Consider the following 57,083-nt stretch of genomic DNA (forward strand, 5'->3'; position numbering starts at 1 on the left):
AGCTAATTCCTTCATATAAAGATCATTAAAGAACAAATATCAGGCAGCCTGAAACGTATTTTGCCTTTTCAGGCTGCCTGACGGAGTTTGCTACCCTTTGCGGGCGGCAGTTACTTCGGCGGCGACGTGTGCCGGCGCTTCAGCGTATTTGGCAAATTCCATAGAGTAGGTGGCGCGGCCTTGGGTGGCAGAGCGAAGGTCGGTGGAGTAACCGAACATTTCTGCCAGCGGCACTTCGGCACGGACTTTTTTGCCGCCGATACCGTCGTCATCCATACCCAAGACAATACCGCGACGACGGTTCAAGTCACCCATCACGTCGCCCATATAGTCTTCAGGCGTTTCCACTTCAACGGCCATAATCGGCTCAAGCAGAACGGGGTTGGCTTTTTTCATGCCTTCTTTGAAAGCCATGGAAGCAGCCAGCTCAAACGCGATCTGCGAAGAGTCCACGTCATGGTAGGAACCGAAAATCAGACGGATGCGTACGTCCACAACCGGATAGCCGGCCACGATGCCGTTAGGCAGGGTGTCGCGAATACCTTTGTCGCAAGACGGAATGAATTCGCGCGGAATCACGCCGCCTTTGATTTCGTCGATAAACTCGTAGCCTGCGCCACCGGGTTCCATCGGTTCCATTTTGATCACAACGTGACCGTATTGGCCTTTACCGCCGGACTGTTTGACGTGTTTGGCTTCGGATTCGACTTCTTTGCGAATGGTTTCGCGGTAGGCCACTTGCGGAGCGCCCACGTTGGCTTCCACGCCGAATTCGCGTTTCATACGGTCGACGATGATTTCCAAGTGCAATTCGCCCATACCGGAAATAATGGTTTGGCCGGATTCTTCGTCGGTACGCACGCGGAAAGACGGGTCTTCTTTGGCCAGACGGTTCAGGGCGATACCCATTTTCTCTTGGTCGGCCTTGGTTTTCGGCTCAACCGCAATGTGGATTACCGGCTCGGGGAATTCCATTCGTTCCAGAATGATAGGAGAGTTCTCGGCACACAGGGTTTCACCGGTGGTAACGTCTTTCAGGCCGATTGCAGCGGCGATGTCGCCGGCGCGCACTTCTTCAATCTCGGTACGGTCTGCGGCAGTCATCTGCACCAGACGGCCGATACGCTCGCGGGTACCTTTAACCGAGTTCAGCACGCTGTCGCCTGATTTGACGACGCCGGAGTAAACGCGGATGAAAGTGAGCTGGCCGACGTATTTGTCGTTCAACATTTTGAATGCCAAAGCGGCGAACGGAGCTTCGTCGGAAGCTTTGCGGTTGTCGACTTCGTCGTTGCTGGGGTTTACGCCCTGAACCGGCGGAATGTCGGTCGGGGCAGGCAGCAGTTCAACTACAGCGTCGAGCATGCGTTGCACACCTTTGTTTTTGAAGGCAGAGCCGCACAGCATCGGCTGGATTTCACCGGCAAGCGTGCGCTGACGCAGAGCAGAAACGATTTCTTCTTCGCTCAGCTCTTCGCCACCCAGGTATTTGTCCATCAGTTCTTCGCTAGCTTCGGCGGCAGCTTCGATCATGTTTTGGCGCCATTCTTCGGCAGTCGCAACCAAATCGGCAGGGATGTCGCCGTAAGTAAAGGTGGTACCTTTGTCAGCTTCATTCCAAATGATCGCTTTCATCTTCAGCAGATCAACCACGCCTTCGAAGTTGTCTTCGGCGCCGACGGGAATCACGATCGGCACAGGGTTGGCGCGCAGACGGGTTTTCATCTGCTCAACCACGCGGAAGAAGTTGGCACCCTGGCGGTCCATTTTGTTTACGAAGGCCAGGCGCGGCACTTTGTATTTGTTTGCCTGACGCCATACGGTTTCAGACTGCGGCTGTACGCCGCCAACCGCGCAGTAAACCATTACCGCACCGTCGAGCACACGCATAGAGCGCTCTACTTCGACAGTAAAGTCCACGTGTCCGGGGGTATCGATAATGTTGAAGCGGTGTTCTTTAAACTGCTTGGCCATACCGGACCAGTAGGAAGTTACGGCAGCAGAAGTAATGGTAATACCGCGCTCCTGCTCTTGTTCCATATAGTCGGTGGTAGCCGCACCGTCGTGCACCTCGCCCAGTTTGTGGGTCAGGCCGGTGTAGAACAGGATGCGTTCGGTAGTGGTGGTTTTACCCGCGTCGATATGCGCGGAAATACCGATGTTGCGGTACAGTTCAATCGGAGTTTTACGAGCCATTTTTTCAGCCTTTGCAAATTAGAAACGGAAATGGGAGAAGGCTTTATTGGCTTCGGCCATGCGGTGTACTTCTTCACGTTTTTTCATTGCGCCGCCGCGGCCTTCCGCAGCGTCGATCAACTCGCCGGCCAAACGCAGATCCATGGATTTTTCACCGCGTTTGCGGGCGGCGTCGCGCACCCAGCGCATTGCCAGAGCCAGACGGCGTGCCGGACGAACCTCAACAGGAACTTGGTAGTTGGCACCGCCGACGCGGCGGCTTTTCACTTCCACCACGGGTTTGGCATTGTTAATCGCTTCGTTGAACACTTCGATGGCTTCTTTGTCGGAAACTTTCTTGGCGATTTGTTCCAACGCGCCGTATACGATGCGTTCGGCAACGGCTTTTTTACCGTCAATCATCAGCACGTTCATGAATTTGCTCAATTCCACGCTGCCGAATTTCGGATCGGGCAGAATCTCGCGCTTGGGGACTTCTCTACGTCTTGGCATTTTAATTCCTTAAATATCTTCAGTTGGGGCAGACCCATGAATACCCAGCGGGGCATTCACTTACTCGGCTTAGCCTTTCAGGCTGCCGATGTGCCAGTTGGTTGAACAGATTATTTCGGGCGTTTGGCACCGTATTTGGAACGGGCTTGTTTCCGGTCTTTCACACCGGCGGTGTCCAGAGAGCCGCGAACGGTGTGGTAGCGCACACCCGGCAAGTCTTTAACACGACCGCCGCGGATTAGTACCACGCTGTGCTCTTGCAGGTTGTGGCCTTCGCCGCCGATATATGAAATCACCTCGAAACCGTTGGTCAGGCGCACTTTGCATACTTTACGCAAAGCGGAATTCGGTTTTTTCGGGGTGGTGGTGTACACGCGGGTGCACACGCCGCGCTTCTGCGGGCATGCTTCCAGTGCGGGCACTTTGTTTACGTACACGGGCTTTTTACGGCCTTTGCGTACCAATTGGTTGATAGTAGGCATATTTACTTTTTCCTGTTGAGTAAAAATTCTTGCCGACACCATGCCGACAAGAGCGGAATTATATTATTTTTGGAAGCATCCGGTCAATAACAGAATGATATGCGGCACAAATTTCAGGCTGCCGGCCGGCTGTGTTACATTGCCGCGTCCATCCATCCACAAAACGGCAGCCTGAAAACATGAAACCGTCTTTTTTCCGCTCTTTGTGCGCGCTCGGGGCAACGGGATTGCTGTTTGCCCTGAGCTACGGCCTGCCCAACCATCTGGCCGCACAACGCGGCGGCGTGCCGGAGATTATGTTTGGCTGGGAAGCGCGGATACCGTTTTGGGCGTGGAGCATTCTGCCCTACTCTTCACTCACGCCGCTGTATGCGCTGGCCTTTTTTCTCTGCCGCAGCAAGGCGGAGCAAAACCGCTATCTGGCGCGGCTGTGGACGGCGCAGCTAACTGCCCTGCCGTTTTTCCTGCTGCTGCCGCTGCAGTTTTCCGCCGCCAAACCTGCAGCGGATGGCTGGGCGGGAATGCTGTTTGCTGCGGTGGCCGAGTTTGACCGCCCGTACAACCAGGCACCGTCGCTGCATGTGGCGTTTGCGTGGATTGTCGGGCGCTTTTATTTTTTCAGGCTGCCCGAACGCTGGCGGCCGGCGGTGCAGACATGGTTTGCGCTGATTGCGCTGTCGGTACTGACGACCTGGCAGCATCATTTTATCGACCTTGCCGGCGGCGCCCTGCTCGGCGCATTGGTGCTGTGGCTGTGGCCGGATGGCACTTCGCCGCTGCGGGCGCGCTCAGCGGCTTACCGCCGTCCGGCACGGATTTACCTGGCCGCCGCCCTTTTGTGCGCGCTGCCTGCATTATCCGGCGGCGCATGGCTGTGGAGCCTGTGGGCGGCGGTTTCCTGCCTGCTGGCCGCCGCGGCCTACGGCGGCTTAGGCGCAGCGGCGTTTCAAAAACAGGCCGACGGCTCGACCGCCGCGGCGGCAAAACTATTATTTCTGCCGTACAGCTTGGCAGCCCTGTGGGGCGCGCGCTGCTGGCTGCGCGCCAAACGGATGCCCCTGTGCGTGCCGTTTGCCGCCGGCGGCCGCCTGTATTTGGGCAGCCTGAACGCGCTGCGCTCCGCGCCCGGGCGGCCGCGTTTTCAGGCTGCCGTCGATTGCTGCGCCGAACAGCCCGCACCGTGGCGTCCGCCGCACTATCTCTGCGTGCCGATGCTCGATACCGTGCCGCCGCCCGCCGCCGATTTGCGTGACGCCGCTGATGCACTGCAAAACTTTCTGCGGCAAACCGACAGCGCGGTGCTGCTGTGCTGCGCGCTGGGTTTGGGGCGCAGCGCGGCAGTGGCGATGGTCTGGCTGCTGCGCCACGGCAGCTGCCGCGATTGGCAGCAGGCTTGGAACTGCCTGCAGCAGTCGCGGCCGCAACTGCGGCTGGCAAACGGCGCGCGCGAACAAATCGAACGCGCCGCCGCGCTGCCGGCTGCCGATATGTCCGAATACGGCAACAACCGTCCGCCCGGCGCAAGCCAAGCAGCCTGAAAACCCCTTCCGCCGTTTGCACGGCAATAAACGATAAAGCAGCCTGAAACCGCGCAAACGGCTTTCAGGCTGCTTTTTGGTGCGCGGTACGCCCCCTGCAAACTGCGTAGGCCGGATACTTGTATCCGACATTGCTTTTGCCTACCCGCATGCCGCCCTTGCGGCCGGCTGTCGGATTCGAGAATCCGACCTACGGGAGCGGTTTTCAGGCTGCTTGGCTTTCAGGCTGCTGCCAAACACTTATAATCCGGCTTTCCCCAAACCATCAGGAGCAACACCGTGAACCACCGGCTTTACGCATCCGCCACCGCCCTTTTGCTTGCCGTCTGCATTCCACATGCCGCTGCTGAAACAAAGCAGCCTGAAAGTAGCAGGCAGCCTGAAACCCAAATTGCGTCTGCACCCAAGCAGAACAGCGCATACCCGGCAGACGAAGCCAAAATCGCCCGCAATATGGCCGCCTGGGACAAGCTGATGGCCACGCCCGAGCAGCAGTATCCCAGCTTTGAAGAGTTGGAAGAGCAAAAGCGTAAACATCCGCGCGACAATATTCAATCGCTTATCAGGCATAAAAGAAACAACGAAGAATTTGCCAAGCACGCGGTACCGCTCAAGCAGATTCTGCCGCTGACCGATAAGGGCATTACGTCAATTGAAGTTTTTTACGGCGGAATGGCACCACCCCCTACCGGTATAGTTGTCGAGCGTTTTTTTGATGTAAAAAACAGCTATTCGCCATTCGAAATCGGCTTGCCGCCCGGCACCAATCTGCTGGTGGATGAAGTTTCGGTAAATGACAATACGTATAGCGATATGGCACATTTTATTCTGCCACCCGAGCGCTTTAGCGAATTTGCCGGCAGGCTGAACCATATCCGTGCCTGGCGTTATCCCAATCCCCAATCGGAATTTGAGTCTATAGAACACCGGCTGTTTATTTTAATTACCTATCAAGACGGCAGGCAGTGGGCTTTGGGAGCAAATCTTCGCTTTCATCAAGACCAATATCTGGAAGCCATTATTGTGCCCGAGCTGCCGCTGGCGGAGAGCAAATACAATTTTGTGTATTTGAGCCTGCGCGATATTGTGCTGCTGATGCAATATTTGGATGACCGGATGCCGGTTTTTTTAGAGAGATTTGATGCTAAAGAGCTTGGTTTAGTTAACGAACGCAGACAATGGAAGGAGATTCTGCAAAACATGAATCGCACCAAAAAACCGGTGGCTGCCAAGCAATCCCCAGCCCGCGGCAAACGGCAGATCCGCCGCTAATCCCCAAACCAAGCAGCCTGAAACCCGTGCAAACGGTTTTCAGGCTGCTTTTATTGTTGTCCGCCGCAATCAGGCGGCGACGATGCTTTCATGCAGAAAGCGCAGGATGCAGGCCAGCTCGGCGGCGGTTTCTTCCTGCGTGCCGTTGCCGGTGTGGCCACCGCCGGCGGGGGCGTAGAGCCAGGCATTGGCGTTTTGGCTTTGGCGCAGGCGGGCGTAGAACTTCAGGGCGTGGGCGGGGTGGACACGATCGTCGCTCAGGCTGGTGGTAATCAGCGCGCTCGGGTAGCGGCGTTCGGCATCGAGATTGTGGTAGGGCGACAGCGTGGCCAGCAGCGGGCGCATAGTTTCGTCGTCGGGGTCGCCGTATTCTTCTATCCAGCTGGCGCCGGCGGACAGGCGGTGGTAGCGCAGCATATCGGTCAGCGGCACTTCGCACACCAGCGCGCCGATGCTTTCAGGCTGCCGTACAAAGGCAGATGCGGTGAGCAGGCCGCCGTTGCTGCCGCCTTGGATGGCGGTGCGTTTGGGAGACGACAGGCCGCGGCGGTGCAGATCGGCGATAACGGCGAGCAGATCGTCGGTGCTTTTGTGTTTGTTTTCGCGGCGGGCGGCGTGGTGCCAGTGGGCGAACTCGCCGCCGCCGCGCACATTAGCCAGCACAAAGCTGTGTCCCTGCGCGAGCCAGTGACGGCCGATATTGCCCAGATAGTGCGGCAGCTCGGGCACGCCGAAGCCGCCGTAGGCGTAAACCAGCGTCGGCGTATCGGCGCTGCGGCGGCTGCCGACCCAGTAATAGGGGATGTTTTCGCCGTCGGCCGATACCGCCCAAAACTGCTCGACGCCCAAGCCGGCGCTGTCAAACTGCTGCGGCTGGCGGCGCAACACGCTCAGTTCCATCACCTGCAAATCCAGCGAAAACAGGGTGAGCGGGGTGAGAAAATCGCTGGCGGCCACATACAGCACATCGCCGCCCCACGGCTGATCGGTCAGCTCCAAAGCGCCTTGGGGCAGCGCGGGCAGGGTTTGCTCGTGCCAGCCGTCGGCGTCCAGCTTCCAGGCTTTCAGGCTGCCTGAAACCTTGTCGAGCACCGACGCAACCACAAAGCGCTTGGTGGTTTCCACGCTTTCGAGCGACTGGCGATTGTTGGGCGCAAACAGCAGCTCCGCTTCGCCAAGCCGGCCTTTGGAAAGTTTGACCGCCACCAGACTGCCCGCCGGATAGCTGTGCTTGGCGCGACGCCATTCGCTTTGCAGGTGCAGCAGCAGCCGACCGCCGAGATAGCCGGTGATGTCGCAGTCTTCAGGCAGCTTGAGCGGCTGCGGCACCAAATCGGCACCGACCTGGTAATAGGTTTTGCTGAAAAAGCCGTGCGACGATTCGATCAGATCAATCGGCGCGCCCTGGCCGTCGAGATAGCGCCAGGCGTGCACCATCACGCCGGCGGCGTCCATTTCGTACACCGGCTCGGCTTCGGCAAAACTCTGGTCGCGCCGCAGCAGCCACACCTGCCGCGGATAGCCCGATTCGGTGAGCTGGCGCTCGTCCCACGCGGGGCAGACCCACACGCTGTTTTCGTCGCGCCAGGCGATGTGGCTTTTGCCGGCGGGAAAATGAAAGCCGTTTTCCACCACCGCGCCGGCGGCCAGATCGAATTCCAGCGTATAGGCGGTGTCGCCGCCGGCAATGCTCAGCGACAGCAGCACTTTTTCAGGCTGCTCGACATAGTGCGACACGCCGTCGAGATAAACATCGTCGCCCAAGATTTCGTCGAAGGCCGCCACGTCAAACAGCACCCGCCACTGCGGCAGCCCGCTGCGGTAAGACGCGGCGCTGCACACGCGGTACACGCCTTTCGGATGCTCGGCACTCTGGTGGAAATGGTACATCTGCGCGCGGTGTTCCTGACAAAACGGAATCTGGTTTTCGTCCTGCAGCACGGCGGTGATGTCGGCTTTCAGCGCTTCGTAGTCCGTCCCCCGCGCGAAATGCGACAGGGTTTCGGCATGGGCTTGGGCGGCGAAAGACTGGACGGCAGGGTCGTCCAGCCGTTCCAAATAGGCAAAGGGATCGTGTGGCGTCATGGTGGCAGGCAGCCTGAAAAATCGTTAAAGGGGCGGATTATAGCGAAAAGCGCCCTGCCCTTCGCGCCGCCCCTTGGACGACAACGACACGGCGCGACCGTCTCGCAAACGCCACACCCGCCGCCCGAACGCCCGTTCCCAGCACCGGCGCGGCTTTCAGGCTGCTTTGCCGCGACAACCCAACCCGTTTCGCCCCCGCCCAATCCCACGCAAACTTGCCCGCCGCCGCCATTGCCCCTAAGATGCCGCCCTTTTCCCACCCCATGCAAAGAAAGGACAGGCCATGAAACACGCAAACCGTCTCCCAATCATTCTTTGCAGCCCGGCCGCTTAGGCAGCATCTTCCTGCCCGCATCGGGCTGCTTTCCCCAATTTTTTCACACACGCTTGGTCAAAACCCGCCGCAACCGGCGCGTTTTTGCTGCCTGACGTTTTTTAAAACGGCTTTCAGGCTGCCCCTGCGTGGGAAAGTACCGATATGGGCAATCACATCCCAAACATCTCCCTAATTTCCACCCCCGATACCTGGCTGGAAGGCAATGCCGTGCGCCAGCTCGAAACCACCGCCCGTCTTCCCGCCATGCGCCGCGTGGCCGGCATGCCCGATCTGCACGCCGGCCGCGGCTACCCGATCGGCGCGGCCTTTTTCAGCGTCGGCCGTTTTTATCCCGCACTGATCGGCGGCGACATCGGCTGCGGCATGGCCTTCTGGCAAACCGCCGTCCCCGCCGCCAAAAGCAAACCCGCCAAGCTCGCCAAACAAATCGGCAATATCGACGCGCCTTTAGGCGGCGAATGGCAGGCGCGGATCAACGAAATCCTGCCCGACTCCCCCTTTCAGGCTGCCTTGGGCACCATCGGCGGCGGCAACCATTTTGCCGAGCTGCAAACCGTTGATACCGTTTACCGCACCGATTTGCTGCCTGAAAACTTCCGTGCCGACGCGCTGCAACTGCTCGTCCACAGCGGCTCGCGCGGGCTGGGCGGAGACATCCTGCGCCGCCACGTTGAAGCATTCGGCCATCAAGGTTTGAACGACAACAGCGCCGACGCCCAAGCCTATCTGGCCGAACACCAATCAGCGCTCGCCTTTGCCCGCGCCAACCGCCTGCTGATTGCCGAACGCATCCTGCACAAGCTTCACAGCAGCGGCGAATGCCTACTCGACGTGCACCACAACTTCCTTGAAGCCGCCGCGTTTGACGGCGAAGCGGGCTGGCTGCACCGCAAAGGCGCCACCCCCGCCGATCAGGGCTTGGTGCTGGTTCCCGGCTCGCGCGGCGACTACAGCTATCTCGTCGCCCCCGCCGCCGGTCGGGAAACCGCCCTGCGCTCGCTCGCCCACGGCGCCGGCCGCAAATGGCAGCGCGGCGAATGCAAAGGCCGTCTGTCGCACAAATACTCCGCCGACAGCCTGCGCCGCACCGCCTTCGGCAGTCTGGTCGTCTGCGCCGATAAAGCGCTGGTTTATGAAGAAGCCCCGCAGGCCTACAAAAACATCGACAGCATCATCGCCGCCATGCACGCGCACAGCCTGATTGAATTGGTGGCGCGCTTCAAACCGGTTTTAACCTACAAAACCGGCGGCGAATGCGCCGGCCAAGGCGACGACGACGCAAACGGTAGCCGTGCCAAGCAGCCTGAAAGGAGCAGACGATGACACCAAATATCCCGTTCAGGCAGCCTGAAAACGGCGCCGCCACCCTGCAAATCTCCACCGCCCAAGGCCCGGCCGAGTGCCGCATTTTCGCCCGTTTCGTGCTGGCGCAAATCCTGCGCGAAGCCGAACAGGCGGGTGCGGCGGCGCAAGTGCTTGAAGAAACCGCCGACAAGCACGGCATTCTCTCCGCCCTTGTCCGCCTTTCAGGCTGCCTGGCCGACGACACCGCGCAGCGCTGGCAGGGCACGCTGCAATGGGTGTGCGACAGCCCGCTGCGCCCGCGCCATCCGCGCAAAAACTGGTATATCGGCGTGTTCAGGCTGCCTGAAAACCGCGCGGAACACGATACAGGCAATCCTGCCGACATCGTTTTCCAAACCTGCCGCGCCGGCGGCAAAGGCGGCCAGCACGTCAATAAAACCGAATCCGCCGTACGCGCCACCCATACGCCCAGCGGCATCAGCGTGCGCGTGGAAAGCGAACGCAGCCAGCACGCCAACAAAAAACGCGCGCTGGAACTGCTCGCGCTGAAACTCGCCGCCCGCCGCCAGGCCGACGCCGCCGGACAGGCCGCCGACGCGCACAAGTCGCTGTACCGCGTAGAGCGCGGCAACCCCAAACGGGTGTTTCGCGGCACGGCGTTTGCCGAGCGCTGAAACGAGTTTCAGGCTGCCTTGCAACAAAACAGCAAAAAGCAGCCTGAAAAACCTTTCAGACTGCCTTTCAGACGGCGACCCAAAGCAAAGCAGCCTGAAACCGTCCATCCCGCGGCGCCCTTTGCTCCCTCCCCTGCGCCCAAGCGCGGGGGGGTTGGGGTGGGGGCGTTTCGACAGAAACGCTGGTTTGTGCAGCGCAAACGTTTGCCCCCACCCCAGCCCTCCCCCGTTTTGACGGGAGAGGGAGCACCGTTTGCAGGCAGTTTGGCGTATTCAGGCTGCCTTTTTCGGGTTTGGAATGGGATAAAGGCGATAAGGCGGCACCGTTTTCGGTGCGCGGGGCGTACCCGCTGCCGTTTGCACCGTTGCCGTCCGGCTGTAGGGTGCGCACCGCGCACCGTCTGGCGGTATTGCGGCTTGGGTCAAGACCCAACAATGCAGCGCAACCCCCTGCTGATGTTGGCTTTGCCACCCAAGCTATCCGCTAAAAACAAAAAAGACTGCCCAAAGGGCAGCCTGAAAAGCCGCACCGCCTTTGTGCGCAACGGCAAAAAGCAGCCTGAAACGGCATCCGAACCGTTTCAGGCTGCTTTTGTCTGCTTGCTTTTACTGCTTCTCGATCGACATCACGATTTTGTCGCCCTCTTCGCGGCCGCCGGTGAGTGTGACGATTTCTGCAACGGCTTTGGCGATTTCTTCGTCGCTGGGTTCTTGGCCTTTTTTCTCGAGTCTGGCGATTTCTCGGATCAGTTTTTTATCGATGCTGGCGCGGGCGCTGTAGCGTAGGGCTTCCCATGCTTTGCTCGGGAGGTTTTCCGCGGTGTAGTCGCCGGCGGGCAGGCTGGCTTGGGCCTCGGCGGTGGCGGTGCCGCCGTTGAAGGACAGCTGGTTGCCTTTAGATTCGGCGCTTACGCCGTTTTTGGCCAGCTCGACGATAAAGTCCTGCATCGCCCGCGTCTGCTCTTCATGCGGCACGCAGGTCTGGCTTTGGCGCTTGAGCAGCGCGTGCAGTTTTTCCAGCGCGGCGATGTTCAGACCCTTGATGTGGCTGTTTAAATGGATTTTGTCGATGGAATAGCGCCCTCTGCCGAACTGGTCGCTGCTGCCAAAAGAAAAGCGGCCGATGTCGCCGTTCCAATTGTAGGACAGGGTTTTGCCGTCGGCGGTTTGCGTGCCGCCCATTTTCAGGTTGCTCAAACTCATATCGCCGCTGCTGTTGGTGAAGCTGAAGGATTCGATATCGAGTTTGTCGCTGCCCGATACCGGACGGCTGCCGAAGGTGCCGATGCCGATATCGTTGTAGTAATTCAGGTTTTTCAGTTCAAACTCGGCGCTATCCCTGCCTGCCTGGCTGATTTTCACCAGGGGCATACTCAGCTCGAAGGAGCGGATTTCGGTTTCGCCATCTTGGCGCCCGCCTTTGAAACGGCCGCTGATTTGCTGCCATTCGATGCGGAAGTCGTCGCGGGTAACGGCCAAATCGCCTTCGCTGTTCATCGCCGGTTTGCCGTCGGCATGGCTGCCGGCGGGCACTTTCAGGCTGCCGTCGATATCGCCCGTCCAGCCGATAGCGGTATCGGTGTCAAACAGCAAAACTGCGCTGTTGTCTTTGGGGCGCACCAGATAGATTTTCGATTCGACGCGGTAGCCGGTAAGACTGCGGTGCAGGATGTCTTCGCCGCGGACGATGAATTTCAGGCTGGGATCGCACAAATCGGGGGTGATTTCGCCCGTCCACGCGGCTTTGCCGGACAGGGGGCCCATAGAGAAGTTATTGAGTTTGACGGCGAAACGTTTGTCGTTGAGATTAAAGCTGTTGCGGTAGCTGTCTTCGAGCCGGCTGCCCATATAGTAGCTGCCGCCGGCGAGACCGCCGCCGATTAGAACGATGCCGATCAGGCTGCCGGTAAGTGCTTTGTTCATGGTTTTTCCTTTGATCAGTTGTGAACGGGATTGCGGGTGCCGCTTGGCGGGCGTTTCAGGCTGCCTGCCGCTGCGGCGGTCTTGATAACGGACAAACGGTTTTCAGGCTGCCTGAAAGCTGCTTACAGATAAAGCGCAACCACCAAGGATTGCGCTTTATTTGCTTTTTCAGGCTGCCTTTACAGGCCGGATTCTTTAAGCATGTACTCGACTGCGGCTTTGACTTCGTCGTCGCTCAAATCCGGATTGCCGCCGCGGGCGGGCATGGCGTTGAAGCCGGAGATGGCGTGTTTGTACACGGTGTCTTTGCCCGCTTTCAGGCGCGGCGCCCATTCGTCTTTGTGGGTAATGCGCGGGATATTGGGAATGGCGGACGATGCGCCGTGGCAGGCGAAGCAGGTTTTGTCGAAAATGGCTTTGCCGGCGGCGGCATCGGCTTTGGGTGCGGCATCCGCTTTGCCTTCGGCTTTGGCTTCTGCTTTACCTTCGGCTTTGGGCGCTTCGCCGGCGGCACCAGCATCGGCGGTGGCGCCTGAAGCGGCGCTGTCGGATGCGGCAGCGGTGGCTGCGCCGCCGGCCTGCGGTTCGCTGAAGTTGGCGCCGGATTTGTTGGCCATGTAAACCAATGCGCGGGCGACTTCTTCGTCGGTCAGGTCGGACGCGCCGCCTTTGGCGGGCATATTGCCGCCTTCGGGGCCGCTAAAGCCGTTGATGGCGCTGTTGAGCAGGGCGTCAAAGCCTTTGGCGATGCGCGGCGCCCATTGGTCGTTGTGGGTGATTTTGGGCGAGAAGGCGGTGGATGCGTCGGCGGCGTGGCATTGGACGCAGACTTTGTCGAACACCTGCTGGCCGGTACGCTGGCCGGGCTCGGTACCGTCGCCCTCTACCAGGCGGCCGACGGGCATGATGCGGGTTTCGGTGGCATCTTCGGTGGTTTCGGCAACGTCGCCTTCGTATTTGGTGGTGGCAAGTTTGACCAGCAGGAACAGCACGGCTATCAGAATCAGGATGCCGCCCAGCAGGGTAATCAGCGCCGAACCTTGCGCTTGTTTTTTCGGGTTCTTCATTTAATCGGGCCTCACCGTTTTGGTAATTGTGGAGTGTTCTGCAAAGCCGGCCGGCAAAGCGGTTGCGGCTTCTTTGTATAAGTTAATTTACATTAACATGAATTTTCGCGATTATACTCAATCCGCCTTGCCTTTCCAATCGGAAATTTTGGCGTGCATCAAAAAAACAGGGCGGCGGCAGCCTGAAAATACGGGCGGCGAGCGCAGGCTTTTTTGCCAAACGGCGTTTTTTCGGGTATTCTTGCGCCCGTTTTGCGCGGTACCCGTAGCTCAGTTGGAAGAGCGTCAGTTTCCGAAGCTGAAGGTCGCTGGTTCGATCCCAGTCGGGTGCGCCAATGATTTCTTTGCCCAGCGGCAGCCTGAAAACGGCTGCCGCTTTTTTCAGGCTGCTTTTTCGCGCCGGCGCTGCACGCAAACGGCAAATCTGCTCCCGCCGCGCCTAATAAAGTCTAATAAATCAGCATTTCCTGCATCAGCCGCATGCCCCACTGCCAGCCGCCCATTTCGCCGTTCAAACGCCCCGTATGCGGCGATACCAGCAGGCGGGCGCGCCATTGTTCGGCCTGCTGCCGCGCCCAGGCTTCGGGGCTGCGCTCGTCGCCGCTGCCGATAACCAGCGCGGTTTTGCAGTTGAAACGGCAGCGCGCAAGAGTGTGGTACTCGTCGTCCTGCCAGGCTTCGCGCGACGGCGACACCAAAATCACGCCGGCAACACGGCGCTGGGCGGCGGTGTCGGTTTGGTAATACCACGCGGCGGCGGCCAGCGCACCGGCTCCGTAGGCCACCAGCATCACCGCGCCGTTGCCGCGGATGGCGGCAAAAGCAGCCTGAACGCCGCGCTGCCATTGCTCGATGCTTTGGGCAGCCGAGCAGGCGGTGCTCTGCACCATCGGATAGCTGTATTCCCAGCGCTCGCTCCACAGCGCGGGCTCGCCGGCGTCGCGCACAATCAGCAGGGTCAGGCTTTCGAGATCGGAAAAATGCATGGCTGGGTTGGGGCTTGGCGTGGACAAAGCGCCCGCGCGTTTCAGGCAGCCTGAAACGCGCGGGCGGGCTTTATAGGGAATAGTCGTAATCGACCACCAAAGGCGCGTGGTCGGAAAAACGCTCGTCTTTGTAAACCGACGCGCTGCGGACGGCGGCGGCCAGGTTCGGCGTGGCCATCTGGTAGTCGATGCGCCAGCCGACGTCTTTGGCATAGGCCTGGCCGCGGTTGCTCCACCAGGTGTAGCCGGGCGCTTCGGGATACAGCTCGCGCCAAGTGTCGTGCCAGCCCAATTCGTTGATGACTTTGCCCATCCATTCGCGCTCTTCGGGCAGGAAGCCGGAATTTTTCTGGTTGCCTTTCCAGTTTTTCAGGTCGATGTTTTGGTGGGCGATGTTCCAGTCGCCGCAGATGACGATGTCGCGCCCTTCGCCGTGCATGGCATCGAGCATCGGGTAGAAAACGTCCAGAAAACGGAACTTGGCTTCCTGCCGCTCGGGGGCGCTGCTGCCGGACGGCAGATAGAGCGACACCACGCTTAAGCGGCCGAAATCGGCGCGCACGAAGCGGCCTTCGCGGTCGAACTCGTCCACGCCGATGCCGGTTTGCACGCGGTCGGGTTGGCGGCGGCTGTAAAGGGCAACGCCGCTGTAGCCGCGTTTTTCGGCGCAATGCCAGGCGCCGTACATGCCGTGCGGGCGTTTCATGTCGTCGGCCAAATCGGCTTCCTGTGCTTTGAGTTCCTGCACGCAGACGAAATCAGCCTCTGCGGCGGCGAGATAATCGAGAAAGCCTTTTTTGTAGGCGGAACGGATGCCGTTGAGATTGGCGGAAATAATGCGCATAGGTATTCGGAAACGGGAAAGACAAACCAAGGCAGCCTGAAAACGCTTTTCAGGCTGCCTGCTTTTTTCAGGCTGCCCTGACGGTGGCCAGCGCGGCATCGGCCACGCGCTCGGCGCTGTCGGGCATCGCCAGCGTGCGGGCGTTTTGCGCCCAGCGCAGGCAGGCGGCGCGGTCGAGTCCGGCCAGCACCGCGGCCAGACGGGCGGCATCGAGCTGCGCCTGCGGCAGCAGCAGGCCGGCTTCGGCAGACACCATAAAGCGGGCATTGGCGGTCTGGTGGTCGTCCACCGCCTGCTGGAAGGGCACCAGCAGCGCACCGACGCCGGCGGCGGTCAGCTCGGCAACGGTCAGCGCGCCGGCGCGGCAGATGAGCAAATCGGCATCGCGGTACACCGCGGCCATGTCGTCGATAAACTCAACGCACTCGGCCGCTACGCCGGCCTGGCGGTAGGCTTCCTGTAACGCTTCGAGATTGCCGCGGCCGGACTGGTGGACAATCTGCGGCCGCCGCTCTTCGGGCAGCAGCGCCAGCGCGGCGGGGACGATGGTATTGAGCGCGCGCGCGCCCAGGCTGCCGCCGACCACAAAGATTTTCAGGCTGCCTTCGCGGCCGGCAAAGCGCTCTTCGGGCGCGGGCAGGCCGGCGATGTCGGCGCGCACCGGATTGCCGACCAGCCCGTCCGGCCGCTCGGGGAAGGCCTGCGGAAAGGCGTACAGCACCCGCGCCGCCGTTTTCGCCAGCTTGCGGTTGGCCAGACCGGCCACCGCGTTTTGCTCGTGGACAATCAGCGGCAGCCCGAGCGAGCGAGCGGCAATGCCGCCCGGATAGGTAACGAAGCCGCCGAAGCCGATCACGGCATCGACCTGATGGCGGCGCAGGGCGGCGCGGGCGGCGCGCACGGCCTTAAACAGCATCCACGGCAGCGCGGCCAACCGCAGCAGGCCGTTGCCGCGCACGCCTTTCATCGCCACCGTTTCCAGTGTGATGCCGTGCTGCGGCACCAGCCGCTCTTCCATGCTGCCGCTGCTGCCGAGCCATACTACGTTGCAGCCGCGTTCTTTGAGCGCCGCCGCTACCGCCAGCGCGGGAAAAATATGGCCGCCGGTGCCGCCGGCCATCAGCATAAAGGTGGGGGAAGTTTTGCTCACGTTTTCGCTCCTTGCGCCCTTGCTTCGGGCTGCGCCTGCTTTCTGTCGCGCGGGTCGAGCACGTCGTCGTAGCCGCGCATGCTGCGGCGGGTTTCGTAATCGACGCGCAGCAGCATGGTAAAGGCCGCCATCATCACCAGCAGCGACGAGCCGCCGTAGGAAACCAGCGGCAGGGTCAGCCCTTTGTTGGGCAGCAGGCCGATGTTGACGCCGATATTGATAAAGCTCTGCGCCGCCACCCACACGCCGATGCCGGTGGCGATAAAGGCGTTGAAATACATGTTTTGGTCGCGCGCCATTTTGCCGATGCTCAGCGCGCGCCACACAATCCACAGATAGGTGAAAATCAACAGCGCCACCGTTATCAGCCCCAATTCTTCGCCGATTACCGCCAAGATGAAGTCGGTATGCGCTTCGGGCAGGAAGCCGCGTTTGAAAATCGCCTTGCCCAAACCCTTGCCGAACAGGCCGCCGCTTTCCATCGACAGCAGCGAACCGAGTCCCTGAAAGCCGGTGCCGTTAGCATCAATCCACGGCGTCAGCGCCACTTCGAAGCGGCGCAGGCGAAAATCGGTGGTGGCGATCACCAGCACCGCCAGCGAAACGCCGGCGCCCAGAATCAACAAAAACCAGCGCCACGGCAGGTTGGCGATAAACAGCAACGCCACCACAATCGCAAACACTACCAGCGCCGATCCCAAGTCGCGGGTAGCGTAAATCAGGCCGATGCCGACACCGGTGGGCAGCGCCACCCAGCTGACGCGCTTGAAGTCGTCGAGCACGTTGAGCTTGCGCTTCAGAAAGCTCGCCATATACATAATCGTTACCAGCTTAAACAGCTCGCTGGGCTGGATTTTGATAAAACCCAGCGACAGCCAGCGGCGGGCGCCGTTTACCGTTTCACCCAAAAAGGGGACGAAGCACATCAGCAGCAGCAGCAGCACCAAAATGTATTTGGTCGAGCGCTGCCAAATCCACATCGGCACCTTCGCGATCAGCCAGACGCACAGCACCAGCCCGAACAGCACGAACTTGGCCTGCTTAAAAAGATACACGGTGCGCTGGTCGAAATTGTGGGGATCGAGCTGCGATGCGGACGCGGAGAACACCATCACCAGCCCCAGCCCCAGCAGGCCGAGCAGCACCCACAGCAGGGTTTGGTCGTAAACGTCGCCGTTTTTCTGCAGGTTGCGGTTGAACAGGTTGGACTCGTCGGAGCAGTAGTGGAAAAAGCGGGTAATCGGATTCATAAAGGGCCAATACGGGGCGGGCGAAACGCTTTCAGGCTGCCTCAAAGGGCGGCAACGGCGGCGGCAAATACTTCCGAGCGGTGGGCATAACCGCGGAACATATCCAGACTGGCGCAGGCCGGACTCAGCAAAACGGCATCGCCGCTGCGGGCTGCGGCATAGGCGCGACGCACCGCTTCGGGCAGATCGGCGCAAAATTCGCCGGTGATGCCGGCGGCGGCCAGATCGGCGGCGATTTTCGGCGCGTCGATGCCGATCAGAAACACCGCGCGCGCCTTGTCTTTAAGGACAGCCGCCAGCGGCGCAAAGTCCTGCCCCTTGCCCTGGCCGCCGGCGATCAGCACCAGCGGCCGGTTCAGGCCGGCCACCGCAGCGGCGGTGGCGCCGACATTGGTGCCTTTGCTGTCGTCGATAAAATCAATGCCGTTTTTCTCGGCGATTTTTTCCACGCGGTGCGGCAGGCCTTTGAAACTGGCAACATGGCGCAGCAGTTCGGCGCGTTCGATGCCGATGGCTTCGCACAGCGCCAGCGCTGCCAGCACGTTGGCCAGATTGTGCTGCCCCTGCAGCGGCACTTGCGACTGCGCCAGCAAGGTGTCGCCGCCGGCTTTCAGGCTGCCTGCAGACTCGTCAAACCAATAATTTTCAGGCTGCTTCAGCGAAAACCATGCGACGGTGCGGCCGCTGCGGCGCATGGCGCGGCAGAATACATCGTCGCCATTGAGCACCTGCACGCCGCTGCCGCGGAAGATGCGGTCTTTAGCGTGGGCGTAGTCGAGCAGATCGTCGTAGCGCTCGAGATGGTCTTCGGAAATATTCAGCACCGTGGCGGCGGCGGCATTCAGGCTGCTGGTGGTTTCGAGCTGGAAGCTGGAGAGTTCGAGTACCCACACATCGGCTTTTTTGCCGCCGCGCGCCATTTCGGCCTCCAGCACCGGCAGACCGATGTTGCCGGCCACCACGGTATCCAGCCCGCTTTCGCGGCACAGGTGGCCGACCAGGCTGGTTACCGTGGTTTTGCCGTTGCTGCCGGTGATGGCGATCACCGGATCGCCGCGCTTCGCAAGAATCTGCGCCAGAATTTCAACATCGCCGAGCACGCGGCCGCCGCGCGCTTCAAAAGCGGCGATTTCAGGCTGCCGGCGGCTGATGCCGGGGCTGAGCGCCAGCGTGTCGAAACCCTTGTCCAGCGCGTCTTTCAGGCTGCCTGAAAAGCAGTCCAGATTCGGAAAACGCTCTTGGAGCGCGCTGCGGCGCTCGGGCGGCAGGTTTTCGTCGTAGGCGGCAACGGCGGCGCCGGCTTCGCGCATATAGGCGATCATCGAAACGCCGCTGCCGCCGATGCCGGCGACCAGAATGTGTCGGTTTTGCCAGTTCATGCTGTTGGTTTTAATCCGTGTTGGTATTTGCTTTCAGGCTGCCTGAAAAAGCCGGGCTATTTGCGCCCTTCCTGCACTTCTACCGAAATCACGCCCGGCTCGTCGGGCAGGCGGGAAACGGCTTCGTCGTCGTCCAAATCGATGCGGGTGCCGGCGCGCTGCACGCGGCGGCCGCTGCTCTCGGCCGGCTCGGCCGGCGGCGGGGCTTTCGGCGCGGGCATGTCGATGCGCGGTTCGCTGTCGATTATGCGCTCCGGCCGCCGCGCTTCGCCATTGTCGGGACGTGGTGCGGGAATTTCGGCGGGCGTATCCCATTCGTTGGCGGTTTGGCTCAGGGAAACCGCGGCGCCGGTTTGCGGGTAGTCGATGTCCTGATAGCTGCCGTCGCCCACCGCGACAATCTGCGCCGTCATCCGCCTTGATGCGGCCTGGCGCACGGCGTCGCGGTACCATTTTTCATCATCCAGCGGCACGGCGATTACGGTTTCGGCGCCGGGCGCGAGCAGGCTGGACAGTTTCACCGGAATGCCGACGGCTTTGGCATCGGCCTTGCCGTCGAGATACAGCGTCAGGCTCACATACACCGACGATACGGCGAAACTGCCGCTGTTGCGCAGTGACAGCAGCACGCGCGGGCGGCCGTTGCGGTAGGAGAACTCGCCCGCTTCGATGGCGACGTCCTGCCCGCTGCTGACGCTCTCGGCCGAAGACCCGTAGTTGATGCCCGAAGCCGATGCGGGCGCGAAGCTGTCGCTCGAGCGCATCTGCGACGCCGCCGACGCGCCCTGCCCGGCCTGCAGGCCTTCGGCGCTTTTGCCGGCGGCGTCGATAAACTTCCAGCCCCAATAGCCGAAGGCGCCGAACAGCGCCATGCCAATCATCCAAATCGCGGTTTGAATCTTATTTTCCGAAGAAGAAGACATTTGTGCGTCCTTGTTTTCAGGCTGCATCTCAAGACTGCGCCGCAGCAATCAGCTTCAGGGCAATCAGCAGCGGCAGTAGCGCGCCGCCGATATACACCAGCAGCCATACCATCAGGCTGTCGACAAAATAGCGCAGCAGGCCGAAATACGCCCAGGCATAAAGAAAAACCAGCACCGCGCTGATCAGCAGGGCAAGCAGATTGGCATTGCCGCCGAACAGCTGGCCGCCGAGAACAAACAGCGTATAGGCCAGCGCCCACTGCCAGGCGCGCGACGTTTCTTCGTATACATGCTCCTGCAGTTTGCCGAACACCAGCAGCATCAAAGCATCCAACATAGCGTTTCTCCTTATGTTCAACCAAGCAGCCTGAAACGGGTTTTCAGGCTGCCTAACGGATTTTCAGCGTACTCAGACCGACCAGCACCAGCACGATGGTGATAATCCAAAAGCGCACCACCACCTGCGTTTCCTTCCAGCCCTTTTGCTCGAAGTGGTGGTGGATGGGCGCCATCAGGAAGATACGTTTTTTGGTTTTCTTGTACCAGCCCACCTGCAGCATCACCGACAAGGCTTCCGCCACAAACAGGCCGCCCATGATGACCAATACAAATTCTTGGCGCACGATTACCGCTACGGTACCCAGCGCCGCGCCCAGCGCCAGCGCGCCGACATCGCCCATAAACACCTGCGCCGGCGCGGCATTGAACCACAAAAAGCCAAGGCAGGCGCCGCACATTGCCGCGCAGAACACCACCACTTCGTTGGCGCCCGGCACGAAAGGCAGCTGCAGATATCCGGCAAACTTAACGTGGCCGGTAACGTAGGCAAACACCGCCAGCCCGCCGGCCACCAGCACCACCGGAAACGCCGCCAGCCCGTCCAGGCCGTCGGTCAGATTCACCGCATTGGACGTGCCGACAATGGTGAAATACGCCAGCACCACAAAGCCGACCACGCCCAAAGGCAGCGCCACCTGCTTGAAAAAAGGCACGATCAGGATATTGGTCGCCCCCGAGCGGGCAACATAAAACAGCAGCGCGCCGGCGGCCAGCGCCACCACCGTCTGCCACACCATTTTGAATTTCGCCGACACGCCGTTGGGGTCCTTATAAACCACCTTGCGCCAGTCGTCGTAAAAACCCAGCGCACCCGTGCCCAGCAGCACCCCGATCAGAATCCACAGATAAGGATTGGACGGATTGCCCCACAGCAGCGTGGCAAACGTAATCGACAGCAGAATCAGCACCCCGCCCATCGTCGGCGTGCCGGCTTTGACCAGATGCGTCTGCGGGCCGTCGCTGCGGATGGCCTGCCCAGCCTTCAGCGCCGTCAGCTTGCGGATCGTCCACGGCCCGAGCATCAGGCTGAACGCCAGCGCCGTCAGCGCCGCCATCACCGCGCGGAAGGTGGTGTAGTGGAAAACATTCAGCACCGAGAACCAGTTGCTGAACTTGGCCAGCCATAACAGCATAAAAAATCCTTGTATTTTGTGGTATTGCGGCAGCCTGAAAACCCGTATCGGCGCCGTCCGCCTGCGCCAAACGGCCGCCGATACAGGCGGCGGCACGGCCAGAAAACGGGCGGACAGCTTCAGGCTGCCTGCGGCTTGTGTGCGGGCACCCGCAGACCGAAACGGCACCAGCGGACGCAAAGGGCGGATTTTAGCAAAACCCGCCGCACAATACGCCATAGGCCGACAATTTTCTCGGTAAATTTACGCGGGCTTACGCAAAACAGCCTTTCAGGCAGCCTGAAACGCCATCCCGCCGCATACCTTGCTCCCTTCCCCTACGCCCCAATAGGTAGGTTGGGTTGCCAAACCCAACATTTTCCGATGCCAAAGATATGTTGGATCGCGACCCAAGCTACAACTGAAAACCAAAGGCAGCCTGAAAACCAAAAAACCGGTTTTCAGGCTGCCTTGTCGGGGTGGGTGTTTACTGCTGCTGCGGGGCGCTGGCACTGCTGCCGTTCTCGGCGGCGCGGGCGTCGCCGACTGCTTTGAGCTGGGCGCGCACCTGTTCGTCGTCCTGGGTGTAGCGCTTGAGACCGCCGCCGAGCACTTTGTAGAGATCGGCAAGGTTCTCGGCCATATTCAGGCGGGTGGACAGCAGGGTGCTGTCGGCCGAATAGCTGCCGCGCTGAGCGTCGAGCAGGTTGAGCGAGCTGGAAACGCCGTGTTTGTAACGCAGGCGGATCAGGCGCAGGCGTTCGGCTTGGGCTTTGGCCTGGGCGCTGTTGGCCTGGTACTGGCTGTTGAGCGCGGCGCGCGCCACTAGGGCGTCGGCAACGTCGCGGAAGGCGCTGCGCACGGCGGCTTCGTAGGCGACGACGGTTTTTTCTTGGGCGACTTTGGCGGCATCGAGATTGGCCTTGGTTTTGCCCCAGTTGAAAATCGGTACGCTGATTACGCCGCCGATCGACCAGTTGCGGCTGCCGGATTCAAACAGATTGCTCAGTTCGCTGCTGCTGAAGCCGGCGTTGCCGGTGAGACCGATGGTGGGGAAGAAAGCGGCGCGGGCGGCACCGATATTGGCGTTGGCCTGACGCAGGTTGTGCTCGGCGGCGCGGATGTCGGGGCGGTTGAGCAGCACTTCGGAGCTTAGGCCGGCGGGCAGGTTGCGGATATTGAACTGCTGTGCCAGCGGCAGGGCGCGGGGCAGATCGTCGGGCAGTTTCTGCGCGATCAGAAGCTCGAGGGCGTTGCGTGCCTGCTCGCGGGCGCGGACGGCGGCGGCGTAGGAGGCTTTGGCGTTTTCAATCACGGTTTCCTGCTCGCGCAGGTCGATGGCGGAAATCACGCCGGCTTTGTGGCGCAGCTTGGCCAGACGGTAGGTTTCCTGCTGGCTGTCGAGCACGTTTTGCGCCAGCTTCATGGCGTCTTCGGCGTAGATTTCGTTGAAGTGGGCTTTGGCGACGCTGGAAATCAGGCTCAGATGGGTGGCGTCGCGGGCGGCGGTGCTGGCGAAGTAGCTCTGCAGCGCGGCCTGGCTGGTATTGCGCACCCTGCCCCACAGATCAAGCTCGAAGGAGGCGATGCCCAAACCGGCGCTGAAAGCGTTGCCGGCGCCATTGGCGTTGCCGCTGCGGGTGGCGCTGCCGTTGCCGTTCAAGCCGGGGAAGCGGTCGGCGCGGGCGATGGCGTACTGGGTGCGCACCTGCTCGGCGTTCAGGCTGGCGGTGCGCAGGTCGGTATTGTTTTTCAGGGCGATTTCGATCAGGCGGTGCAGGCGCGGATCGGCGAAGTAGTCCTGCCAGCCGACGGCGGCGGCGCGGACGCCGTTGTCGCGGGCGTCGTAGCGGAACTGCTCGGCGGGCAGATCGACTTTGGGCTGCTGGTATTTGGGCGCCAGATTGCACGCCGACAAAACGGCGGCGGTGCTGACGGCCAGCAGGACGGGTTTGAATGTGGTTTTCATGGTTGTCCTTTCTCTTTCAGGCTGCCTGGTTTCAGGCAGCCTGAAAAGGTTTAAGGGTTGTGGCTGTCGGAATCTTGGTGGCTTTCGCTGTGCAGGTGGGCATTGGCGGCGGCCACTTCCAGCTCGTGCTTGGTCGGCTTAAACAGGCCGCGCACCACGGCGTAGAACACCGGCACCAGGAATACCGACAACAGGGTGCCGATGGTCATACCCCAGAATACGGTGGTACCGATGGCGCTCTGGCTGCCGGAGCTGGCGCCAGAAGCGAAGTATAGCGGCACCACGCCCAAAATAAAGGCAAACGAAGTCATCAGAATCGGACGGAAGCGCAGGTGCGCCGCTTCGAGTGCCGCGGCCAGCGCGCTTTTGCCTTCGGCCTGCAGGTCTTTGGCAAACTCGATAATCAGAATGGCGTTTTTGGCGCTCAGACCCATCACGGTAATCATGCCGACGGTGAAATAGATGTCGTTGGCAAAGGCCACCGGTATGCCGACGCTGTTGTTGAACAGGTTGCGGCTGGCAACGCCAAACACGACGCCGAACAGACCCAGCGGGGCAACCAGCAGCACGGCAAAGGGAATCGACCAGCTTTCATACAGCGCGGCCAGCACCAAGAATACCGACAGCGCGGCAAAGCCGTAGAGCATCAGCTTTTGCGACGAGCCTTTGGCTTCTTCGCGCGACTGGCCCTGCCATTCGACGCTGTAGCCGCCACCCAGGTCTTTGACCATTTTCTCGATTTCGGCCATCGCCTGGCCGGTGGAGCCGTTGCCGACCTGGGTGCTCATCTGCACGGCGGGATAGCCGTTAAAGCGCAGGCTCTGCTCGACGCCCGGCACCCATTTGGCTTTGACAAAGGACGACAGGGGAACGGCCTGGCCGCTGCCGTTGGGCACGGTAAGCTGGAGCACGTCTTCTTCCTGCATACGGGCGGATGCTTCGGCCTGAACCATCACTTTCTGCAGGCGGCCGTTGTTGGGGAAGTCGTTGACATAGCTGCCGCCCAGGGCTGCGGCAAGGGTGGCGCGCACACTGGTCATGCTGATGCCCTGCGCCGCCATCGCTTTGCGGTCGATTTCCAGCTCGAGCTGCGGCGAGTCGGGCAGGCCGTTGTTGCGCGGGCCGGAGAACATTGGGTTCTGGCTCATTTTCGCCAGCAGTTCGTTACTCTTGGCCATCAGTTCGGCGTGACCGCTGTTGTTGCGATCCTGCAGGTAGAACTCGATGCCGCCGTTACCCAGCTCGCGGATGGCGGGCGGGTTGACTGCCAGCGCGAAGCCGTCTTTGACGGCGCCGCTGGTCATCAGTTCGCCCATCAGCATTTGGGCAACGATGCTGGCCGAATGGATCAGGCCGGGGCGCTCGTCCCAGTCTTTGAGCGATACAAAGCCGATGGCCATGTTCTGGCCGCTGCCTGAAAAGCTGAAACCGGATACCGTGATGATGCTCTCTACTTCTTCTTTGGCCATCACCACTTTTTCCACCGCTTCGATGGTTTTGTCGGTACGCGCTTTGGAGGCGCCGGCCGGCAGCTGCACGCTGACCATAAAGTTGCCGGAGTCTTCAACCGGCAGGAAAGATTCGGGCAGGCGGGCATACATCCACACCGCACCGGCACCGACGGCCAGCCAGATCACCATCGAGGCGGCAGAATTGCGCAGGGTTTTGGCGACAACGCCTTCATAGCGTTTGTTGCCGGCGTCAAACATGCGGTTGAACCAGCCGAAGAAGCCGCGTTTTTCCAAATGATGCCCTTTTTCCACCGGCTTGAGCATGGTGGCGCACAGGGCGGGGGTCAGCGTCAGCGCCAAAAAGGCGGAGAAGGCGATTGCCAGAATCATGGTAACGGCAAACTGGCGGTAAATATTGCCCACCGCGCCTTCAAACTGGGTCAGCGGGATAAACACCGAAATCAGCACGGCAGTAATACCGATAACCGCACCGGTAATCTGGCTCATCGCCTTTTTGGTGGCCGGCAGCGGCGCCAGTCCTTCTTCCGACATAATCCTTTCGACGTTTTCCACCACCACGATGGCATCGTCCACCACAATACCGATCACCAGCACCATCGCGAACATGGTCAGCACGTTGATCGACATGCCGAAATAGTAGATGCCGGCAAACGCGCCCAACAGCGAAATCGGCACCACAATCGCCGGAATCAGGGTATAGCGGATGTTTTGCAGGAAGACAAACATCACGATAAACACCAGCACCATCGCTTCAACCAGCGTATGCACCACTTTCTCAATCGAAATATCGACGGCAATCGAAGTGTCGTAAGGCGCTTTCCACTGCATGTCGCCGGGGAAGAATTCCTTCAGCTTTTCCATCCGCGCTTTAACGGCGGCAGCGGTGGCGGTGGCGTTACCGCTGTTGGAGAGCATCACCGCAATGCCCACCGCCGGTTTGCCGTTCAGACGCATGGTAGTAGCGTAGCTTTCCGAGCCCAACTCGATGCGGGCGACGTCTTTCAGATAGACGTTGCCGCCCTCGCTGTTGCTGCGCAGCATGATGTTGCCGAACTCTTCGGGCGTGCTGAGCTGGCCTTCAGCGGTAATGGTGGCGGTAAAGCCCTGCCCTTCCACTGCCGGCAGAGCGCCGAGCGAGCCGGCGGAAATCTGCGCGTTTTGCGCGTTGATCGCGGCGGAAACGTCGGTAAAGGACAGGTTGTAGCCTTTGAGTTTCTGCGGATCAACCCATATGCGCATCGCCCGTTGGGCGGCAAACATGCGCACCGCACCCACGCCTTCGACGCGCTGCAGCTCGGGGATGATGTTGCGCTGGGCGTAGTCGGCCATATCGGCGACTTCCTGGGTTTGCGAGTCCAGCGACAGCACCATCAGGAAGTTGGAGCGCGATTTGGAAACCTTGACACCATACTGCTGCACGGTGGCCGGCAGCGTGCTCAGCACTTCGGAGAGCTTGTTCTGCACTTCCTGCTGGGCAACGTCTTCGTCGGTTTTCGGCGTAAAGGTCAGCGATACCGAACCGCTGCCGCTGGAGTCGGCGGACGTGGAAATGTAGTCCAAGCCCTCGATGCCGTACATGCTGCGCTCGATCACCGCCAGCACGCTGTCTTCCATGACCTGCGCCGAAGCGCCCGGATAGGTCGCGTTCAGGCTGATGGTGGGTGCGGCCACCGAAGGATATTGCGATACTGGCAGGCTGCGGATGCCCAAAATACCCGCCAAGATGATAAAGATGGAAATCACCCAGGCGAAAATCGGGCGGTCAATAAAGAATCTTGCCATGTTCCACTCCGTTTATTGGGCTGACGATGCGGCCGGTGCGGATGCCGGCACCGAAGCTGCGGGCGCGGACGCCGCAGCAGCCGGAGCGGAAGCAGCCTGAACCGCAGTGGCGGGCGCGGATGCGGCTTCTTTCTTTTCAGGCTGCCATTCTTTGGTTTTCACGCTCTTGGAATGGAGCATGCCCGCGATCATGGTGCCGTCCACCGCCACTTTATCGCCGTCTTTCAGGCCTTCGCTGATGACCCAGCTGTCGCCCTTTTGCGCCACGATTTTCACCGTGCGCGGCTCGAAGCCGCCTTGGGCATTGACAATGGTTACGGTGTCGGTTTTGCCGCGGGTAACCGCACGCTGCGGCACCACATAGGCATTGAGCACGCCGGATACCGGCAGTTTCACCCGCACATACAGCCCGCTCATCAGAATCAGGTTCGGATTGGGAATCGCTGCGCGCAGATTAACCTGGCCGGTACTCTCGTCCACCGTAGTGTTGGTAAACAGCAGGCGGCCTTTGTGCGGGTATTCGCTGCCGTCTTCAAATTCAACGCCGACTTCGATCGCTTCGTTGAGCACGCGCTCGCCGCTGGAAAGCTGCTGGCGCAGTTTCAGCATATCGTTGGCCGACTGCTGGATATTGAGATACATCGGGTCGTTCTGCTGGATCAGCGCCATCTGGGTACTGTTGGCGGTAACCAGCGCGCCTTCGCTGACTTTCGATTCGCCGATGATGCCGGCAATCGGCGCGGTGATATAGGCATGGTTCACATTGACCTGCGCCGCATTGATGGCCGCCTGCGCCGATTTCACCTGCGCTTCGGCCGAACGCTTGGCAGTAAGCGCCGCATCCCACTCCTGGCGGCTGATGGCATCGGCCTGCACCAGCGGCTGGTAGCGCGACACATCGGCATTGGCTTTCGCCAGCGCAGCCTGGGCAGACAGCAGCGACGCACGGGCGCTTTCCAGATTGGCGCGGTAGGCGGCATCGTCAAGCTGGTAAAGCGGCTGGCCGGCTTTAACGAACGAGCCTTCTTCAAACAGGCGGCGTTTCACGATGCCGCTGACCTGCGGCACGATGTAGGCGGTGCGCACCGCTTCCAACCGGCCGCCGAGCACGGTTTCCAGCAGCACGTCTTCGGCTTTTACCGTCAGCACCGAAACTTCAGGCTGCAGCTGCGCCGTTTTTTCGGCGATTTGCTTTTGCCGCTCTTCGTTTTTATTCGGGCAGGCCGCCAATGCCAGCGGCAGCAACAACGCCAGCACTGTCAGGCGCCGGCCGCGTGATGAGTGGGTCATTTTATTTTTCCTGATTTTCAATAGATTGTTTAACAAGGTTTTTAAATGTTTCAGGCTGCCTGAAAAAAGCTCTCGGGCAGCGCATCGGGGTTTTACATTCTGTCAAAAACGCGGCATTATACATACAAGCCTGTATGGCAGATTCAGTCTTTACCATTTCTTAACCAAGCACCACAAACCACCATGCGCAAAACCAAAATCGAAGCCCAAAAAACCCGCCAGCACCTGCTGGACGCGGCGCTGGAAGTATTCTGGCGCAACGGCGTAACCCGCTCCTCGCTGCAGGAAATTGCCCAAGAAGCCGGCGTAACCCGCGGCGCGCTCTACTGGCATTTCAAAAACAAAGAAGACCTGTTCGACGCCCTGTTCCATTGCTACTTCACCCCGCTGGTCGAGCCTTTCGACTCCGACGAAGCCAAAGCCTCCGACAATCTGTGAGCGCATCTGCGCCAAAGCATACTCGGCATTTTCCGGCGCATGGCGCAGGACGAAAAACACCAAAAATTCTGCAACGTGCTGTATATGAAATGCGAAGCCAGCCCCGCCAACCAGGCGATTACCGAGCTGGTGGAAAAATATTACGAAATCGGCCACGGCCAAATCCGCAGCGTGATGCAGCTGTGCCACCAGCGCGGCCTGCTGCCGGCCGACACCGATCTCGAGCTGTCCACCCTGTATCTGCAAAGCTGCGTGGCCGGCCTGATCGGCATTTGGAACTGCAATCCCGGGCAGTTCGACATCCTGCCCGCCGCCGAGCGCATTCTCGACACCTGCTTCAGCGCCCTGCAAAACGGCGCCCTGCCCCAAGCCAAACGCAGCGCCTAAACAGCGGCACCATTCCAAACGCCTTCAACAAAACTTTCAGGCTGCTTTTCCAACCCGGAAAAGCAGCCTGAAAACCATCAAACCCTTTGCCATGCCGTTTTGCCGCTCGATAAAACCGCCGCCGGGGTTTCAGGCTGCCTTTCGGCGCGTGCCGTTCAATCCAAACCCTGCGTTTCCAGCACGAAATGCGCGTCTGTATCCTGCGCCAGCAGCCGCGTCAGCGCAGGCAGGTTTTCGCGCAGCTGCGCCGCCAGCACATAAGGCGGGTTGATAACGAACATGCCGCTGCCGTGCATGCCGAAGCCGTCGGCCTGCGGGCGGCGGACGTGGAGTTCGGCGCGCAGCGATTTGGGCGAGAGCGCCGCCAGTTTTTCCGGCAACGTCCGGCTTTCGGCACGGCTCAAACAGGGATACCACACCAGATAGCAGCCGGTGGCAAAGCGCTTAAGCGCGGCTTTCAGCGTATCGACCACCCGCCGGTAGTCCTGCTTTTCCTCATAGGGCGGATCGACCAGCACCACGGCGCGGCGCGGCGGCGGCGGCAGCAGCGACAGCAGTCCGCCGTAGCCGTCTTCGCAGCGGACTTGGGCGCGGCGGCCGGCGGAAGCAAGCGTCTGTTCCAGCAGCGGAAAGTCGGCCGGGTGCATTTCAAAACAGCGGATGCGGTCGTCCGGCCGCAGCAGCCCGGCGGCCAGCCACGGCGAGCCGCAATAGCGGTTTTCAGGCTGCCTTTCGCCCACGAAATCGGCAAAACGCGCCAGATCGGCCGGCAGTTTTTCCGCCTGCCGCACACGCAGCCAGCCGTCGCGGTATTCGCCCAATTTTTGCGCGAAACCGGAATCGAGCGCGTACAGTCCGGCGCCGGCATGGGTGTCGATATACCAATAGGGTTTGTCTTTGCGGCCGAAATATTCCAGCGTCAGAAACAGGGTGAAATGTTTGAGCATGTCGGCATGGTTGCCGGCATGGAAGGAGTGGCGGTAACTGAGCATCTCGCGGTGCTGCCCGTGCATGAAAAAACGGGTATTTTATGTGTTTTCAGGCTGCCTGAAAAACTTTTATTGTGCTAAACTCGCGCGTTTTTGAAACCACCGAACGCTAAATTGAGAAAGGCCGCCATGAGCGAAACAACCGAACAAGTGAACCCTCTGGAACGCAAAACCACCGTTACCGTGGCATGGGAAGCGGTAAACGCCGAAACCGACCGCCGCCTGAAGCAGACTGCCCGCCGCGTGCGCATCGACGGCTTCCGCCCCGGCAAAGCGCCGCTGAAAATGGTCGCCTCTATGTACGGCGCCGGCATCCAGAACGACGTATTGAACGACGCCGTGCGCGAAGCCTTTGAAGAAGCCGTCAAAGGCGAAGACCTGCGCGTGGCCGCGCTTACCGGCATCGAGCCGGTTGAAAACCAGGAAAACGCCGATTCCTTCCAAGCCGTGTGCGTGTACGAAGTCTATCCCGAAATCAAAGTCGGCGACCTCTCCGCGCTGGAAATCGAAAAAACCACCGCCGAAGTGGGCGATGCCGAAGTGGACAAAACCATCGACATCCTGCGCAAACAGCGCACCCGCTACAACCGCGTCGAGCGCGCCGCGCAAAACGACGACCGCGTCATCATCGACTTTGCCGGCACCATCGACGGCATCCCCTTTGAAGGCGGCAGCGCCAAAAACTACCCCTTCGTACTCGGCCAAGGCCAGATGCTGCCTGAATTCGAAGCCGGCGTCAGCGGCCTGAAAGAAGGCGAAAGCAAAGACGTTGAAGTCAAATTCCCCGACGACTACCACGGTAAAGACGTTGCCGGCAAAACCGCCGTTTTCGCCATCACCCTGCACAATGTCGCCGAACCCGTGCTGCCCGAAGTGGACGAACAGTTCGCCCGCGCGCTGGGCATTGAAGACGGCGACACCGTGAAAATGCGCGAAGAAGTCCGCAAAAACGTCGCCCGCGAAGTGAAACGCCGCGTGGACGGCAAAAACCGCGATGCAGTAATGGCCGCGCTGCGCCAAAGCCACGAATTCCCGCTGCCGCAGGTGCTGGTGAACGAAGAAGCCGCCCGCCTGGCCGAAGAAATGAAGAAAAACCTGGCTTCGCAAGGCATGGATCCCGCCCAGCTCAACCTGCCCGCCGAGATGTTTGCCGAGCGCGCCGCCGAGCGCGTGGCACTCGGTCTGCTGCTGCCGGTTATCGTTGAAGAAAACAAACTGCACGCCAGCGACGAACAAATCCGCAAGCTGGTGCTGGAATTCGCCGAAAGCTACGAAGACCCCGAAGAAGTGGCCGAATGGTACTTTGCCGACCGCAACCGCTTGAGCGGCGTGGCCAATCTGGCGTTGGAAAACAACGTCGTCGAATTCGTGCTGGGCAAAGCCAAAACCACCGAAAAAAGCCTGTCTTTTGACGAAATCATGGCCGCCGCCTAAAGCAGCCTGAAAAGGCAGCCTGAAAGCCGAAGCACCGCCGCCCGAAACCTGCAGCAGACCCTGCAGCCATTTGGCCGCGGTGCTTTTTCCGTTTTAGCGGCAGCCTGAAAAGCCGCTTTCCCCTTCCCCGACCAACCCGCAGCAAGGAAACGATATGATTCCCGACATCCGCAACAACACCCTGATTCCCACCGTTATCGAGCAAAGCGGCCGCGGCGAACGCGCCTTCGACATCTACTCGCGCCTGCTCAAAGAACGGATTATCTTTCTGGTCGGCGAAGTCAACGACCACACCGCCAATCTGGTGGTGGCGCAGCTTTTGTTTCTCGAAAGCGAAAACCCCGACAAAGACATCTATTTCTACATCAACAGCCCCGGCGGCAGCGTAACCGCCGGCATGTCGATATACGACACCATGAACTTCATCAAGCCCGACGTGCAGACCCTGTGTCTGGGCCAGGCCGCCAGCATGGGCGCGATGCTGCTGGCCGCCGGCGCCAAAGGCAAACGCTTCGCCCTGCCCCACAGCCGTGTGATGATCCACCAGCCGCTGATCGGCGGCGGTTTGGGCGGACAGGCGTCCGATATCGAAATCCACGCCCGCGAGCTTTTGAAAATGAAAGACACGCTCAACCGCCTGCTCGCCCAGCACACCGGCCAGCCGCTGGAGCGGGTTGAGCGCGATACCGACCGCGACAACTTCATGTCTGCCCAGGCCGCCGCCGAATACGGCCTGATCGACAAGGTTATTGCTTCGCGCAACGACGTCGCTTAATTCCAAACCGCACCCAAAGGCAGCCTGAAAACTTTCAGGCTGCTTTTAGCCGCTAAAAAACGGCTTTCAGGCAGCCTGAAAGCCGTTTCAATTCGATTTACCGGATGTACCGCGGACTTACAGCAGATGCGCCACGCCCGCTTTTTCGTCTTCCAGCTCTTTGAGCGTGATGTTGATGCGCTCGCGGCTGAAGTCGTCGATTTCCAAATCGCGCACCAACTTGTATTCGCCGTTTTCGCAGGTAACGGGGAAGCCGAAAATGGTGCCTTCGGGGATGCCGTAGGAGCCGTCGGACGGGATGCCCATGGTTACCCATTTGCCGTTGGTGCCCAGCACCCAGTCGCGGATGTGGTCGATGGCGGCGTTGGCGGCAGATGCGGCGGAAGACAGGCCGCGCGCTTCGATAATGGCGGCGCCGCGTTTGCCGACGGTGGGCAAAAAGACGTTGGCATTCCAGTCCTGGTCGTTAATCATGTCTTTCACGCTCTGGCCGCCGATGGTGGCGAAGCGGTAGTCGGCGTACATGGTGGGCGAGTGGTTGCCCCAAACGCACAGTTTTTCGATGTCGGCAACGGCCTTGCCGGTTTTCTCGGCAATCTGGCTGGCGGCACGGTTGTGATCGAGACGCAGCATGGCGGTGAAGTTTTTCGCCGGCAGATCGGGGGCGGACTTCATGGCGATGTAGGCGTTGGTGTTGGCGGGATTGCCGACTACCAGCACTTTAACGTTGCGGTCGGCCACTTTGTTGAGCGCGGCACCCTGCACGGTGAAAATCTGCGCGTTGGCCTGCAGTAAATCGGCGCGCTCCATACCTTTGCTGCGCGGACGGGCGCCGACGAGAATGGCGATTTGCGCGTCTTTAAACGCTACTTCGGGATCATCGGTGGCGATCATGCCGGCCAGCAGCGGAAAAGCGCAGTCCTGCAATTCCATCATCACGCCCTTAACGGCGTTTTGCGCCTGCGGCAGATCCAAAAGCTGCAGAATCACGGGCTGGTCTTTGCCGAGCATTTCGCCCGAAGCGATGCGAAACAGCAGGGCATAACCGATTTGGCCGGCGGCGCCGGTTACGGCAACACGGATTGGGGTTTTCATAGCGGGTTCTCCATAGATGAAAGATGCGGAAAAATCCGTTTCAGGCAGCCTGAAAACGGAATGCGCGGACTGCGGTGTTTTTCTTGAAGCGCCGGCTCGGGCAGCGCGCAAAGGGCGCGGCGGCCTTGTGCCGAAGCTGCGGGGCATCATACCAAAAACACGGCGCTTTGCAAGGGAAAAGCCGCTGCCGCGGGGCTTTGCGGCAGCCTGAAAAAGCAAAAAGGCAGATTTTGCAATCTGCCTTTGCCCGGTGTTTCCGGTGTGCAAATTTCAGGGGTGCTTAGGCAGCCTGAATGTTTGCAGCCTGTTTGCCTTTGGGGCCGGTGGTGACATCAAAGGAAACTTTCTGACCCTCTTTCAGGGTTTTGAAACCTTCCATATTGATGGCGGAGAAATGGGCGAACAAATCTTCGCCGCCTTCGTCGGGAGTGATGAAACCGAAGCCTTTGGCGTCGTTAAACCATTTAACAATACCTGTTGCCATGTGATGCTACTTTCTACAAAAATTAAACAAAAAAAAGCAAATCCGCGGCTGCCAAAAAATTCAGTTTCATTCGGTTTAACGCTCAAAACAGGCTTTTCTGTACGGCGCGCTTTTGCTGTCGGGCTTTTTACCTGTGTTGGGCGCCTGCGTCAAGTTTTGTTTGGGCAAAAGCGGTTTTTTCATTAAAATGAAACAAAATACAACAATCGCCGACACAAAATGAGCCTCTCCCCCGAATTACTGCAAACCACCCGCGAAAAAACCGCCCCGCCCAAACGCTTCGGCGTTTTCCTGCTCAACGACGACTACACGCCGATGGATTTCGTGGTGGCGGTGCTGGTTGAAATTTTCCTGCTGCCCGAAGATACCGCCGAGCGCGTGATGTGGCAGGTGCACACCGAAGGGCGGGGGCTGTGCGGCACCTACACGCGCGACATCGCGCAAACCAAACAGCAGCAGGTACTGTCGCTGGCCGAAGCGGCCGGCCACCCGCTGATGTGCATTGTTGAGGAGATCTGATGATCAGCAAAGAGTTGGAAGAAGTAATCGAGCGTCTCTACCACGACACCAAAGAAAAACGCTACGAACTGGTCGGACTGGAGCAGCTGCTGCTCGGCCTGCTGCAGCATTCGTCCAAAGTGGCGGAAACCCTTGACGCCTGCGGCGTGGACACCGCCCTGCTGGCGGTACAGCTGCAGGAGAGCATCAGCGAAAACACCCCGCTGCTGCCGGCCGGCAGCAGCCGCGAGCCGCAGCCGACCGCCGGTTTCGAGCGGGTGATGCAGCGCGCCATCATCCACAAGCAGCAGTCTTCGCAGGAGCCTTTGGAAGCGGCCGATCTTTTGGTGGCGGTGCTCGACGAAAAAGACAGCCCCGCTTCCTATTTTCTGCAGCTGCAGTCGCTCACCCGCTACAAGCTGCTGCGCTATCTCTCCCACGGCCTGACCGACGAAGAAGACACCGCTTACGACGGCGATGGCGAAGACGACGAAGACCTGCCGCCCGCCGCCAAGCCGCTGGATGCCTACACCGTCAATCTCAACCAGGAAGTGCGCGCCGGCCGCATTGACCCCTTAATCGGCCGCAAAGCCGAAATGGAGCGGCTGGTGCAGGTTTTGTGCCGCCGCCGCAAAAACAATCCGCTGCTGGTGGGCGAAGCCGGCGTCGGCAAAACCGCGCTGGCCGAAGGGCTGGCCTACCGCATCGAAAACCAGCAGGTGCCCGAAGTGCTGGCCGGCCACACCGTTTTTTCGCTCGACATGGGCGCCCTGCTGGCCGGCACCAAATACCGCGGCGACTTTGAAGCCCGCATCAAAGCCGTGCTCAAAGAGCTGGCGCAGCAGCCCAAATCGCTGTTGTTCGTCGATGAAATCCACACCCTGATCGGCGCGGGCGAAACCGCCGGCGGCCACATGGACGCTTCCAACCTGCTCAAACCGGCGCTGGCCAAAGGCCGGCTGCGCTGCATCGGTGCCACCACCTACAACGAATACCGCACCATATTCAGCAAAGACCACGCCTTAAGCCGCCGTTTTCAGAAAATCGACATCGGCGAGCCCAGCGTGGCCGAAACCGTCGATATCCTGCGCGGCCTGCAGCCCGCCTTCGAGAGCCACCACGGCGTGCGCTACAGCGAAGACGCCCTTCAGGCTGCCGCTGAGCTTTCCGCCCGCCACATTTCCGACCGCTTTTTGCCCGACAAAGCCATCGATGTTATCGACGAAGCCGGCGCCGCCCAGCGCATCATGCAGCCTGAAAGCCGCAGCGGCGAAATCGGCCGCGGCGAAATCGAGCAAACCGTCGCCAAAATCGCCCGCATTCCCGAAAAAACCGTGTCCCATGACGACAAACAAATCCTGCGCCATCTCGCACGCAACCTGAAAAACATGGTCTTCGGCCAAGATGCCGCCGTCGATGCGCTGGCCGCCGCCGTCAAAATGTCGCGCTCCGGTCTCGGCCTGCCCGACAAACCCATCGGCTGCTTCCTGTTTTCCGGCCCCACCGGCGTGGGCAAAACCGAGGTCGCCAAACAACTCGCCTTCTCGCTGGGCGTGCCGCTGGAGCGCTTCGATATGTCCGAATACATGGAGCCGCACGCCGTCTCCCGCCTGATCGGCGCGCCGCCGGGCTACGTCGGCTTCGACCAGGGCGGACTGCTGACCGAAACCGTCAGCAAACACCCGCACTGCGTGCTCCTGCTCGACGAAATCGAAAAAGCCCACCGCGACATCTACAACGTTCTGCTGCAGGTGATGGACGCCGGCCGGCTCACCGACAACACCGGCAAAAGCGCCGATTTTCGCAACGTCATCCTGATTATGACCACCAATGCCGGCGCCGAAGCGCTCAGCGGCAACGGTTTCGGCTTCACCGCCAAACGCGAAGCCGGCGACGAAATGGCCGCCATCAAAAAAACCTTCACCCCCGAGTTCCGCAACCGGCTCGACGCCGTGATTCCCTTCGCCCCGCTCACCCCCGCCGTTATCGGCCGCGTGGTGGACAAATTCCTGCTCCAGCTCGAACAGCAGCTGCTGGAAAAACAGGTCGAAGCCACGTTCACCGACGAGCTGCGCCGCCATCTGGCCGACAAAGGCTTCGACCCGCAGATGGGCGCGCGGCCGATGCGCCGCCTGATTCAGGAAGAAATCCGCCAGGCACTCGCCGACGAACTGCTGTTCGGCCGCCTGGCGCAGGGCGGCCGCGTGCTGATCGACTATCAGGACAAAACCGTGCTCAGCTTCCCCGAAAAAGACTCGCCCAAAGAGCCGATGCCCGCGCTGTAACACCGTCCGCCGTTTTCAGGCTGCCTTTCACGCAGGCAGCCTGAAAACGGTTTGACCTGAAAGCCCGCTGAAAACCCCGTCCCAAGCAGCCTGAAAACGCTCCCGGCGCTATGGAGACTTGGCCGCATTCGCTATATAATCCGCCGCTTTTTTGCCCGCCCGTTTCGCCTGTACCGCTTTTCAGGCAGCCTGAAAAGCGCAGCGCCGCCGGCACCCGCCCAACCGCCTACCCGAAAGATTCGCCATGAGCCAGCTCAACCCCGCCCTCAACATCGCCTACAAAGCCGCCCGCAAAGCCGGCGACCTGATGCTGCGCGCCGCCAACAACCTCGACAGCCTGCGCGTGGATCACAAAGCCGCCAACGATTTCGTCTCCGACGTCGACCGCCAGGCCGAAGCGCTGATTGTCGACCTGATCAGCGAAGCCTACCCCCACCACCGCATCAGCGCCGAAGAAAGCGGCAGCCGCGGCAGCGGACGCGCCGAATACGAATGGATTATCGACCCGCTGGACGGCACCACCAACTACCTGCACGGCCACCCGCAATACGCCGTTTCCATCGCCCTGCTGCACAAAGGCGTACTGCAGGAAGCGCTGGTTTACGCCCCCGAGCGCAACGACATCTACACCGCCTCGCGCGGCAAAGGCGCCCGCCTGAACGAGCGCCGCATCCGCGTGGCCGCGCGCACCGAAATCAACCGCTGCATCATCGGCACCGGCTTTCCGGTAACCGACCACAGCGGTCTCGACAACTACCTTGCCGCCCTCAAAGCCTTTATCCAAAAAGCCGCCGGCATCCGCCACGAAGGCGCCGCCTCGCTGGATTTGTGCACGCTGGCCACCGGCCGCTTCGACGGCTTTTTCGAGTTCGGCCTAAAACCCTGGGACATCGCCGCCGGCGCCCTGATCGTGCAGGAAGCGGGCGGCATCGTAACCGACCCCGCCGGCGAAAGCGGCTGGCTGGAAAGCGGCGACATCGTTGCCGCCAACCCGAAAATCCTCGCCCAAATGCTGCAGATTATCGGCAAGGCCTGAGCGCTCCGCTTTTCAGGCTGCCTTGGCCAAATCAAGGCAGCCTGAAAACACCAATCCCAAACCCAAAGCAGCCTGAAAACGGAAAAAACGTTTTCAGGCTGCTTTTTTGCGCTTTGTCCGCGCCATCCGGTTTTCAGGCTGCTTGGGGCAAACGCCCGTTTACAGCGTCAGCCCCGCGCCCAGCAGGGTCAGCACGCCCAGCACGCAGAAAACGGCGCAGGCGGTGATGCGTACCGCGCGGGCGGGGATTTTCGCCACCAGCTCGCCGCAGTAAGCCACCGGCACATTGGCCGCCATCAGGCCGATTACGCTACCGGCCACCACCGCCGGCCAGGCGTCGTAGCGGGCGGCCAGCAGCACCGTGGCGATTTGGGTTTTGTCGCCGATTTCGGCCAGGAAAAACAGCACCAGCGTGGCGAAAAAGGCGCCGTATTTCAGCCAGCGGCAGCGGTCGCCGTCGTCGTCCTTGTCCGGTACCAGCAGCCACAGGCCGACGGCGATAAAGCTCATTCCCACCGTCCATTTCACGATTTCCGGCGCAATGCGCGACGCGATCATCACGCCGAGCACGGCCGAGAGCAGGTGATTGAGCAGGGTGGCGGCGAAGATGCCGGCGATCACCGCTTTTTTGTCGGCAAAACGGGCGGCGAGAAACAAAGTCAGCAGCTGGGTTTTGTCGCCGATTTCGGCGATAAACACCCCGACAGTTGAAGAGAAAAAGGCTTCCATCAGAAACGCTCCGAACCGTGCGGGCAAACAAAAAAGGCACACCGCCCGCCCCCGAACGGAGCCGACGGTATGCCTTAAGTCTTGCCTGTCTTTACGGCTTGATAAAGATGCCTGCGCCACGCCCAAAGGCAATGATGTTGACACAGGCTCCGGCGGCGCTGCCGCGCGGATGGCTACTCCCCCAAGGGCGGGCGCGATTATAGCCGCTTGCCCTACTCTTGGGCAAAAGAAAGGCAGCCTGAAAAGGGATCTACCCCTTTCAGGCTGCCTTTGCGCCGGTGCTTGGTTCCGCTGCCGGCTTAGCCGCGCCAGTAGTTGTTGGCGGCGGCGATGGTTTGGAAGTTGATGGCGATAACCTGCGAAGCGGCGGTCAAGCTGTCGGCGTCGTTGGCGTAAACGGAGCGCAGTTTTTTCAGCACTTCAACGTCGGGCTGGGTGGTTTTGACGCCGCGGCGGCTCAGGGTAACCGCCAGCTCGAAGCCGGCCTGCGGGGTTTCGGTAATCAGGGTGGGGAGCCATTGTTCGCTCATGTCGTGTTCCTTTGATTGTTGTTGTAAAAAAACGCCCCTAGCGGGGCGGCGCGGATATTAGGAGCGCGGCGGCGGGCTGTCAAGACGAGCGTAGGCGGGCGTAAAAAAGCAGCCTGAAAGACGCTTTCAGGCTGCTTTGGGCAGATGGTTTTAAATCGCTTGGGTGCGCTCAATCAGCCAGGTTTTGGCTTCGCCTTCGGTGAGCGGTTCGAGCTTGGCGCGCACGGTGGCGTGATATTGGTTGAGCCAGGCGGTTTCGGCGTCGTTCAGCAGGGATTTCTCAACCAGGCGGGTGTCGATCGGGCACATGGTTACGGTTTCGAAATACAGGAAACGACCGAACTCGGTTTCTGCCGGCTGCGCCACGGGGCGGCTGACCACCAGGCTTTCGATGCGGATGCCCCATTTGCCCGGGCGGTAAAGGCCGGGTTCGTTGGACGTGATCATGCCGGCTTTCATCGCGTGGTGCGGCGAGAGCACCGATGCCTGGTAGGCAATCAGCTGCGGGCCTTCGTGAACGTTCAGGAAGTAGCCGACGCCGTGGCCGGTGCCGTGGCCGTAGTCGCATTGCGCCTGCCACAGCGGGGCGCGGCAGATGGCGTCCAGCATCGGCGCTTTGGTGTCTTCGGGGAACACGGCGCAGGCCAGGGCGATGTGGGCTTTGAGCACCAGCGTGAAATCGCGTTTTTGTTCGGCAGTCGGCTCGCCCACGGACACCACGCGGGTGATGTCGGTGGTGCCGGTTTTGTACTGGGCGCCGGAGTCGATCAGCAGCAGGCCGCTGCCATCGAGCGGGCTGAAGGCTTCGGGCGTGGCGCTGTAGTGCGGCAGGGCGCCGTTTTCGCGGTAGCCGGCGATGGTGCCGAAGCTGGGAGAAACATAGGCTTCGCGGCGGCTGCGGTGCTCGATGAGCATATCGCTGACATCCAGTTCGGTGAGTTTGTCGCCGGCGGCGATGCGGCGCTCGAACTCGGCGAAGAAGCCGCACAGCGCGGCACCGTCCTGAATCATAGCTTGGCGGATGTATTCGACTTCTTTGTCGGATTTCACCGATTTGAACAGGGTGCTGGGGTTGATGTGGTCGATCAGGCGCACGCTCTCGGGCAGGCGGCCGACTACCGATACCGCCACTTTGCCCGAATCGTACATCAGGCAGCCTGAAAGGGCGGACACGGCATCAGCGGCATCGGCATAAGGCGCGGTGGCGATGCCGGCTTCCTGCAGCCAGGCCTGTTCGGCGGCGCCGAGCTTGGCGCTGTCGATAAACAATACGGCGCGCTCGGCATCAATCAGCAGGTGCGACAGGAACACCGGGTTGTAATCGACGTCGCCGCCGCGCAGATTGGTGATCCAGGCGATGTCGTCGAGCGAAGACACCAGATGGTGGTCGGCGCCTTTGTCGCGCATAAATTGGCGCACGCGCGCCAGTTTTTCGGCGGCGCTCTCTTCGGTATAGACGGCTTCGTGGATGAAAACGGGCGCATCGGGCAGCGCGGGACGCTCGTTCCAAAAGCCGTTAACGATGTCGTCTTCCAGCCGCAGGGTGATGTTTTTGGCGTAAAAGGCAGCCTGAAGCTGCTTCAGGCCGGCGGCAGAGAGCATGTCGGGCGCGATGCCGGCGGCGGCGTTTGCCGGCAGCACTTCGGCCAGCCAGTCGATATGGGTGCGGCCGAAGCCGAGTTTTTCCAAACGGATGCCGCTGCCGGCCAGTTGTTTTTCAGCCTGCTCCCAATAACGGCTGTCCGCCCACAGGGTGGCTTCGTTTTCGGTTACCGCCAGCGTGCCGACCGAGCCGGTAAAACCGGAAACCCAGCTGCGGGTCTGCCAGTGCTCGGGCAGGTATTCGGAGAGATGGGGGTCGGCGGAGGGGATAATCCAAGCGTCGAGTTGGTGCTTTTTCATCGCTGCGCGCAGGGCGGTGAGACGTTGGGCGGGAGTGGTCATTGGGTGTGGTCCTTTCGTTTAATCGAGTTGGTTCATCATCCGGTTCAGGAAGGGCGAGCACAGCAGCATCACGGCGCCGGCGGCCAGCCCGATGGTGCCGAGCATCATATAGAAGCGCTCCTGTCCCAGCGCTTCGTAATAAGTGTGGAACAGCTTGCCGCCGAGCGTGAAGCCCAGCGAAAACGCCAGGTAATTTAAGGCGACCATCTGCGTTTTAAAGTGCGCGGGGGCGATTTTTGTAATCAGCGACATCGAAATCGGCGAAATCAGCAATTCCGACACGGTAATCGCCAGAATCACCAGCGAAAACAGCATCAGCGGCAGCGGCACGCCGGAATGGACGTAGGGCACGAAGCACAGATAAGACGCGCCCACGCCCAAGAGCGCCAGCGAAAACTTGACCGGCGCTTTGGGCTGGAAGCGCCCCATTTTGCTCCACAGCGCCGCCATCACGCCCGAGAGCGCAATCACCCACATCGCCTGCAGCGACGCGAGCCAGCCCACCGGAATTTCGAAGCGGCCGCTGGCTGGATCGACGCCCAGAGCCGTCAGCGGCGCCCAGCCGCGCAGCCACTCGGGCGCCACCACCTGCCGCAGCACGGTTTTGTCGAAATACACCGTTACCGAAGTGTAAACCTGATACCACAGCGCCCAAAACACGCACAGCGCGGCAAACAGCGGAATATAGGCGGCGATATGGCGTTTTTCGCCGGCGCTAACTTTGCGGTTGGCCAGCAGAAACGCGAAATACAGCAGCGAAATCGTCAGCACCAGTATGCTGAGTACCGATGAGAAATTCTGCACGTTCAGCACGTCGGCACGCACCAGCAGCACCACTGCAACGACGGCTGCCAGCACCAGCCCCAGTACCAGATTGCGCCGGCCGGCCGGCAGCGGGTTGGGCACTTCGCTTTTGGGCAGCCTGCCGCGCCCGCGGCCGTACTGCCACAGGCCGAAGGCCATGCCCACCGCCGCCGCGCCGAAGCCGTGGTGGAAACTGTAGTTTACCTGCAGCCAGCCGGTGAGCAGCGGCCCCAGCAGCGCGCCGATATTGATGGCGATATAGAAAATCGAAAAACCCGCGTCGCGCAGCGGCCGGGTGTCTTCACTCTCATACAGCGAGCCGACCATGGTGCCGGCCGACGCCTTCACCCCGCCGCTGCCCGCGCCAATCAGAATCAGGCCGCCCACCAGCCCCGCCACACCGGGCAGCAGCGCCAGCACGATGTGGCCGGCCATCACCACCACGCCCGACCAAAACAGTGTGCGCTCGCTGCCCAGCACGCGGTCGGCCAGCCAGCCGCCGCCGACGGTGGCCAGATACACGCTGCCACTGTAGGCGCCGACCACGGCGCCGGCCAGCGATTCGTCGATGCCCAGCCCGCCTTTGTCCGCCGCGTAATACAGGTAGATCATCAGGATCGCCTGCATCCCGTAAAACGAAAAACGCTCCCACAATTCGATATGGAAGAGATTGGAAAGCTGCGGCGGATGGCCGAAAAACTTTTTCTGCGTCATAGATGGTGGCTCCGGCGGCTTTCAGGCAGCCTGAAAGCATGAAAACGACAAACCGCCGCAACGGGCGGAACGGACGGCGCTGCCGCCGCCAACCCACCCGGCAGCCTGAAAACGCTTCGGCCGGCGGCGGGGGAATCTTCAGCGGCAGCACGGCTTTGCCCCAAGCGGCCGTGCGGTACGGCTGCTGGGAAAACCGTAACGCACTTTAACCCAAACTAACACATCCCGCAAGGCAGCCTGAAAACACGGATAGCGCCGTTTGCCGCAGCCGCCGCTGCCGTTAGCGCCAAATTCAGATCCGGCAAAAGCAAACTTTTCAGGCTGCCTGCCCGTCCCAACCCTTTCAGGCTGCTTTGCCCGGTTCAATCCATCCGCAAAGCAGCCTGAAAACCCGGCAACGCATCCAAACAGCTGCCGCGCAGTTTGGCAGAAAGCCGCCCTGCCGGCGATTAAAATGCCCAACTGCCGCCATAGACATGCCGCAAATACGCCGTTTGCCGCGTCCGGCGGTTTCGCCGGCCAGTGCTTTTGCCTTAAAATTGCCCCATTGCAAACCACTTTTTCCGGCGGGCATTTTCCTTATGACACATTACGCAATCGGCGATATCCAAGGCTGCTACCGCGAGCTGCAGGCGCTGCTCGCGCTGATCGGCTTTGAGCACGGCCGCGACACGCTCTGGCTCACCGGCGACATCGTCAACCGCGGTCCGCAGTCGCTCGAAAGCCTGCTGTTTGCCATGCACCATGCCGACAGCGTGCGCATCGTGCTCGGCAACCACGATTTGCACCTGCTGGCGCTGTGCTACGGCTTCGGCAACCCCAAACGCCACGACACCCTCGCCCCCATTCTCCAGCACCCCAACCTGCGCCGTATGCGCGACTGGCTGCGCGCGCAGCCGCTGCTGGTTGAAGACAAGGGCTATCTGATGGTGCACGCCGGCATTCTGCCGCAATGGAGCGCCGAAGAAGCCAAAACGCTGGCGGCGGAAGTCGAACACGCCCTGCGCGGCCATCACCCGCGCCGTTTTTTCAACCATATGTACGGCAACTCGCCCGATGCCTGGTCGCCCGATTTGACCGGCTATCCGCGGCTGCGGCTGATTACCAACGTCTTTACCCGCATGCGCGCACTGCATGCCGACGGCTCACTCGATTTCCGCTTCAAAGCCACCTACGGCGACATGCCGCCCGAGCTGCACGCCTGGTTCGACGCCCCCGATCGCCGCCATCTGAGCCATACCGTCGTGTTCGGCCACTGGTCGGCGCTGGGCTACTGCAACGACCCGCAAAAACGTATCGCCGCCCTCGATACCGGCGCCCTGTGGGGCGGCTGCCTGACCGCGCTCGATCTGGACAGCATGCAGGCTTTCCACCAACCCAGCTTCCAAACCCCGCACCGCCACGCACCGGCAGCCTGAAAACCGGACGGCACCTTTCAGGCTGCCTGCCCGCCGGTTTACATTATGCAAAGCAATGTCAAACTCTCTAAAAAAGCAGCAAAAAACCGCCGCCCGGTTTGACAAGCCCCCGCCGATTGGTTTTAATCCGCCGCTTTCCGATGCAGGAGATTTCCGATGAAACACACCACCCGCCATATCCTTGCCGCCATGCTGACGGCCGCCGCCCTGCCCGCCCTGGCGGCAGAAAAAGCCCTAACCCCGATTGCCGACAACAACGAGCTGAGCATCGACAAAAAAGTCGAAGTCGCCTACAGCTGCACAATAGACAAAAAAACCGTGCCGATGACCGTAATGTACGGCATCAAAGGCAACGACATCATCGTTGCCCAAGTGAAAGTTGACGGCAATATTTCTCCCGGCCTGTTCCGCGTACCCGATGCCAACAACCTGCTCAACATCTACCAAAGCGCCACCGCCGACGGCACCATGTGGACCACCCTGCCCGCCACCCCCGCCACGCTGAAGCAGACCGACGGCGGCAAACTTTCCTACCGCAACGGCGAAAGCAACACCATTATTCTCGACAAATGCCGCTTGGACAAAGCAGCCACCGCCAAACTGAAAAACTAATCTCCGGCCACCCGCGCCCGCCGGCATTCCGGCATCTTTACCGCCACACCGCGGCCGCCGCCGCATTCCCGCTCCAATGCCGACACGCCATCAGGCAGCCTGAAAAACGGCGCAGCGGCCGCAACCGCCCCGTTTACCCGCCTATTTTGCTTTCAGGCTGCCTTTCTTTCCGCCAGCTGCCGATGAATCCCCGCCTGTTTCTGCTGCTGTTCGCCGCCGCTATCCTGCTGCTGCCGCGCCTGCTCAAACCGCACCGGCGACGCGCCATCCACCGCCGCGCCGTCCAGCTGGCATTGTTGTTACTGGTTTGCGCCACACTCTCGGCATTGTGGACGCTCTACAGCCGCTACGGCTGATCATCGCGTCGGCGCCAAAGCCGCCATTCAAACCACGCCGTTTGGCAGGCAGCCTGAAAGCGCCGCGCCGCCTGATTCGGAGACCGCACATGAAAAAAACCGCCCTTCTTGCCTTATTGTCCGCCCTACCCTTTGCCGCCCATGCCTTAAACTGCGACAGCACCAAGCCTGCCGCCAACTGCAGGCAGCCTGAAAACCTGGTGCACGCCGTATCCGCAGCTACAGCAGCACCTGAAGACGATATCGACGCGCTGTGGCGCCAAAGCGAAGCGTGGTCAGAACGCAGCCGCCGTAGCGACTGGTTCGGCAGCGACGTCGATATGGATGAGCGTGCCGCCGCTTCGGCACCCGCCGCCAAAACCGCCGGTTCCGCGGAAAAACCCGCAGCAGCCACAGCCGCCAAAACCCAGGTCAAACTGCGCCAGACTGCCCTTATCAATAAACCGGCGCGGGTGGTGAAAGTGGCACAAGTTACCCCCGCCAAACCGGTGCTGTCGCGCCGGCAGGCGCTGGAGCAGGAAATCCGCCGCGAAAAAACTGCGCTTAAAAGCGCCGAAGCCGCCCTAAGCGCCGCGCGCAGCAAAGGCGACAGCAGCGCCGCCCAACGCTTCGCCCTGCAAATCAACGACCGCCGGCTGAACATCGCCGCCATGGAAAGCGAACTGCGCCGCTGACCTTGCCGCCAAAACTCCCTTGCACCAAAGCAGCCTGAAAACCGCCCATCCGATTTTCAGGCTGCTTAGTTTCGGCATAATGCAAGGGCGGCGGCAACAAAGCCTGCCCGCCCAAGCAGGCGACAAGAGCGGTGGTTTGGCACCGGCGGCAATCTTGGCGCCGTGCCGAAGCCGAACTGCCAAAGTTCCCGCGCCCTAAACTGTTCCCGATAAAAAGGCAGCCTGAAAACCGTTTTCCGGGTTTTCAGGCTGCCTGCAGCTTTATCTGCGGGAGCAGACGGGGCTATTTTTTCGCCTTCTTATCGGCTGCCGGCTGCGGGCTGTCGGGAATCGGCGGCAGCGACTTGATGCCCATTTCGTGCAGGATAAAGGCGAATTTTTCCTTCATCTCGCGCTTGGTTTCCGCACGGGTGTTGTCACCGTGGCCGTGGCGCTCGGCGGCATTCAGGAACACCGGCCGCATGCACGACTGCTTCTCCTGCAGGATGGCGGCGAATTTATAGGAATGCGACGGCACCACGCGGTCGTCGCGCTTGGACGTCATCACCATGGTGGAGGGGTAGCAGACGCCGTCGCGCACGTTGTGATACGGCGAGTAGGACAGCAGTTTCTGGTACATCGCTTTGCTGTCTTCGGCCATGCCGTACTCGTTGATCCAGTAGTCGGTGCGGTACATTTTGTCGTGGCGCAGCATATCGAGCACGCCGACTTCGGGAATGGCGACACGGAATAGGTCGGGACGCTGAACCATGGTCGCGCCGACCAGCAGGCCACCGTTGGAACCGCCGGAAATCGACAGGTAGTCTTTGGAGGTATAGCCTTCCTTAATCAGGAATTCACCGGCGGCGATAAAGTCGTCAAAAACGTTTTGCTTGTTGAGCTGCTTGCCCGCGTCGTGCCATTTGGAACCGTACTCCTTGCCGCCGCGCAGGCCGGCGGTGGCGTAAACGCCGCCGTTCTGCATCCAGGCTGCGGCTGCGGTGGTGAAGTTGCCCTGGTAGGCATCAACGTTGAAACCGCCGTAACCGTAGAGAATGGTCGGGTTTTTGCCGTCGAGTTTCAGCCCTTTTTTGTGGCTGATGATAATCGGCACCATGGTACCGTCTTTAGACGGATAGGATACGGTGCGCATTTCGTATTTGTCGGCATCGAAAGGAATGGTATCGCGGCGTTTGACGCCGAAGAATTTGTCTTCTTCAACGTTGTAGCGGTAGGTGGTGGTCGGCGTTACCTTGTTTTGGTAGTAGAACCACACATAGCGCTTGTAGTCTTTTTCGTTGGCCGCAAGCGTGCCTTTGGGGCGGTTGTTTTCGGCGTCTTTGTCGCCGGAGTCGTAGGCGGTCAGGCTGCTGATGCTGCCGCCGGCAACCGGGGTGATGTCGCGGACGAATTTGCCGTTTTCGTCAAACAGTGCCAGCGAATCGTAACCGGCAGAGTAATACTGCATCAGATAATGGCCGCTTTGGTACACGCCGGCAGTCAGGCGGTGGTTTTCGCGCGCGGGAATCACCACTTCGCGTTTTCTCTGCGGACTGCGGATGTCGATTTTCAGAAGTTCGCCAAATTCGGAATTATCTTCGGAAATCACATAGATATAATTGCCATCCAGGCGGACGAACTTGGCGGCGGTATAGTTGGTAAACGCATCCGCTTTGTTGATTTTGTCGTACATCTTGCGGTTGTGGATCTGAATCCAGCGGCCGGTTTTCAAATCCTTCAGCAGCAGGGTGTTGCTGATGCTGCCCAAAGAGCCCTGCACCATCAGATAGCGGTCGTCTTCAATCCAGAAGCTGTCGGGCGTCATGTCGTAGTCCGACGCCTTCATAATAATAGGGTCGTTGAACTCGTTTTTGTCCATCCGGTGCAGCATCAGATCCGTCCAGCCGCCGTGTGAGCGGACGTAATACAGATTGTTGTTGTCTTTCCACTCCAGCGGATAGCCGTACGTGCCGCCGGCATCCACCACATGGATATTGGTGGTGATGTGGCGGGTTTTCAGGGTTTCGGTATCGAGCACATACAGCTCTTTGTGGTCGGTATCCGAAGCGCCGTCGCGGGTGGCGTAGGCGAAATATTTGCCGTTGCTATTGAGTGCGTAGTTGACAATCTGGGTATAGCCGTCTTTGGAGAGTTCTTTTTCGTCGAGAATGACTTGGGATTTGCCGTCGGCGCCTTTTTTGCTCAGGCGGAAATAGCCGTCGGGGTAGCGGGCGTAATGGAACTTGCCGTATTCGCGGTCGAAGTCGAAATACAGGTATTCGTAGTCCATCAGCTTGTCGATGCGTTTGCCGATTTCCTGGATATAGGGGATTTTGTTCAGATAGTTGTGGGTGGCTTCGTTTTGCGCGTTCACCCATTTATCCACTTCGCCCTGCTCGTTGTGCACGGTTTCCATCGCATTGCGCAGTTTTTCGCGCTCGGGGTTTTCCCACAGCGTGCCGAAATAGTTGCGCTTGCGGTCTTCGCTAGTTTCGTAGCGGTATTCAGGTTCGATGCGCTCGACATCTTCCAGCCAGCGGTATTTGTCCACCAATACATCGCCGTAGTAGCGGTCGATGCCGTCGTCTTTGCGTTTGAGCTTGCGGATATCGTGATCGACCGTGTTATTGCGGCCGTCCGAGCGCAGGCCGGGATCGCCGTATTCGCCGGTTTCAAAGCGGTCGATTTCGTCTTGGCTGGTGCGGGTTTCGGGATAGCCGTAATGGGCGGCATAGGGATTGGCCGTTTTGGCGGCAGGATTGGTACCGGTAGCCGTATCAGCGCTGGCGTACTGGCTCAGGCACAGGCCGGAAAACGCCGCAGCCAGCACCAGGGATAATTGTTTTCTTTTCATGAATTTCTCCGCAACAAGTCAGATACCGGGAAACAGCACGCCTTTACGCTTTCAGGCAGCCTGAAAGCTGCCTGAAACGGCTGTTTCCGGTTTTGATGCAAATGGGTTTTGCAGATGCGCGGGGCGCTTTAGAAGGTTACCGAAATACCGGCGGTCAGCTCGCGGCGCTGGCGTTTGGAGAACAGCTCGCCGTCCACGTAGTTTTTGGTGTTTTCAAAATCTACTTTGCCGTATACGGTAACGTTGTCGCGCAGATCGTAGTCCGCTTTCAGATAGTAGCGGTTACGTTTGATTTTCGGGAAGATGTACTCTTCGTTGGCGGCGATAAAGTCAGGATCCTGCCAGCCGGCATTCAAGTTGAACGCACCAACCGATCCGGCTGTTTTTTTAGTGTTTTGCACACCATAGCCTGCGGCCATTTTGAAGCGCGGAGTGAAAGCATACTCGGCTTTTACGCCGTAGAAATTGCTCTTGGCTTCGCCCAGCGTGGCGATGTCGATTTTTTCCTTCTCTTGGCCGATATCGCCGGCCACAGTCAGATCGCGGTATTTGTACTCAACCGAACCGGCCACGGCGTGTTTCTTTTTAGATGTCCAAGTGGTAGTGGTATTCGGATTGCGTTTGCTTTGGGTGTAGCCGGCGGCAAAACGCACGCTGTGATCGGGAGCGATACGCAGGCGGTAAGACGCGGAAATACCGTTACCGCGGATTTCGTTGGTGTTGTCAGTTTTGCGTACGTCGTCTTGGGAAGGGAAGAGATGATAGGCGCTCACCTGCAACTCAGGCACACCGGTGTAATCGACGCGGATAGAGGAATTGCCGAAGTATTCGAGCGGGTAGTAAGTATCGGTGCGGGTAACATAGCCGGAGTGCAGGAACTGCTTACCAAGGGTCACGCTACCGAGATTGCGCCAATCCAAAGCAACATTAGCGGCAGAAAGGTTCAAATCGTTTTTGTAGTAACCCAGCTGCACGGTGGCGGTAGCACGCACATCTTGGTTGATACGCTGCTGGCCGCGAATCTGCAGCCAAGAAGATCCCCGATCAAACCCTAAGCGTGCACGTCTGTCGGAATTCTCAACATCATGCCCTGCCTGCGCGCTTTCCCAATCGGAAATATCATAATTGTAGTAATAGCGGGCAGAGTCGTGTTTGTAAGTAAATTTGTTGTGTTTTTTGCTGAACTGGGCAGTTACGTTCCCGCCAAAGTCCACGGTCAGACCGTCCTTGCTGTAGATATTGTAGGCAGCCTGGGCAGTCATCGGGGCGGCAACCGCGGCGGCTGCGATCAGGCAGGTGTAGAGCTTGGTATATTTCATGCAATAGTCCTTTGGTGGTGATTCGTTTAACTTGTACTGTTAAGGTTTGGTCGATTTTTGCAAAATCGGCGCAAATATATCCGCAAGATTTGGTAAAGCACAAGAATCTGCGACAAATTTTACAAACAAAATTGACGTTATTTTCAATTTTATAACTTAAATTAACATTTATTAACTTTAAACCACCCAGAGTTAAACCAATCAAACAACCAAAAATGGTTTTCCGCAGTCATTAATATCGAATTAAACCATTTAAAAACAATAAAATAAGTAAACTTCAGGAATAAACCGCAAACAATTACCAAGTCAAAGCAAAATAATTTCCCAAAAAGCTACAATAAAGCAATTAAACACCAATTTATCTAAAACCCAACATTAAAATAACAGCAACACCAAACAAGCCAATTTTTTCCACCTTGCACCATCAGCAAGATTCCGCGCCATCCGACACGCACAGTTTCGCATCCAGTTTTGTTAATTTACGTTATATTCGCCGTCAAACGCCGGTTAACTCCCCACCCGATCGGCAATTTTCTAGCTCGAAACTGTCGTTTTGCGGTTTTTCAGGCTGTCTGAAAGCCTACGGCTGCGAAGAGCGCCTTACTTTTTCCGTTTAAAGGTTTACAATGCCCGCTTTTTGTCTGGTTTTCCAACAGGAGCACATAATGAAAGTAGGATTTGTCGGCTGGCGCGGCATGGTCGGCTCGGTTTTGATGCAGCGCATGCGCGAAGAAAACGATTTTTCCCGCATTCCCGAAGCATATTTCTTCACCACTTCCAACCCCGGCGGCGCGGCGCCCGATTTCGGCCAGGCAGCCAAAACCCTGCTGGATGCCAACAACCCGGCCGAGCTGGCCAAAATGGACATCATCGTTACCTGCCAGGGCGGCGACTACACCAAATCCGTGTTCCAGCCCCTGCGCGATTCCGGCTGGAACGGCTACTGGATCGACGCCGCCTCCGCCCTGCGCATGAACGACGATGCCATCATCGTGCTCGACCCGGTTAACCGCAACGTCATCGACGAAGGCCTGAAAAACGGCGTGAAAAACTACATCGGCGGCAACTGCACCGTTTCCCTGATGCTGATGGCGCTCGGCGGCCTGTTCCAAAACGGACTGGTCGAATGGGCTTCGGCCATGACCTACCAGGCCGCTTCCGGCGCCGGTGCCAAAAATATGCGCGAACTGATCCAGGGCATGGGCGCCATCCACGCCCAAGTGGCCGACGAAATCGCCAATCCTGCCGGCGCCATTCTCGACATCGACCGCAAAGTTTCCGACTTCCTGCGCTCCGACACCTACCCCAAAGCCAACTTCGGCGTGCCGCTGGCCGGCAGCCTGATTCCGTGGATCGACGTGGATTTGGGCAATGGCCAGTCCAAAGAAGAATGGAAAGGCGAAGCCGAAACCAACAAAATCCTCGGCCACGTCAGCGACAAACGCACCATTATCGAAGGCCTGTGCGTGCGCATCGGCGCCATGCGCTGCCACAGCCAGGCCATCACCCTGAAGCTCAAGCAAGACCTGCCGCTGTCTGAAATCGAAAGCCTGCTCGCCGGCGCCAACGACTGGGTGAAAGTCATCCCCAACACCAAAGAAGCCAGCATGCGCGAGCTTACCCCCGCCGCCGTAACCGGCACCCTGTCCACCCCCGTCGGCCGCATCCGCAAGCTGGCGATGGGCGGCGAATACATCAGCGCCTTCACCGTCGGCGACCAGCTCTTGTGGGGCGCCGCCGAACCCATCCGCCGCATGCTGCGCATCGTGCTGGGCAATCTCGACTAAACGGCAAACGGCTTTTCGCCGGCCAAAACGCAAAAGGCAGCCTGAAAACGAAAAAACCGTTTTCAGGCTGCCTTTAAAACCAGACGAAACCGGCAAACACAACAAGGAAACACCATGCGCGAGAGCGAAGACTATTACGGCTACGGCAACTACGACGACGGTATGCTGCATCTGCTCGATACGCCTTCGTGGCGGCCGATAAGCGACAGCCTGATATGGGTCAAGCACACGCTGCTGCTACTCGGCGGCAGGCTGCCCCAGTGGATTTTGGCGATATTGCTGATGATTTTCAGCACTGCATCCATAATGTGGGGATTGATGATTGTGCTGTCCGTACCATATATAAAAAACGCAATGAACCAGCATGAATGGTGGGCTGGCGTGCTGTCGGTTGCGATATTTTTATTTATACAGGTGCTGCCCCTGCTTTTTGCAGCAGGATTGGTATCAATAGCGGCCGGCGTGTCGGAAGAGCGCTCGTTTGTCTTCGGCCGCCTGTTTAGTGGGTTTGGCGAGCAGAAATGGACATTGGTCAGACTGCACCTGTTTTGGCTCTTGGTGGCATTTGCCTGCCTGATGGCCATCGGAAAACTGGGCAGCCAGCCAGCCGGCACCGGCGATGAAATCATTTGGTTGTGCGTCGGCCTTATTCTACTGTTTTTCCTGTGCAACTGGATGTCGCTGCCGCTGATTATGCTGCAAGGCATGCCCGCTGCCAAAGCCATACAGATGAGCCTGAAAGGCAGCCTGAAAAATATTGTGCAGTTGAGCGGCTTCCTGCTGATAATACTTGTGCTGGCATTTTTTTTATTAGCGTTGTTTACAGTAAAAATGGGGGAAATGGTAAGAATAGAAAATAACCTAGGAATTGTGGTCGGCTTATTGGTGTTTTATGCCGTCGTGTTTCCGATACTGCCGGTTATCAGCTATGTCTCCTACCGCAATATCTGGACAAACCGGCCGCTGACATAAACCGCCGGCATGTCCGCCGCCAAAGCCAAAAGCAGCCTGAAAACCGTATTTGCGGTTTTCAGGCTGCTTTTTTGCCCGCTTGCTCAGTTCTGCTTTTGACACTGCGCCTGAATCCAAGACCAATAACGATCGCCCATGTCTTTACCCGCTTTCAGTTTTGCTGCCTGGTCATCGCCGGTTTGCGGCAGGTTCAGCAGTTCCGCCAGCGCACCATAGGTGCGGTCGGTAGCGAGCAGCATCAGATGGCGCAAAACACGGTTTTTACGCAAGAGCGTATCATCCGTCTGCCCGCCCGTTGCAAGCTGGTGCAGGACGGTTACCGTTTCACTGTCCAGCACCGCCAAATCTTGGGCGATATGCGCGGCGGGACGGGCAGCAACGTATTGCTCGGCACGTTCCAGCTGATAGCGGTAAAAACCCCGGGTGTCCGCATACCGCAGCAGGCAGGCCGTGTCTTTTTTGCCTGCCTGCGCCATGCGCGGATTCTTCTGCAACATCTGCTTAGCAGATTCGCCAAGGTCTGTAATTTGCACCGACACATCGGCAAGTTGCCGAGCCTGATGCTGCTGTTGCACAGTCAGCTCGGCAAGAGCGGTACGGCTGCCGGCCAATAAAGCCAGAACGGCAAGAATAATGGGCTTCATGTTTTTTCTCTCACAGATTATTTTTTCAGGCTGCCTGAATCATCGGGAAAATCGCTTATTTCCACACCGCAGTTTTCCATTGCCCAAAGCAGATAATGTCCTGCCACGATTTCACCCGCTTCTTCAGCATTTTCCCCGTCTTTTATTTTGCTTTGGGGCAAATTGACAAAATCCATAACCGCTGCATATCGCGTGTCCGTTACCAGGGTATTCACCTTGCTTTCCAAGCCGAGGGTTTGCGCTATAGCATCCGACCACCGTTCGAGAGACTGCTCCCACTGCCGGTCGGTATTCGGTTTGACTACAAATTTATCTGCCATATTCGTTGCTTTATGCAGCGCATCGACCACTTCGTTGTCAAACACCGCCAAATCCCGTTCGATCTGCTCGGGTGAAAATTCCACCACATAACGTTCGGCGCGCTCTTGCTGATAGCGTTTGAATCCTTGCGCGGACAGCTGCGTTTTCATGCACGCAAACTTGGCGGGCGGCAGCTTGGCGTAATGGCTGCCGCTTCGCGCAACTTCACCCGCCACCATTTCGCCGACATTGAATATGCGCAGCGACAAATCGGTCAGCCGCTGCGCATTGCGTTTTTGTGCAGGGCTTAAACCGTCGGCAAGCGCTTGGCCGGTGCACAGCAATCCCGCCAAAGCGGTAACAAGCAGTTTTTGTTTCATATTGTGTTCCTTCGGATTAAGGGCGGCAATTATAAATCAGGCCGGCTGCCTTTGGCTGCTTTGTCTATGCCCCGCCAAAGCAGCCTGAAAACGCCTTTTCCCGCTTTTCAGGCTGCCTTGCCGCGGTTTATCCGCGTTATAATTCCCGCCGTTCCGTTACCCACGAAAGCGCCCCATGCAATTCTCCCGATTCGGCCAAAAATTCACCCGCCAAAGCGGCATCCTGCAACTGATGGACGACCTCGGCCGCGCCCTGTCCGAAGGCAAACCCGTCAACATGCTCGGCGGCGGCAACCCCGCCCACATCCCCGCCGTGCAGCAGGCCTTTGCCGACACCCTGCGCCAAATCGCCGACAACGGCGCCGCCATCGAAAGCCTGGCCAACTACTCCACCCCGCAGGGCGACGCCCGCCTGATTGCCGCCCTGGCCGCCTACTTCCGCCGCCAATACGGCTGGGACATCAGCGAAGAAAACATCGCCCTGACCAACGGCTCGCAAAACGCCTTCTTCTATCTCTTCAACCTGTTCGGCGGCCAATTTGACGACGGCAGCGACAAATCCATCCTCCTGCCCTTCGCCCCCGAATACATCGGCTACGCCGACACCCACATCGACGCACCCCGCTTCATCTCCGTCCCCCCGCAAATCGAACACACACAATACCAAGGCCAAGACGGCTTCTTCAAATACCGCGTCGACTTCCCCTCCCTTGAAAACCTGCCCGAGCTGCAAAACGGCCAAATCGGCGCCATCTGCTGCTCCCGCCCCACCAACCCCAGCGGCAACGTCCTCACCGACGGCGAAATGGCACGCCTCGACGCCCTTGCTCGTGCCCACCACATCCCCCTTATCATCGACAATGCCTACGGCCTGCCCTTCCCCGACATCATCCACGTCCCCGCCCGTCTTAACTGGCACGACAACATCATCCTCTGTTTCAGCCTCTCCAAAACCGGCCTGCCCGGCGTGCGCACCGGCATCGTCGTCGCCGCGCCCGAAGTCATCCGCGCCATTAGCAGCCTGAACGCCATCACCAACCTCGCCCCCACCCGCTTCGGCGCCGCCATCGCCGCCCCCCTAATCGAAAGCGGCAAACTGCAACAACTCTCCGCCGACGAAATCCAACCCTTCTACCAAAAACAGGCCGATCTCGCCGTTTCCATCCTTAAAAAACACTTTTCAGGCAGCCTGAAAGAGCGCCTGCTTATCCACCAACCCGAAGGTGCCATCTTCCTCTGGCTCAACTTCCCCGGCCTGCCCGTCCCCGCACAAACCCTCTACCAGCGCCTCAAAGCACGCGGCACCCTCATCATCCCCGGCGAGCCCTTCTTTATCGGCTTCGATACCGCAAACTACCCCCACGCCCGCGAATGCATCCGCATCAGCATCGCCCAAAGCGAAGAGACGCTGGAACAAGGCATCGCCGCCATCGCCGACGAAGTGGGCAAAGCCTTTGCCCAAGCAGCCTGAAAGTCAAAGGCAGCCTGAAACACCCGAAACGGCACGTTTTGCATTTTTTGCGGGCAGGTTCAATATTGCGCTTCCATTGTCCCGTCATAACAAATTACAATCTCATTCTGCCGTTTCAGGCAGCCTGAAATACCGTTTCCCCAGACAACCCATTTTCCAAAAAAGAAATTCCCATGCAAAAAACCATCCTCCTAAGCGCCGCCCTTGCCCTGATGACCGCCGCCGCCCCCAGCCTGGCGGCAGGCAAATCATCGCCCGTGCTGCCTATTTTGGAACGCTACCATGTGCAAAAAGGCGGCGCATGCGGCTTGACTGTTGAAAAAACCTTCCAGTATGGCGGCGCGACTTACGTTCTCTATTCCTCGGCAGGCTATTTCGCCTACCAGAGCAAGCCCAGCCACAAACACTGCGACGGCGGCACGGGCACATTCACATACAGCCTGGCGGAAATCCGCAACCGGCGCGTGGTGCATGACGACTTATTCCCCTCCAATATCAACACCCGCTTTCTCGATGCCAAAAGCGTGCGCTTAAACGGCTCAGTCCTTACCTTTAAAAACAACGAATTCGGCAAAGACCCCCAAACGGGCGAAGCAGATGCCAATTGCTGCGCCGCCGATATCTATCTCAACCAATTCGATTTGAAAACGCGCCGCGTCATCAAGCATGAATTTATCGGGCGCGACAAATCAGACAATTAAATCCGCTTGTTAGCAGGTAGCTTGGGTTGCAAACCCAACATTCTCCGATATCAAAAGATAGGTTGGGTCGCGACCCAAGCTACAATTCAAAAGCAGCCTGAAAACCCTTTTCAAGGTTTTCAGGCTGCCTTTTGTTTGCCTTACGCCATCGTTCGTTCCTGCTTTGCCGTTTTCAAGCGTCCCCCGCCCATTTCTCTTTCAAAAACCCCACAAACGCCCACACGTTCGCCGTCAGCAGCCGCGTTGCCGTGAGCGCGTGAACGGGCGTCGGTTCGCTTTGCCAGTCGGGCAATACGGCTTTCAGACGGCCTTGCGCCACGTCTTCGCGCACCAAAATTTCGGGCAGCAGCGCGATGCCCAAGCCTGCCGCCGCCATTTGGCGGATCATGCCCGGGCTGTTGGCGCCGAAACGGCTTTCAGGCTGCACGGTGGCGCGGGTGTCGCCGTTGTGCAGCGTCCATGTTGCACCGCCGCTGCCGAAACGCAGGCATTCGTGCGCCGCCAAACCGTCGGGCGACTGTGGCTCACCGCGCTCTGCCAGATAGCTTGGCGCGGCGTAAAGGCAGCCTGAAAACGTTGCCAGCGGCGTGGCGATGTAGTCCGAATCGGGTAGCCTGCCGGTGCGGATCGCCAAGTCAAACGGCTCGCCGATTAAGTCCACCTTGCGCGGTGTTACGTCAAAATCAAGGCGCAGCAGCGGATAGCGTTCGGCAAACTCGGGCAAGAGCGGCGCAACCATCTGATACGCCAAATCCACGGGCAGCGACACGCGCAGCGCGCCTTTTACGTTTTCGCGCATATCGTCCAACGCGCCGTGCAACAGCCGCGCTTCGGTAACAATCGGCAGGGCGCGTTCCAAGTAATACGCGCCCGCGCTCGTGAGTTCCAGCCGCCGCGTGCTGCGGTTGAACAGCCGCAAACCGAGCGCATCTTCCAGCGCGGCAATGCGGCGCGACAGGGTCGATTGCGGCATGCCGAGCTTGGCGGCGGCGCGGCTGAAACCGTTGGCTTGGGCGACTTCGACGAATAAGGCCATTTCGTTTAGATAGTCCATGTTTTTTCCTTTCAGGCTGCCGTGTCGCGCAACAGCCGTATCGCGGCTTCCATTTCGTCGCGCACCGCTGCCACGGATACCGGCTCGCCGCGCTCAAAAAAATGGCGCACGGTTTCCAGCAGCAGCGTTGCCATGATTTTGGCGCGGTAGTCGTCGGTCGTTTCAGGCTGCATCGCGGTGAAATGGGTACGCAGCATATCGCGCATATCGTCATACAAATGCAGCTTGGGCGTACGGATAGACCACAGAGTAAGCAATAATTTATGTTTTTTATACAATGCGTTCGCGGATTGCTGCAAAAAGTCGGGCAGATTGTCTGCCGCCAAACGTTCGGCAAGATTGGCGGCGTATTCCTGTTTGAACTCGGCAATCATGGCTGCCGCCACCGCGTTTTTGCCCGAATAATATTTGTAAAACGTGGCGCGGTTGACTTGCGCGGCGGCGATGATGTCTTGCGCGGTAATGTCGCCGTAATCCTGTTCGGCAAGCAGATTGAGCAGGGCATTGCGAATGGCTTGGTGGGTTTTGACTACTCTTAAATCAATTTTCATGG

At 59.4% G+C, this 57,083-nt stretch carries 50 protein-coding genes and 1 tRNA gene; 20 read left to right on the plus strand and 31 right to left on the minus strand.

Going from position 1 to position 57,083, the window contains the following annotated elements:
* Positions 1–90: 90 nt before the first annotated feature.
* From fusA to rpsL, 3 genes are all read right to left on the minus strand, one after another.
* On the minus strand, positions 91–2,196 hold the full coding sequence (gene fusA / locus MB824_RS01415) for an elongation factor G (RefSeq protein ID WP_238745228.1): 2,106 nt from the start codon (positions 2,194–2,196) through the stop codon (positions 91–93).
* 18 nt (positions 2,197–2,214) lie between these two features.
* On the minus strand, positions 2,215–2,688 hold the full coding sequence (rpsG, locus tag MB824_RS01420; protein WP_238745231.1) for a 30S ribosomal protein S7: 474 nt from the start codon (positions 2,686–2,688) through the stop codon (positions 2,215–2,217).
* A 110-nt stretch (positions 2,689–2,798) separates the two neighbouring features.
* Entirely contained in the window at positions 2,799–3,170 is a 372-nt protein-coding gene (rpsL, locus tag MB824_RS01425; RefSeq protein WP_003783497.1) for a 30S ribosomal protein S12, read from the minus strand.
* 179 nt (positions 3,171–3,349) lie between these two features.
* On the opposite strand from rpsL, the gene MB824_RS01430 reads away from it, so the two are divergent.
* Together MB824_RS01430 and MB824_RS01435 are read left to right on the plus strand one after the other, a co-directional pair.
* Entirely contained in the window at positions 3,350–4,708 is a 1,359-nt protein-coding gene (locus MB824_RS01430) for a dual specificity protein phosphatase family protein (RefSeq protein ID WP_238745233.1), read from the plus strand.
* Positions 4,709–4,987: 279 nt separating this feature from the next.
* Entirely contained in the window at positions 4,988–5,980 is a 993-nt protein-coding gene (locus MB824_RS01435; RefSeq protein WP_238745235.1) for a hypothetical protein, read from the plus strand.
* Positions 5,981–6,049: 69 nt separating this feature from the next.
* Here the strand turns inward: MB824_RS01435 and MB824_RS01440 are convergent, their stop codons facing one another.
* Positions 6,050–8,065 (minus strand): prolyl oligopeptidase family serine peptidase, encoded by a 2,016-nt coding sequence (locus tag MB824_RS01440; protein ID WP_238745237.1) that lies wholly within the window; start codon positions 8,063–8,065, stop codon positions 6,050–6,052.
* Between the two features lie 478 nt (positions 8,066–8,543).
* Between MB824_RS01440 and MB824_RS01445 the strand changes: the two genes are divergently transcribed.
* Together MB824_RS01445 and prfH are read left to right on the plus strand one after the other, a co-directional pair.
* Positions 8,544–9,725: an RNA ligase RtcB family protein gene (locus MB824_RS01445; RefSeq protein ID WP_238745239.1), complete on the plus strand. Its 1,182-nt coding sequence runs from the start codon at positions 8,544–8,546 to the stop codon at positions 9,723–9,725.
* Positions 9,722–10,381 carry a peptide chain release factor H gene (prfH, locus tag MB824_RS01450; RefSeq protein ID WP_238745241.1) on the plus strand — a complete coding sequence of 220 codons (660 nt, stop codon included), beginning with the start codon at positions 9,722–9,724 and terminating at the stop codon, positions 10,379–10,381. Before MB824_RS01445 ends, prfH begins: the two co-directional genes overlap by 4 nt.
* 606 nt (positions 10,382–10,987) lie before the next feature.
* On the opposite strand, the gene MB824_RS01455 is transcribed toward prfH, so the two are convergent.
* Both MB824_RS01455 and MB824_RS01460 read right to left on the minus strand, forming a co-directional pair.
* Positions 10,988–12,304, minus strand: coding sequence for a DUF945 family protein (locus MB824_RS01455; protein WP_238745243.1), 1,317 nt, complete (start codon positions 12,302–12,304; stop codon positions 10,988–10,990).
* 179 nt (positions 12,305–12,483) lie between these two features.
* Positions 12,484–13,371, minus strand: coding sequence for a c-type cytochrome (locus MB824_RS01460; RefSeq protein ID WP_238745245.1), 888 nt, complete (start codon positions 13,369–13,371; stop codon positions 12,484–12,486).
* Positions 13,372–13,630: 259 nt separating this feature from the next.
* Here MB824_RS01460 and MB824_RS01465 point away from each other — a divergent pair.
* Positions 13,631–13,706 (plus strand) — tRNA-Arg (locus MB824_RS01465).
* A gap of 114 nt (positions 13,707–13,820) precedes the next feature.
* Here MB824_RS01465 and MB824_RS01470 read toward each other — a convergent pair.
* The 11 genes from MB824_RS01470 to MB824_RS01520 all read right to left on the minus strand — a co-directional run bounded on the left by MB824_RS01470 (position 13,821) and on the right by MB824_RS01520 (position 27,867).
* On the minus strand, positions 13,821–14,357 hold the full coding sequence (locus MB824_RS01470; RefSeq protein ID WP_238745247.1) for an alpha/beta hydrolase: 537 nt from the start codon (positions 14,355–14,357) through the stop codon (positions 13,821–13,823).
* Between the two features lie 70 nt (positions 14,358–14,427).
* Positions 14,428–15,201, minus strand: coding sequence for an exodeoxyribonuclease III (locus tag MB824_RS01475; RefSeq protein ID WP_238745249.1), 774 nt, complete (start codon positions 15,199–15,201; stop codon positions 14,428–14,430).
* Positions 15,202–15,268: 67 nt separating this feature from the next.
* Positions 15,269–16,351: an undecaprenyldiphospho-muramoylpentapeptide beta-N-acetylglucosaminyltransferase gene (gene murG, locus MB824_RS01480; protein WP_328516364.1), complete on the minus strand. Its 1,083-nt coding sequence runs from the start codon at positions 16,349–16,351 to the stop codon at positions 15,269–15,271.
* Positions 16,348–17,601 (minus strand): putative lipid II flippase FtsW, encoded by a 1,254-nt coding sequence (ftsW, locus tag MB824_RS01485; RefSeq protein ID WP_238745251.1) that lies wholly within the window; start codon positions 17,599–17,601, stop codon positions 16,348–16,350. Before ftsW ends, murG begins: the two co-directional genes overlap by 4 nt.
* A gap of 41 nt (positions 17,602–17,642) precedes the next feature.
* Positions 17,643–18,980 (minus strand): UDP-N-acetylmuramoyl-L-alanine--D-glutamate ligase, encoded by a 1,338-nt coding sequence (murD, locus tag MB824_RS01490; RefSeq protein ID WP_238745253.1) that lies wholly within the window; start codon positions 18,978–18,980, stop codon positions 17,643–17,645.
* A gap of 56 nt (positions 18,981–19,036) precedes the next feature.
* Positions 19,037–19,903 (minus strand): hypothetical protein, encoded by an 867-nt coding sequence (locus MB824_RS01495; RefSeq protein WP_238745255.1) that lies wholly within the window; start codon positions 19,901–19,903, stop codon positions 19,037–19,039.
* Between the two features lie 28 nt (positions 19,904–19,931).
* A complete protein-coding gene (locus tag MB824_RS01500; protein WP_238745257.1) occupies positions 19,932–20,240 on the minus strand; it encodes a hypothetical protein in 309 nt (102 codons plus the stop codon).
* 52 nt (positions 20,241–20,292) lie between these two features.
* Complete coding sequence (gene mraY / locus MB824_RS01505) at positions 20,293–21,375, minus strand: phospho-N-acetylmuramoyl-pentapeptide-transferase (RefSeq protein ID WP_238745258.1); 1,083 nt, start codon at positions 21,373–21,375, stop codon at positions 20,293–20,295.
* A gap of 466 nt (positions 21,376–21,841) precedes the next feature.
* A complete protein-coding gene (locus tag MB824_RS01510; protein ID WP_238745260.1) occupies positions 21,842–23,323 on the minus strand; it encodes an efflux transporter outer membrane subunit in 1,482 nt (493 codons plus the stop codon).
* Positions 23,324–23,373: 50 nt separating this feature from the next.
* Positions 23,374–26,577 (minus strand): efflux RND transporter permease subunit, encoded by a 3,204-nt coding sequence (locus tag MB824_RS01515; RefSeq protein WP_238745262.1) that lies wholly within the window; start codon positions 26,575–26,577, stop codon positions 23,374–23,376.
* Positions 26,578–26,589: 12 nt separating this feature from the next.
* Positions 26,590–27,867, minus strand: coding sequence for an efflux RND transporter periplasmic adaptor subunit (locus MB824_RS01520; RefSeq protein WP_238745264.1), 1,278 nt, complete (start codon positions 27,865–27,867; stop codon positions 26,590–26,592).
* A 183-nt stretch (positions 27,868–28,050) separates the two neighbouring features.
* Between MB824_RS01520 and MB824_RS01525 the strand changes: the two genes are divergently transcribed.
* Both MB824_RS01525 and MB824_RS01530 read left to right on the plus strand, forming a co-directional pair.
* Entirely contained in the window at positions 28,051–28,305 is a 255-nt protein-coding gene (locus MB824_RS01525; RefSeq protein ID WP_305067902.1) for a TetR family transcriptional regulator, read from the plus strand.
* A gap of 6 nt (positions 28,306–28,311) precedes the next feature.
* A complete protein-coding gene (locus tag MB824_RS01530) occupies positions 28,312–28,692 on the plus strand; it encodes a hypothetical protein (protein WP_255778195.1) in 381 nt (126 codons plus the stop codon).
* 155 nt (positions 28,693–28,847) lie between these two features.
* On the opposite strand, the gene MB824_RS01535 is transcribed toward MB824_RS01530, so the two are convergent.
* Positions 28,848–29,684, minus strand: a complete 837-nt coding sequence (locus MB824_RS01535) for a 23S rRNA (adenine(2030)-N(6))-methyltransferase RlmJ (RefSeq protein ID WP_238745266.1) — start codon at positions 29,682–29,684, stop codon at positions 28,848–28,850.
* Positions 29,685–29,810: 126 nt separating this feature from the next.
* Here MB824_RS01535 and tig point away from each other — a divergent pair, with 126 nt between their 5' ends.
* Together tig and clpP are read left to right on the plus strand one after the other, a co-directional pair.
* On the plus strand, positions 29,811–31,115 hold the full coding sequence (gene tig / locus MB824_RS01540) for a trigger factor (RefSeq protein ID WP_238745267.1): 1,305 nt from the start codon (positions 29,811–29,813) through the stop codon (positions 31,113–31,115).
* Positions 31,116–31,269: 154 nt separating this feature from the next.
* Entirely contained in the window at positions 31,270–31,890 is a 621-nt protein-coding gene (gene clpP / locus MB824_RS01545) for an ATP-dependent Clp endopeptidase proteolytic subunit ClpP (RefSeq protein WP_238745268.1), read from the plus strand.
* A gap of 117 nt (positions 31,891–32,007) precedes the next feature.
* On the opposite strand, the gene MB824_RS01550 is transcribed toward clpP, so the two are convergent.
* Both MB824_RS01550 and MB824_RS01555 read right to left on the minus strand, forming a co-directional pair.
* On the minus strand, positions 32,008–32,985 hold the full coding sequence (locus MB824_RS01550; protein WP_238745269.1) for a malate dehydrogenase: 978 nt from the start codon (positions 32,983–32,985) through the stop codon (positions 32,008–32,010).
* Between the two features lie 280 nt (positions 32,986–33,265).
* Entirely contained in the window at positions 33,266–33,469 is a 204-nt protein-coding gene (locus tag MB824_RS01555) for a cold-shock protein (RefSeq protein ID WP_003785524.1), read from the minus strand.
* A 219-nt stretch (positions 33,470–33,688) separates the two neighbouring features.
* On the opposite strand from MB824_RS01555, the gene clpS reads away from it, so the two are divergent.
* The 3 genes from clpS (at position 33,689) to MB824_RS01570 (ending at position 37,288) form a co-directional block, all read left to right on the plus strand.
* Entirely contained in the window at positions 33,689–33,988 is a 300-nt protein-coding gene (gene clpS / locus MB824_RS01560) for an ATP-dependent Clp protease adapter ClpS (protein ID WP_238745271.1), read from the plus strand.
* Positions 33,988–36,252, plus strand: a complete 2,265-nt coding sequence (gene clpA / locus MB824_RS01565; protein WP_238745273.1) for an ATP-dependent Clp protease ATP-binding subunit ClpA — start codon at positions 33,988–33,990, stop codon at positions 36,250–36,252. The genes clpS and clpA overlap by 1 nt, the downstream gene beginning before the upstream one ends.
* Positions 36,253–36,496: 244 nt before the next feature.
* The gene (locus tag MB824_RS01570) at positions 36,497–37,288 is read left to right on the plus strand and encodes an inositol monophosphatase family protein (protein WP_238745275.1); all 792 of its coding nucleotides are present in this window, start codon (positions 36,497–36,499) and stop codon (positions 37,286–37,288) included.
* Between the two features lie 159 nt (positions 37,289–37,447).
* Here the strand turns inward: MB824_RS01570 and MB824_RS01575 are convergent, their stop codons facing one another.
* From MB824_RS01575 to MB824_RS01595, 5 genes are all read right to left on the minus strand, one after another.
* Positions 37,448–38,017 carry a TMEM165/GDT1 family protein gene (locus tag MB824_RS01575; protein ID WP_238745277.1) on the minus strand — a complete coding sequence of 190 codons (570 nt, stop codon included), beginning with the start codon at positions 38,015–38,017 and terminating at the stop codon, positions 37,448–37,450.
* A gap of 299 nt (positions 38,018–38,316) precedes the next feature.
* Positions 38,317–38,547, minus strand: coding sequence for a hexameric tyrosine-coordinated heme protein (locus tag MB824_RS01580; RefSeq protein ID WP_238745279.1), 231 nt, complete (start codon positions 38,545–38,547; stop codon positions 38,317–38,319).
* 150 nt (positions 38,548–38,697) lie between these two features.
* The gene (locus MB824_RS01585; protein WP_238745281.1) at positions 38,698–40,491 is read right to left on the minus strand and encodes an aminopeptidase P family protein; all 1,794 of its coding nucleotides are present in this window, start codon (positions 40,489–40,491) and stop codon (positions 38,698–38,700) included.
* Positions 40,492–40,509: 18 nt separating this feature from the next.
* Positions 40,510–42,009, minus strand: coding sequence for a peptide MFS transporter (locus tag MB824_RS01590; protein ID WP_238745283.1), 1,500 nt, complete (start codon positions 42,007–42,009; stop codon positions 40,510–40,512).
* Positions 42,010–42,352: 343 nt separating this feature from the next.
* On the minus strand, positions 42,353–42,583 hold the full coding sequence (locus MB824_RS01595; RefSeq protein WP_238745285.1) for a hypothetical protein: 231 nt from the start codon (positions 42,581–42,583) through the stop codon (positions 42,353–42,355).
* 7 nt (positions 42,584–42,590) lie between these two features.
* Between MB824_RS01595 and MB824_RS01600 the strand changes: the two genes are divergently transcribed.
* The 4 genes from MB824_RS01600 (at position 42,591) to MB824_RS01615 (ending at position 45,069) form a co-directional block, all read left to right on the plus strand.
* A complete protein-coding gene (locus MB824_RS01600; RefSeq protein ID WP_238745287.1) occupies positions 42,591–43,427 on the plus strand; it encodes a symmetrical bis(5'-nucleosyl)-tetraphosphatase in 837 nt (278 codons plus the stop codon).
* A 156-nt stretch (positions 43,428–43,583) separates the two neighbouring features.
* On the plus strand, positions 43,584–44,039 hold the full coding sequence (locus MB824_RS01605; protein WP_238745289.1) for a hypothetical protein: 456 nt from the start codon (positions 43,584–43,586) through the stop codon (positions 44,037–44,039).
* Positions 43,997–44,395 (plus strand): protein MIGRI, encoded by a 399-nt coding sequence (locus MB824_RS01610; protein WP_238745292.1) that lies wholly within the window; start codon positions 43,997–43,999, stop codon positions 44,393–44,395. The genes MB824_RS01605 and MB824_RS01610 overlap by 43 nt, the downstream gene beginning before the upstream one ends.
* A gap of 89 nt (positions 44,396–44,484) precedes the next feature.
* A complete protein-coding gene (locus tag MB824_RS01615) occupies positions 44,485–45,069 on the plus strand; it encodes a hypothetical protein (protein ID WP_238745294.1) in 585 nt (194 codons plus the stop codon).
* A 283-nt stretch (positions 45,070–45,352) separates the two neighbouring features.
* Here the strand turns inward: MB824_RS01615 and MB824_RS01620 are convergent, their stop codons facing one another.
* Both MB824_RS01620 and MB824_RS01625 read right to left on the minus strand, forming a co-directional pair.
* Positions 45,353–47,902: a prolyl oligopeptidase family serine peptidase gene (locus MB824_RS01620; RefSeq protein WP_238745296.1), complete on the minus strand. Its 2,550-nt coding sequence runs from the start codon at positions 47,900–47,902 to the stop codon at positions 45,353–45,355.
* A gap of 128 nt (positions 47,903–48,030) precedes the next feature.
* Complete coding sequence (locus MB824_RS01625) at positions 48,031–49,221, minus strand: porin (protein ID WP_238745299.1); 1,191 nt, start codon at positions 49,219–49,221, stop codon at positions 48,031–48,033.
* Between the two features lie 665 nt (positions 49,222–49,886).
* On the opposite strand from MB824_RS01625, the gene asd reads away from it, so the two are divergent.
* A complete protein-coding gene (gene asd / locus MB824_RS01630) occupies positions 49,887–51,008 on the plus strand; it encodes an aspartate-semialdehyde dehydrogenase (RefSeq protein ID WP_238745301.1) in 1,122 nt (373 codons plus the stop codon).
* 114 nt (positions 51,009–51,122) lie between these two features.
* Positions 51,123–51,980, plus strand: a complete 858-nt coding sequence (locus tag MB824_RS01635) for a hypothetical protein (protein WP_238745303.1) — start codon at positions 51,123–51,125, stop codon at positions 51,978–51,980.
* 83 nt (positions 51,981–52,063) lie between these two features.
* Here the strand turns inward: MB824_RS01635 and MB824_RS01640 are convergent, their stop codons facing one another.
* Positions 52,064–52,624, minus strand: coding sequence for a hypothetical protein (locus tag MB824_RS01640; protein ID WP_238745305.1), 561 nt, complete (start codon positions 52,622–52,624; stop codon positions 52,064–52,066).
* Positions 52,625–52,641: 17 nt separating this feature from the next.
* On the minus strand, positions 52,642–53,304 hold the full coding sequence (locus tag MB824_RS01645) for a hypothetical protein (RefSeq protein WP_238745307.1): 663 nt from the start codon (positions 53,302–53,304) through the stop codon (positions 52,642–52,644).
* A gap of 175 nt (positions 53,305–53,479) precedes the next feature.
* On the opposite strand from MB824_RS01645, the gene MB824_RS01650 reads away from it, so the two are divergent.
* On the plus strand, positions 53,480–54,775 hold the full coding sequence (locus tag MB824_RS01650) for a valine--pyruvate transaminase (RefSeq protein ID WP_238745310.1): 1,296 nt from the start codon (positions 53,480–53,482) through the stop codon (positions 54,773–54,775).
* Between the two features lie 173 nt (positions 54,776–54,948).
* Positions 54,949–55,476 carry a hypothetical protein gene (locus MB824_RS01655; RefSeq protein ID WP_238745313.1) on the plus strand — a complete coding sequence of 176 codons (528 nt, stop codon included), beginning with the start codon at positions 54,949–54,951 and terminating at the stop codon, positions 55,474–55,476.
* 172 nt (positions 55,477–55,648) lie between these two features.
* On the opposite strand, the gene MB824_RS01660 is transcribed toward MB824_RS01655, so the two are convergent.
* The gene (locus MB824_RS01660; protein ID WP_238745315.1) at positions 55,649–56,530 is read right to left on the minus strand and encodes a LysR family transcriptional regulator; all 882 of its coding nucleotides are present in this window, start codon (positions 56,528–56,530) and stop codon (positions 55,649–55,651) included.
* 11 nt (positions 56,531–56,541) lie between these two features.
* Positions 56,542–57,081 (minus strand): TetR/AcrR family transcriptional regulator, encoded by a 540-nt coding sequence (locus tag MB824_RS01665; protein ID WP_238745316.1) that lies wholly within the window; start codon positions 57,079–57,081, stop codon positions 56,542–56,544.
* Between the last annotated feature and the right edge of the window lie 2 nt (positions 57,082–57,083).

The sequence above is a fragment of the Kingella pumchi genome (genome assembly GCF_022288825.1).
Taxonomy (GTDB): Bacteria; Pseudomonadota; Gammaproteobacteria; order Burkholderiales; family Neisseriaceae; genus Kingella_D; species Kingella_D pumchi.

Excerpts from the sequence above, each read along its gene's own strand:
- MB824_RS01600 (WP_238745287.1), top strand. The coding sequence starts at position 42,591 with ATGACACATTACGCAATCGGCGATATCCAAGGCTGCTACCGCGAGCTG.
- MB824_RS01590 (WP_238745283.1), bottom strand. The coding sequence starts at position 42,009 with ATGACGCAGAAAAAGTTTTTCGGCCATCCGCCGCAGCTTTCCAATCTC.
- MB824_RS01655 (WP_238745313.1), top strand. The coding sequence starts at position 54,949 with ATGCAAAAAACCATCCTCCTAAGCGCCGCCCTTGCCCTGATGACCGCC.
- MB824_RS01605 (WP_238745289.1), top strand. The coding sequence starts at position 43,584 with ATGAAACACACCACCCGCCATATCCTTGCCGCCATGCTGACGGCCGCC.
- MB824_RS01515 (WP_238745262.1), bottom strand. The coding sequence starts at position 26,577 with ATGGCAAGATTCTTTATTGACCGCCCGATTTTCGCCTGGGTGATTTCC.
- clpP (WP_238745268.1), top strand. The coding sequence starts at position 31,270 with ATGATTCCCGACATCCGCAACAACACCCTGATTCCCACCGTTATCGAG.
- MB824_RS01440 (WP_238745237.1), bottom strand. The coding sequence starts at position 8,065 with ATGACGCCACACGATCCCTTTGCCTATTTGGAACGGCTGGACGACCCT.
- MB824_RS01650 (WP_238745310.1), top strand. The coding sequence starts at position 53,480 with ATGCAATTCTCCCGATTCGGCCAAAAATTCACCCGCCAAAGCGGCATC.
- ftsW (WP_238745251.1), bottom strand. The coding sequence starts at position 17,601 with ATGAATCCGATTACCCGCTTTTTCCACTACTGCTCCGACGAGTCCAAC.
- MB824_RS01640 (WP_238745305.1), bottom strand. The coding sequence starts at position 52,624 with ATGAAGCCCATTATTCTTGCCGTTCTGGCTTTATTGGCCGGCAGCCGT.
- MB824_RS01555 (WP_003785524.1), bottom strand. The coding sequence starts at position 33,469 with ATGGCAACAGGTATTGTTAAATGGTTTAACGACGCCAAAGGCTTCGGT.
- asd (WP_238745301.1), top strand. The coding sequence starts at position 49,887 with ATGAAAGTAGGATTTGTCGGCTGGCGCGGCATGGTCGGCTCGGTTTTG.
- MB824_RS01430 (WP_238745233.1), top strand. The coding sequence starts at position 3,350 with ATGAAACCGTCTTTTTTCCGCTCTTTGTGCGCGCTCGGGGCAACGGGA.
- MB824_RS01455 (WP_238745243.1), bottom strand. The coding sequence starts at position 12,304 with ATGAACAAAGCACTTACCGGCAGCCTGATCGGCATCGTTCTAATCGGC.
- MB824_RS01620 (WP_238745296.1), bottom strand. The coding sequence starts at position 47,902 with ATGAAAAGAAAACAATTATCCCTGGTGCTGGCTGCGGCGTTTTCCGGC.
- MB824_RS01460 (WP_238745245.1), bottom strand. The coding sequence starts at position 13,371 with ATGAAGAACCCGAAAAAACAAGCGCAAGGTTCGGCGCTGATTACCCTG.
- MB824_RS01500 (WP_238745257.1), bottom strand. The coding sequence starts at position 20,240 with ATGTTGGATGCTTTGATGCTGCTGGTGTTCGGCAAACTGCAGGAGCAT.
- rpsL (WP_003783497.1), bottom strand. The coding sequence starts at position 3,170 with ATGCCTACTATCAACCAATTGGTACGCAAAGGCCGTAAAAAGCCCGTG.
- MB824_RS01550 (WP_238745269.1), bottom strand. The coding sequence starts at position 32,985 with ATGAAAACCCCAATCCGTGTTGCCGTAACCGGCGCCGCCGGCCAAATC.
- MB824_RS01475 (WP_238745249.1), bottom strand. The coding sequence starts at position 15,201 with ATGCGCATTATTTCCGCCAATCTCAACGGCATCCGTTCCGCCTACAAA.
- MB824_RS01660 (WP_238745315.1), bottom strand. The coding sequence starts at position 56,530 with ATGGACTATCTAAACGAAATGGCCTTATTCGTCGAAGTCGCCCAAGCC.
- MB824_RS01535 (WP_238745266.1), bottom strand. The coding sequence starts at position 29,684 with ATGCTCAGTTACCGCCACTCCTTCCATGCCGGCAACCATGCCGACATG.
- MB824_RS01445 (WP_238745239.1), top strand. The coding sequence starts at position 8,544 with ATGGGCAATCACATCCCAAACATCTCCCTAATTTCCACCCCCGATACC.
- clpA (WP_238745273.1), top strand. The coding sequence starts at position 33,988 with ATGATCAGCAAAGAGTTGGAAGAAGTAATCGAGCGTCTCTACCACGAC.
- MB824_RS01520 (WP_238745264.1), bottom strand. The coding sequence starts at position 27,867 with ATGACCCACTCATCACGCGGCCGGCGCCTGACAGTGCTGGCGTTGTTG.
- clpS (WP_238745271.1), top strand. The coding sequence starts at position 33,689 with ATGAGCCTCTCCCCCGAATTACTGCAAACCACCCGCGAAAAAACCGCC.
- MB824_RS01570 (WP_238745275.1), top strand. The coding sequence starts at position 36,497 with ATGAGCCAGCTCAACCCCGCCCTCAACATCGCCTACAAAGCCGCCCGC.
- MB824_RS01580 (WP_238745279.1), bottom strand. The coding sequence starts at position 38,547 with ATGAGCGAACAATGGCTCCCCACCCTGATTACCGAAACCCCGCAGGCC.
- fusA (WP_238745228.1), bottom strand. The coding sequence starts at position 2,196 with ATGGCTCGTAAAACTCCGATTGAACTGTACCGCAACATCGGTATTTCC.
- prfH (WP_238745241.1), top strand. The coding sequence starts at position 9,722 with ATGACACCAAATATCCCGTTCAGGCAGCCTGAAAACGGCGCCGCCACC.
- rpsG (WP_238745231.1), bottom strand. The coding sequence starts at position 2,688 with ATGCCAAGACGTAGAGAAGTCCCCAAGCGCGAGATTCTGCCCGATCCG.
- MB824_RS01585 (WP_238745281.1), bottom strand. The coding sequence starts at position 40,491 with ATGACCACTCCCGCCCAACGTCTCACCGCCCTGCGCGCAGCGATGAAA.
- MB824_RS01525 (WP_305067902.1), top strand. The coding sequence starts at position 28,051 with ATGCGCAAAACCAAAATCGAAGCCCAAAAAACCCGCCAGCACCTGCTG.
- murD (WP_238745253.1), bottom strand. The coding sequence starts at position 18,980 with ATGAACTGGCAAAACCGACACATTCTGGTCGCCGGCATCGGCGGCAGC.
- MB824_RS01510 (WP_238745260.1), bottom strand. The coding sequence starts at position 23,323 with ATGAAAACCACATTCAAACCCGTCCTGCTGGCCGTCAGCACCGCCGCC.
- MB824_RS01495 (WP_238745255.1), bottom strand. The coding sequence starts at position 19,903 with ATGTCTTCTTCTTCGGAAAATAAGATTCAAACCGCGATTTGGATGATT.
- MB824_RS01615 (WP_238745294.1), top strand. The coding sequence starts at position 44,485 with ATGAAAAAAACCGCCCTTCTTGCCTTATTGTCCGCCCTACCCTTTGCC.
- MB824_RS01595 (WP_238745285.1), bottom strand. The coding sequence starts at position 42,583 with ATGCCCGCCGGAAAAAGTGGTTTGCAATGGGGCAATTTTAAGGCAAAA.
- MB824_RS01645 (WP_238745307.1), bottom strand. The coding sequence starts at position 53,304 with ATGAAACAAAAACTGCTTGTTACCGCTTTGGCGGGATTGCTGTGCACC.
- MB824_RS01635 (WP_238745303.1), top strand. The coding sequence starts at position 51,123 with ATGCGCGAGAGCGAAGACTATTACGGCTACGGCAACTACGACGACGGT.
- tig (WP_238745267.1), top strand. The coding sequence starts at position 29,811 with ATGAGCGAAACAACCGAACAAGTGAACCCTCTGGAACGCAAAACCACC.
- MB824_RS01470 (WP_238745247.1), bottom strand. The coding sequence starts at position 14,357 with ATGCATTTTTCCGATCTCGAAAGCCTGACCCTGCTGATTGTGCGCGAC.
- MB824_RS01665 (WP_238745316.1), bottom strand. The coding sequence starts at position 57,081 with ATGAAAATTGATTTAAGAGTAGTCAAAACCCACCAAGCCATTCGCAAT.
- MB824_RS01610 (WP_238745292.1), top strand. The coding sequence starts at position 43,997 with ATGCCGCTTGGACAAAGCAGCCACCGCCAAACTGAAAAACTAATCTCC.
- MB824_RS01575 (WP_238745277.1), bottom strand. The coding sequence starts at position 38,017 with ATGGAAGCCTTTTTCTCTTCAACTGTCGGGGTGTTTATCGCCGAAATC.
- MB824_RS01625 (WP_238745299.1), bottom strand. The coding sequence starts at position 49,221 with ATGAAATATACCAAGCTCTACACCTGCCTGATCGCAGCCGCCGCGGTT.
- mraY (WP_238745258.1), bottom strand. The coding sequence starts at position 21,375 with ATGCTGTTATGGCTGGCCAAGTTCAGCAACTGGTTCTCGGTGCTGAAT.